The sequence below is a fragment of the Burkholderia aenigmatica genome, assembly GCF_902499175.1.
In the GTDB taxonomy this organism is placed as follows: Bacteria; Pseudomonadota; Gammaproteobacteria; order Burkholderiales; family Burkholderiaceae; genus Burkholderia; species Burkholderia aenigmatica.
The window spans coordinates 1-56,470 of sequence record NZ_CABVQC010000001.1; the positions used below are offsets into that span (position 1 = coordinate 1).

Consider the following 56,470-nt stretch of genomic DNA (forward strand, 5'->3'; position numbering starts at 1 on the left):
GTACGCACCGTGCGGCGCGCGCGGTGCGGGCAGCGCGGCGGCCGGGCCGGCCGGCACGTCCGATTGCGGCGCCGGTGCGGGTGCTTGAGCGGGTGCCTGAGCCGGTGCCTGCGGGGCAGCTGCTGCGCCGTTCGCCGGTTGTGCGCCCGGCTTGCGAACCCCGCCGCGGCCTTCCATGTTGCCGGTCGCATACACGTCGGCTTCGTTCGGCTTTGAGAAGCTGTCGGTCGGCAGCGGCACGTCGGCGGTCTGCAGCGGCTTCACGAGGTGAGGCGTGATCAGGAAGATCAGCTCGGTGCGGTCCTGCTGGAACGACGTGCTGCGGAACAGCGCGCCGAGCACCGGCACTTCGCCGACACCCGGGATCGACTTCAGCGCGCCCGTCACGTTGTCCTTGATCAGCCCGCCGATCGCGAACGATTCGCCGTCGCTCATCTGGACCGTCGTCGATGCGCGCCGTGTCGTGATCAGCGGCAGGATCGACGTGCCGCCGATGTTGGTCGCGCTCAGCGTGACGCCCGTCTGCGACAGTTCCGACACTTCCGGCGCCACCTTCAGGCTGATCCGGCCATTCGCCAGCACGGTCGGCGTGAACTTCAGCGCGACGCCGAATTCCTCTTCCTGCAGCGTGATCGACGACGTGCCGTTGCCGCTGCTCTGCGGGATCGGGATGAAGATCTTGCCGCCGGCGAGGAACGTCGCTTCCTGGCCGCTGATCGTCACGAGATTCGGTTCCGCGAGAATCTTGACGAGGTTGTCGGTGTTCTGCACATCGGCCGCGATGCTGAACGGCTTGTTGTTCGCCTTGTTGAAGACGGCCCCGCTCGCGACGCCCGCCAGCAGGTTGCTGACCAGCGCGCCACTCCACGAACCGAACCCGCCCTGGATGTTGAACGCGCTGCCCATCTGGTTCAACAGCGTCTTCGACACCTCGGCCACCTTCACCTCGAGCATCACCTGCTGCGGCGACGTGACGGCCAGCATGTTCAGCACGCCGCCACCGCCTGGCTTGCCGCCCGCGGCCGGATCGCCGGAGCTGTCGCCGTAGGCGTGCGCGATCTGCACGGCCTGTTGCGCGGCCTGCGAGCTCGACACGGTGCCCGACAGCACGATCGTGCCGGCCGCGGTCGTCACGCGGATGTCGCGTTCGTTCGGCATCAGTTGCTGCAGCGACGCCTGCAGGCCGCCGGCATCCGCGCCCACCGCCACGTCGATCACCCGGCATGCGCCGCTCCGGCCCTGCACGATCATGTTGGTCGTGCCGACCGACAGCCCGAGGATGTACAGCGTCTGCGGCGACACCATCGTGGCCTGCGCGACGGCCGGATTGCCGATCGTCCGATTGCGGACCGGCTCCGGCATCGGCACCAGCAGCGACTTGCCGAGCGGCACGCTGACGCTGGTCGATTCACGCACCGCGCCGACGCAGTTCGGCCCGCGCAGCGGTCCCGCCGACGCGGCGGGCGCGGCGGCCGCCACCGGCGCCATGCTGATCGTCATCTGCATCGGCCCCTTGCCGACCGCGGTCGGCGCGCTGGCGCCCCCTTTCGTCAGCACGGCCGACTCGACACCTTCCTGGGCCAGTGCGCCATAGACGGTCAGCCATCCGGAACAGAGGATCGCGGCCATCATCGTGCCCCGTGCGACGCGTGTACGCAGCGGGCCGGTACCTGTGCATTGCGGTTTGATCTTCATTTCGTCTGATCCCCCGAGAGACCGGCGCTGCGCCGGTTATCGACTTCCAAGGCCGCCGTGTCTCACTGACGGCCGATCTGTTTATCTGGATGAATAGGTCTGCTTCAGAAACATTCGACGCTGCCCCGCACGCCCGTCAGCACGCCGACGCAGTCGCGCCGCACTTCCGGCGCCGCGTGCGATGCGACGCGCACGCGTACCGTCCGTACATGGACCGGTGCCGGCGGCGCTTCGGGTGCGGGCTCCTTGCCGAGCAGCGTCAGCTTGGTCGCGCCGTCGGTGTTCAGCGTCTTCTGGTCGACCTGGTTGCGCAGCACGAGCGACAGCGTGCCGACGCTGCGTGCGAGGTCGAGCCGTTCGGCCTGGTCGGGTGTGACTTCCAGCGTGACCGCGTTGACGACCTTCGGTGCCGTGTCATCGCGGCTGACCTGCTGCGCGACGGCGAGCACGAGGATGTGTTCGAGCACGATCTTGGAGATGCTCTGCCCGTCGGTCTTGCCCTGCTGTTCCTGCGTGTTGACGATCACGTCGACGTAGTTGCCCGGCAGTGCGAAGCCCGCGACGCCGACCACGTCGTTCACGCGCACCGTGATCGCGCGGCTGCCGTCCGAGATCACCGCGGACAGCCCGCCCTTCGTGCCGACCGGCGCGAGCTTCGACTCGATCACCGGCTCGTCCCGCGACAGGCTGGTGCGGACCACGCGCCCTTCGAGCGACTTGGTATCGGTGAACGCGCCGGTCGGCACGCTGCCCGACGGCCAGTTCACCATGTGGATCTGGTTCGGCCCGAGCGGTTCGCCCAGGTTCAGGTCGGTGGCCGCCACTGCAACCGGCGTGACCGAGCTCGTGGATGTCTGCATCAGCCAGTGGGACGCGAACAAGACCGCGGCAAGACCCGCGACCATCGCGACGACCAGCATCATGACCGCTCGACTGTTTTTCATGGCAATGCTCCTCGACGAATCGTGAAAGAAACCGCTCAACCGGTGACGCTGGTGCGCCCGCCGCGCTCGACGGGCGGCGGATGACCGCCGTCCCGTTCAGGCGCTGAACCGAAATAACTCGCCCAGGCGTCGTACAGCGCGTCGTGCGTCACTTCGGGCGGATCGCCGCGGTAACGCGCGCCGGCAGCCACGAGACGCAACAGGTCTGCCGGGAAACAGGCGAGAAACGCCTTGCCGGTCGGCAGGTGCAGCCGATGCAGCAGGTAGTCGAATGCGTCGTGTGCCGCGACGAGGCCCAGCGACGCGCAGGCCGCGTCGAACAACGCGCGATAGTCGTCGATCGACAGCGCGCCGACGTGCAGCTTCGAGCCGAGGCGGCGCAGGAACGCGTCGTCGCCCAGCTGCTCCGGCGACAGGTTGCTCGAGAACACCGGCCAGACGTCGAACGGCATGACGAAACGGTTGCCGGATTCGAGCGTCATGAAATCGACGCCGCGATCGAGCGGGCGCAGCCAGCGATTGAGCAGGTCGCGCGGCTCGACGCGCTGGCGGCCGAGATCGTCGACGACGTACATGCCCATGTTCGCCTTCATGTGCGGCGGCGCCTGGTAGAAGCCGGCGGCCTCGTCGCGGCGCAGGTCGAGCTCGTCGAGCGTCAGTTCGCCGCCGGACATCACGACCGGCCGCTCGCACAGGCGCCAGCGGCGATCGACCGACTGGCCGCCGGGTTGCGATGCCGCGTCGACATGCACGAGCGGATCGTAGATCTGGATCACTTCGCCGGCCGCGCAGATCGCGTGCGGCACCGGCACGTACCCGTGCATCAGCGAGCCGAGCCGCTCGGCGAGAAAGGTCTTGCCGCTGCCGGCCGGGCCGTAGATCAGCAGCGGACGGCCCGCGTTCAGCGCCGCGGCCGCCGCGTCGAGCACCGCCGTGTCGATCACGATGCCTTCGAAGGCGGCCCACACGTCGTTCTGGCCGATGTGCAGCTTGCGCACCGAATGCGCGGCCACGCATTCGAGATACGCGCCGAGCGTCACCGGCGCGGGCCCGCTGTAGCCGCTGCGCGCCCGTTCCTCGAGCGCCAGCACACGGCCCGCGTCGGTCAGGCGGAACGTCACGTCGAGATCGGTCGCACCGCGATGGGTGAGTTCGACAAGGTGCTCACGCACCAGGAATGCAAAGACGTCGTCGAGCACCGCGAGCGGCAGGCAGTGCCGCTCGACCAGGTCGCCGTACGACGGGCGGCCGAGCATCAGCGTCGACTTCAGCACGAGCCCGGCGACGAACGTCTTGCTCAGTCCCGTGTCGTCGAGCGAGCGCGGCGCCGCGGGCAACTGCGCACCCAGCTTCGTATGCGCCTCCCGCGACGGCAACGGATCGGGCAGATGGGCCACCTGCGCGTCGCGTCTCGGTTCGGTATGGTTCGTGTTCATGGTCGTTCCGTCCTCGTTGCGGATGCGTCGCGCTACGCGTACGACGCGAACAACATGGCCAGCGTGCCGGCCGCGATCGCCACGCCATACGGCAGCGAGCCGACCGACGCAATTTCCGCGGCGCCGTCGGCGGCCGCCGCACCCTTGCCTTGCGCGTGCCGCGCAATCAATGCGCGGACGTTCTTCCACATCTGGCGCATCCGCCCGCGCAACAGCACGACCGCGAGTGCACCGATCCCGCCGGCCACGAAGGTGGCCAGCACGATGTAAAACGTCATTTGCGCGCCGACCCATGCGCCGATCGCGAGCATCAGCTTCACGTCGCCGGCCGCCATTCCGCGCAACAGGTAAAACGGCAGCAGCAGCGCGAAACCGGTCGCGGCGCCGGCAAGCCAGCCGAGTGCGCCCGCCACGACGCCGTGCAGCAGGCACTGGGCGACCAGCGCGCCGGCGAGGCCGAGCGCGACGAGGCGGTTCGGGATGCGGCGGGCCGCGATGTCCGTGCCGGCCGCGGCGACCGCGAGCAGCGTCACGCACAACGGAATCGGGTAAGGCGGCGCAACGGGTAACATGGCGAACCTCACGGAGCGGATCGAAGGATCAGGAAACCATCGCCAGCGCGGTGGCTGCGGCGGCCATGACGGCCGTTGCGATCACCACGTACGTATCGGCAAGCGAGCCCCGCAGCGTGACGACGCTGCCCAGCACCGCGACAGCGAACGTCGCGGCGAGGAACGCAGACTCGATCGACGTCACGCCCCGTTCGTCGCCGAACCTGGAGCTTGCGATACGCACCCTGGTTTGCATGATGGTCTCCGGTTCCGGGTGATCAGACGGGTGGGAGCGGCTCGAACGCTGCACCGGCCGAGCCGTCCGCACGCCCTGCTTGTCGACGGCCTCAAACGGCCGAGGTCAGATCGGCAGCGATCGTGGTGAACACGGTCTTGAGTTCCGTGCCGACCGCGGTGACTGCGACGATGATGCCGACTGCGATCAGTGCAGCGATGAGGCCGTATTCGATGGCGGTCACGCCGTCTTCATCGCGAACGAAACGGGCGGCTTGTTGAATGAACTTGGACATGTTGATCTCCTTGCGCGGTTACTTTCAAAGCCCTCGCGTGCCGGCTGGTCGGATGACCATGCATCGATACGTCGAGGCAGGTGTTGATGCCGTATGGTGCCGACGAGCGATTCGGATGCGCCGTTCGTCGTACCGTCCATCAAAGTGCTGTTACTGCCGAGTCCAGAGTCGAGGCGATCGTGCTGAACACGGTCGACAGATCCGTACCGATCGTCGTCAACGCGGCGACGATGCCGAGCGCGATCAGCGCAGCGATCAGGCCGTATTCAATGGCCGTCACGCCGTCCTGACCTTGAACGAACCAAGCGATCTTTTCGATGACTCTTTTCATAAGCACTCTCCATTCGGACTGCTATGTAATACCCTTCGTCTCTCATGACGTCGGGACGGGCACCACCGGCACTACTCGAAAAATCGGAACGCGCCGCTCAGCTGCGGGAACGGGGATGCACACCCCTGTCCGTGCGAACGGGTATCAATGAGGCAGAGAGCGAGAGAGGCGTGTATGGTGCGACCGGCCGGATGAACCGCGCGATCCGATCGACCTGAACGGCACGACTGCCGTTCGACGCATGGAATCCAGTTGAACGGGAGACAAACTCCCGGCAAAGCTGCAATGTGTCTTTAACGCGGTTTGCGAGCCGCACTGTGCTGTGGTCTTTCATTTTTATTCCCCATATGCTGCCATGCCGATTTCTTATCGCCCTGAAGAGACCGGGTCTCATTGGTCATTCGACGAACGCTGCGTGGTGAATCGACCTGGAGCTGCGTATTCCCCGACGCGCTCCGGCCTTCCTTTCCGCAGGTGATTCCGAAGCTGGTTCCGTCTGTCTTTTGCCGGAACCGCCCGGTTGTCACCTCGTCGACTGCCGTGCCAACGCTTACGCAAAGAGCAGGCCACCCAGGGCGAAATCCAGGCGCATCAAGGGTTCCGGCGATGCCCGCGTTCGTCGGCCCACGGCCCGATGCGAGAAATGTTTCAGAATTGATATGGGTTTGTCCGCAAGCGTTGTAAGCCGGAACGCCCGGAGCCGCGCTGCGTCAAGGATCAAAAATTTTTACTCGGGATTTTCCCGAACGCCCGCAGCGGCCCGCATCTCACGCGATCGGCGGGACGCGGCCCCGGTCAAAATGACGGAATGTTTCAACGCAGAAACAAAAATACCGAACACGTCGATTACTCATACCTGAAAACACGCTTTTCGCGCGTCTCGCCGGACAATCTAAATACCGGCTTTCAGTGCGTGGTTTGCATCGCGCGATTTTTTCTTCAACAATGAATTCACCGGACAACGCCATTTCAGGGCGATTCGATCCGCAGGCACGACAACATGAAACGGCTGCGACAGACCACGCAGCCTCTACACACAGACGGGGAATCATGTACACAGCCAATCGTGGGACGCGCGTTCGCGCCGTACGCTGTGCTCAATGGCTGACAGCCGACCGGATCATTCCGTACAGCTGCATCGTGCTGATGCTCTTCGTCGCATTGCTGGCCGTATGGGGCGTCGTGACCGATGGCTTTACATCGAGCGACGTTACCCGTCCTGGTGTCGATTTCTCGGTCTTCTGGACCGCATCGCATCTCGTGTTGCAAGGCCATGCCGCATCGGCCTACGACCCTACGTCATTCCTGCAGGCCGAGACCGCGCACTTCGGTGCGTATCTGCAGCATCGGCCGCTCCCCTGGCTCTATCCGCCGACGATGTTGCTGTTCATCGCGCCGGTTGCCCTTGTGCCTTTCCTGCCCGCTTACCTCCTTTTTTCCGCGGGCAGTCTTTTATGCTACGCGTTCGCCGTCTCGCGGTTGTCGGGATTGCGCGCGCATCTTCCCGTGCCGCGCGCCACGGCGCTCGTCATGATCGCGTATTCGGCCGTGTGCCTGTCCGCACTGTTCGGCCAGAACAGCATCCTGACCGCCGGCATCGCCGCACTCGCGCTGCATCTGCTCGGCAAGCGCCCGATCGTGGCCGGCGTGTTGATCGGGCTGCTCGCGATCAAGCCGCAGCTGGCCGTGGTGTTCCCGTTCGCGCTGATCGCCGCGCGTGCGTGGCGCGCGTTCGGGGCAGCGGCAATCAGCGCGGCGCTGTTAGCCGCGGCCGGGATCGCGCTGACCGGTGCCGGCGCGCTGCATGGGCTGGGCGCAGCCGTGTCGACGGTGCGCGACCAGCATTTCATGCTGCCGTCGTACTGGCTCGCGTCGCCGACGCCGTTCGCCGCGCTGCGGCTCGCGGGCGCATCGGTGGCGGTCGCGCTGACCGCGCAGGCGGTGGTTGCGCTGCTCGCGATCGCAGCGACCGTCGACGTGTGGCGCCGCACGCCCGACATGCGCTTGCGTGGCGCGGTCCTGTCCGTCGCCACCTTGCTGATTACGCCCTATCTGTGGCACTACGAACTGACCTGGCTCGGTATCGCGATCTTCTGCCTGATCGCCCACGGCTTCGATGAAGGCTGGCTGCCCGGCGACCAGGGCGTGCTCGTGCTCGCCTGGCTGCTGCCGATCTTCGAGATGCTGAACCGGTTGATGAAGCTGCCGCAGATCGGTCCGATCGTGCTGCTTGCCGTGCTGTTCGTCGTCGTTCGCCGCACCGCGCAGCGCTCGCCGTGGAACGCGTGATGAAGACGCCCCTTTCCATTCGCCATGCTCATCCCGCGATGGATGTGCATCCGGAGCTCCCGATCGCAGGCCCTCGCCGCTATCCGCACTGGCTCAATCGCGATCGCGTGCGCGCCTACGCCACCGGCGTGTTGCTGACCGAGCTGCTGTTCATCGGCATCTACATTGCCCGGGTGGCCTTGCATCATGCCGCCGCGCTGGCCCCGCTGTCGCAGGATTTCTCCGCAATCTGGAGCGCCGCATGGCTCGCCGCGCACGGGCGCGCCGCCGACGTCTGGCATTTCGACGCGTTGTTCGCGATCCAGCAGATCGCCGTTCCGGGCATGAATCTCGAGAACGGCATGCTCCTGTGGCTCTATCCGCCCAGCATGCTGTTGCTGGTCTTGCCGCTGGGCTGGCTGCCGTATATGGCGGCGGTCGTGCTCTGGCTCGGGATCACGTGCGTGCTGTTCGCCGCCGTCATTCATGCGACCGTGCAGCGCGGCACCGCGTGGCTGTGCGCGCTGGCCTTCCCCGCCGTCTTCATGACCGTCATCGTCGGGCAAACCAGCCTGTTTACCGCCACGCTCGGCGGCCTCGGCCTGCTGCTTCTGAATCGCCGCCCCGTCTGGGCCGGGATCTGCTTCGGCATGCTGATGATGAAGCCGCAGGTGGCCATCCTGATCCCGCTCGCGCTGCTGTGCGCCGGCCAGTGGCGTGCGCTGGCCGCGTGGGCGGCGACGATTGCCGCCTGTGTCGCGCTCGCCACGCTCGCATTCGGCACCGACTCGTGGCTTGCGTTCGCCCACGCGATGCACGAGGTCTACCGGGTCGTCGGCGCCGGCCACGCGAAGCTCGCGCGGATGCCCACCGTGTTCGCGCTGGCCGCGATGGCGGGCTGGCCCGCCTACGTCGCCAGCGGGCTTCAGCTGCTGTCGGCATCGATCGCGGCTATCGCCGTCGTCTATGCCTGGAGCGGCGCGTGCTCGTATGCGCTGCGCGCCGCGACCCTCGCCTGCGCCTGCCTGCTCGTCAGCCCCTATCTGTACGACTACGACCTGACCTGGTACGGCATCGTGATCGCGTGGTACGTGCGCTATGCGTGGACGCACGGCTGGCGGCGCTTCGATCGCGAATGGCTGGTGCTGCTGTGGCTGATGCCGCTCGCGGGCCTCGCCGTCGTGCCGCATCTGTCATTCCAGTTCATGCCGCTCGTCACGCTGGCGTCGCTCGGGCTGCTCGTCGGCCGGATCGCCCGGGAACGACACGACGTGCCGTCGATGCCGGACGCAAGCGACAACTCGACCGAAACCGCGTTCACGCATCAGGCCAGAACGCACCACCGCCCGGCGTACGGATTGCGCCGCACCGGCAGACCGACTATCGGCGCCCATCGGTGAAGCGACATCACAAGGGGAATCATCATGCGGGAACCACTCTTTACACCGCTCGTATCGCTGGTCGTGCCGTTCTATAACGAAGGCGAAGCCGTCGAACGCTTCTTCGACATCGTGATTCCGCTGATGACGTCGATCGACGCGATCCGTTTCGAGATCGTCTGCGTGAACGACGGCAGCCGCGACGACACGCTCGAGCGGCTGATCCGGATCAGCACCGGCGAGCGGCGCGTGCGCGTGATCGACCTCACCCGCAACTTCGGCAAGGAAGCCGCGCTGACGGCCGGCCTCGACGAAGCCGTCGGCGACGCGGTGATCCCGCTCGACGCCGACCTGCAGGATCCGCCGAGCCTGATTCCCGTGATGATCGAACACTGGCGCGACGGCGCGGAAGTCGTCGCCGCGAAGCGCAGCAACCGCGCGTGCGATTCGTTCGCGAAGCGCACGGCGGCCGCAATCTACTATCGCGTGCACAACATGCTGTCGGACGTGAAACTGCCGGAGAACGTCGGCGATTTCCGGCTGATGGATCGCAAGGTCGTGAACGCGCTGCGCAACCTGCCCGAGCGGCATCGCTTCATGAAGGGGCTGTTCGCGTGGGTCGGCTACCGGACCGTGATCGTCGAATACCAGCGCGACGCGCGCAGTGCAGGACACTCGAAATTCTCCGGCTGGAAGCTGTGGAATTTCGCGCTGGAAGGCATCACCAGCTTCAGCACCGTGCCGCTGCGCAGCTGGACCTACATCGGCGTCGGCATCGCCGCACTCGCCTTCCTGTACGGCTCGTTCATCATCTTCCGCACGCTGTTGTTCGGCAATCCGGTGCTCGGCTACGCGTCGCTGATCTCGGTCACGCTGTTCATCGGCGGCATCGAGCTCATCGGGATCGGGATCGTCGGCGAATACGTCGGGCGGATCTACGACGAGTCGAAGCAACGGCCCGTCTACCTGATCCGCCGCCGCTACCAGACGCACAGCAAGGTGATCGAGCTCCCGGTCGCGCGCGATGCGCGCCGCCAGATCGCACGCCGGCGCGTGCAACCGACCCGTGCGCGGCTCGGCAGCGTACGCTGACGCGCACCGACGGCCATGATCGCCCTGCTTTATGCCGAGCGCACGCGGCTCGTGCGCTTCGGCGTGTCCGGGTTCTGCTCGACCGCGATCCACGTGCTGGTCGCGGCGGCAATGTTCGCGTGGTTCGACGCGACGCTGGTGACGGCGAACGCAATCGCATTCCTCTGCGCGACGGCGTTCTCGTATCTCGCGAATACGCTGTGGAGCTTTGCGTCGACGGTGCGCACGCGCAACATGGTGCGCTTTCTCGCGGTCACGCTGGTCGGCTTCGCCGAAACGACGCTGCTCGCACGGGCGGCCGAAGCACTCGACGTATCCCGCGGGATGAGCATCGTCGCGATCGCGCTGGTGATTCCGCCGACCACCTTCGTGCTGCACCGGCTCTGGACCTACCGGTAAGCGATCCCGCCCCGCTCCTGCATTCCCGGAAACAATCCGGCAGTCCGTCATGTTCACGCCGAACGCGCAGGGCGGCACGATCCGGAGCTACCGGCTGATGAAGGAGCTGCAGATCGGGCTGACGGTCGCGATGTTGCCGGTGGTCGGGATCGGCGTCGATGACGTGTTCCAAATCTGTAACCGGCTGCAGGCGCATCTCGAGGGCGGGCAGGACATTTGCCACCCTGGCACATTAATGCCGTTGGCCCGTGAGGCTCCACGTTCCTTTGCTCCGGCGCTCACTGGCGGAACGCGTTCATGTTGTCGGAATGGCCGGCCTGCCGCCGCTTGCGGCGCGAGCCGCACGATGTCGCGGGCCGGGCCGAGTTGCGATCGAGCGTCGCAAACACAACCCGGATACGAGGCCGTGGATGTCGGTGTTCGGGTTCCGCCTTTTCAACGAGTTCTTCAGCGGAGTCGAACCTCCGAGCACTGACTAAACCGCTTCGAGAACAGTCGCGATCCCTTGTCCGCCACCGATACACTGCGTGGCAAGTGCGTAACGACCATTGACACGACGCAGCAGCGTCGCTGCCTTGGCCGTGATCCGCGCGCCGGTTGCGCCGAGCGGATGGCCCAGCGCGATTGCTCCGCCGTCGATGTTGGTTCGATCGGGATGGATACCGAGCTCGCGCATACATGCAATCGCTTGCGAGGCAAAGGCTTCGTTGATTTCGATCACATCCATGTCCTCGATGCGCAAGCCGGCGCGCGCAAGTGCCTTGCGCGTCGCGTGTACCGGCCCCATCCCCATGATTTCGGGTTCAAGGCCCGCAATTGCGGTCGACCGTATGCGGGCGAGCATGTCGAGCCCATGCTGTCGCGCGAATGCTTCCGACGTGACAAGTACGGCAACGGCACCATCTGTCAGAGGCGAAGCGGTACCCGCCGTTACGGTTCCGCCTTCCCCGAACGCAGGTTTCAGCGCAGCGAGTCCTTCGAGCGAAGTCTGCGGACGCAGACAGAGATCGCGATCGATCACGGTGCCATCGGGCGTGGTAACCGGCACAAGCTCATCGTCCAGACGACCTTCGGCTTGCGCGAGTGCAGCCTTGCGCTGAGACTCGGCGGCGAACGCGTCTTGTTGCTCGCGCGAAATCGTCCAGCGTGCCGCCACGTTTTCGGCCGTGATGCCCATTGGCGTGTACGCCTGGGTCGGCACGTCGGCATCGGGACGTTCTCTCGACGCGAAACGCGGATTCGGAGACGCTGACAAGCCGCCTTGCGGCACCATCGTCATGCTCTCTACACCGGCCGCGATGAACGCTTCGCCGGCACCGATGGCTATTTGTCCGGCTGCCATGTGGATGGCATACATCGATGAGCCGCAAAAGCGATTCACGGTCGCGGCGCCGATTTGAACGGGCAGTCCGGCGAGCAGCGATGCGATACGTGCGACGTTGTCGCCCTGCGCGCCCTCGGGATAGGCGCACCCCATCAGAACATCCTCGATCAGGCGTGGATCGATTCCGCTGCGTCGGACCAATTCGGCAAGTGCGACGGCGGCGAGATCATCCGGGCGCGTTGCGTGAAAGGGCCCCTTCCGTGCAAATGCGAAAGGCGTGCGAACATAACCAGCGATGACGGTACGATTCATTTCACCATCCTCCAAATATGGCCGATCGATAAAGGCAGGTCGTTGCGTGGTCCGTCACGCCTCGACCCGAGTCCAGATACGTTTGGGCACCATCGTGGCCGCGCACACCAGCGCTGAGCCGACCGTCCCCGCTGCGATGAAGGCGGATAGCGTCTCCATGCCGCCACCCAGTTGATTGACGGCCAGCCATCCACCGCCGGCCGCAATGAGCAAGCGAGCCGTTCCACCCAGGATTGTCCAGAAAGGACGGCCGATACCCTGGGCCGCAAACGAGAGGATGAAAGACACGCCGACCAGACCGTAGAGTGGCGCGATGGTCCTCAAATAGAGGCCCCCGAAGTGGGTCGCGGCCGTGTCATGCGTGAACAGGCCCAGCCAGACAGGGGGATGGATGGCGACGACCAGCCCGACGATCTGCGTGAAGCCGGCTCCCATTGCAATACCGAGCCATGTGGCTCGTCTGGCCCGCGCGATGTCGCCCGCTCCCATGCACGTCCCGACGACGGTCAGCACGGCGGTACCCAGACCGAACAGCAGCGGGATCAAGACGTAGTCGAGTCGTGAAGCGATGCCGTAGCCGGCCAGCGCAGCCTGGCCAAAACGCCCGACCACTGCGGTCAGCAATACGACCATCAGATTCAGTTGCAGTGCGCCTATCGACGAGAGCGCCCCGACCCGAAGAATGTCCGCAAAGAAACGTCGATTCAGCGGCGCGCGCGTCAGGACCAATCCGGCGTGCCCCCTGGCCATGTAGACCAGAAGCGCGACGGCGGCAATGCTGTAATAGAGGGAGACGGCAATGCCCGCACCGGCAATGCCCAGGCCGGGTACAGGGCCGACGCCGAAAATCAGCAACGGCGAAAGCGGGATCAGCACCAGCGCACCGGCGAAAGTCGTGATCGCGGGAATCTTGACGTTGCCGCTACCTCGCAGGGCTGCACACAGCAAGTTGACGATCCAGACTGGTATGGCGCCGGCGAATACGTAGTTTGAATAGGTCACCGCCGCGGCAAGTCCCGATCCCCGGCCGCCGAGTGCGGCATACAGCTCGGGACCGCAGCACCACGCCAATATCGTGAAAAAGCCGCCGAGCGCCACGGCCAGGACAACCGCATGCAGGACGATCGCATCAGCTTCGAGCCGTTTGCCGCCGCCAATTGCCCGAGCCACGGCGGACGCAACGCCACCTCCGATGCCGCCGTTGGACATCATCGTCATCAACATCGAGATCGGGAAGACAAGCGACACGCCGACCAACGAATCGGTACCGAGAAAACTCACGTACCACGTCTCCAGCACGCCGACGAATGTCTGGGCGATCAATACGGCTACGGTGGTTATCCCGAGCGACAGCAGCGTTTGAAACAGAGGGCCGCCCAAAATGCGAGCGCGACGTAGCGCGCCGGCATCGGGCTTGTTTGAAGTCTGGTCCATATGCATCGTCCCTATTCCCGGTTGGACAGAAACGACAGCAACAACTGATTGACCGCATCGGGCGCTTCTTGTTGTGCGTAATGACCGATTCCGGCAATCAGGTGTTTTCCCGTCAGGTTGGGCACGTTACGTTCGAGCGTCTCGTATTCCTCCTTCGCCATCTTCAGCACGCCATCCAGTTCACCTGCGATGAAGACCGCGGGCTGGAGGATGCGCGCGCCGTCCAGGAACGGCGTCAGCGCCCAGTTCCGATCGAAGTTCCGATACCAGTTGATGCCGCCCCGGAAACCCGACATCTTGAACTGTGCCGCGAAGTAGTCGAGTTCCTCCGTCGTTAGCCAGGCGGGTTGCTCGTCGGGGAACACGAGACTGTCGACAAGACGACTGGCTTTGTCGAAACGGACGAAGCTGGACTGGCGATGTTTTTCACTCAAGCGAGCCTGCCCCGAGGCCGAATACAGAATGCCCAGCAAAGCGCGTCGAACGTCGGCTTCCAGCTCGCGCTCTATCCGTTCGGTCTCCTGAAAATACTGTTGATAGAAATGCTGCTCGTGCGCAAGCAATTGAAGGCGGACGGACGGCCGCAGTGTCTGGCGTGGCAGGTATGGCACGCTCAGCAAAGCCAGTTTTCGGAACATGTCAGGGCGAAGCAGTGCAGCGGGCGCTGCGACCATGGAGCCCCAATCGTGCCCGACGAGAATGGCGTGTTCTTCCCCCAACGCATGAACCAGCCCGACCAGATCCGCCACGAGATTCAGGACGTTGTATGCGTCGATTGTTTGCGGTGCATCGGTGTCGCCGTAGCCTCGCTGATCCATTGCGACAACCCGGTACCCGGCCCGCGCCAATGGCGTGATTTGATGGCGCCACGAAAACCACGATTCCGGCCACCCGTGACAAAGCAGGATCAGCGGCCCCGAGCCCTGCTCCACGTAGTGCATGCGAATGCCGTTGGTATGGACGTATCCATGCTTCCAGTCCTGTTCCACTTCCGCCCCCTTGCACAAATAAGAGTATGATCGACATCCAATTAGAGTACGAATAAACTCTAAGTGTCAATGGAAAGTTTTAAGCGGAGCGCTCAGGCGCGTGATCGATATGAGAAAGTCCAGGGAAGAAGCAAACGAAACCCGCAAGCGGATCGTGGAAACCGCCGCAAGGGAGTTGCGCGAGAAGGGCGTGGTCGGCGCCGGGATTGCCGACATCATGTCGGCTGCCGGCCTGACCCCGGGCGGGTTCTATCGGCACTTCGAGTCGAAGGACCATCTCGTGGCGGAAGCGTGCGATGTCGCCAGCGCGACGCTACACGAGACGCTCGCGTCGTTCGTGCAGGGGAAGCCGCCGCGTGAGGCGCGCCAGGAGATTGCGGAGCGTTACCTGTCGGTCACGCATCGAGACAATATGTCGATTGGCTGTCCGTTTGCGGCGCTGGGCGGAGATATGGCGAGAGCCGACTCGCGCACACGGCAAGTCGCGACGGACAGGTTTCTGCGTCTCGCGGGTCTCTTTGCGGAACAGTTGGGGGGCACGGAAGCGAGCAAGCGTGGCAAGTCACTGGCGGCCGTGTCAGCGATGATCGGTGCGCTGATGATGTCGCGCGTCGTCGATGACGAAGCGCTGTCGCAAGAGATACTCCAGGCCGCTCGGGATGCGCTGTGCAAATGACGCGGCAATGTCTTTTCCGTATCCCGTGAGTCGATCCACGCGCCACCCGTTCCGGTCGCACAGAGCATCTCCTCGAGCACGGTCGGCCTTCGGGCTCCTCGCGTTGAGTGGCGATGTGCAAAATGCGCTCTATCGTCATCGACACTTGAAGGCTGCGTCGAGCGGTCATCCGCCCGTTTTCCACGGGGTTCAGAACTAGAAACCAAGCGGCCATGGCCAGTCGCTGTTTTGGCGTAAATCCGCCCAGGGCCATGTTTGGGCGGTCCTGATTGTCAGTCCACCTCCAGTCGGTCGCGAAACGCTGCACGGGGTCCAAGTCTTCCCAGTGGTACAGCGACAGCCATTCGTACCGCACGGTCCGGTTGAATCGCCCGACATACGCATTCTGCTGAGGCTTCCCCGGCTGGATGTCGTCACGCCTGATCGGCGTCCATCTTGCGCGGCCGGGCATGTTCGGCTTCCAACTCCTTCATCCGCGCGATCAGCGAGACGTCCATGCCGCCGTATTTCGGGCGCCACTCGTAGAACGTCGCCGTGCCGATGCCCAGTTCCCGGCACCGGTCCGGCGCCGACGGCCCCGACTTCACCCGCTTCAGCGCGTCCATGATCTGGCTGTCCGTGAATCTCGACTTCTTCATTCCGGAGAGTTCCCTCAACGAGAAAATTCTACTTCCGATCCCGCTGGTTTTTCGGGGGGATTACCATTCAACCGGCCTCTCGAATTCATAGCGCCGGTGCCGGTCGTGAGCGGCGGTCCCACCGTCCGCGACGAAACTGGCCGCATCGGCGTCGGGAATCCGTTCGGCGCGGAAATAGACGACCTTTCCCTGGCGCGCGTAATCGGAGTCAGCCAGCACGTCGAATTTCGTCGGATCGGCATCCTGAATCAGCTTTTCGCAGTTATAAACGCGATTTCCGTCCGTCCAGAAGAACGAACCCATGAATTTGACGGCTTCGGGAGTCGAGCCCGGGATGACCTCGCCGTTTAGCCAGACATGCCGCGTATCCGCACTGATCGTCGCGTTCGGCAGCGCGCACATGATCCGGAAATCTGCCGGCTCCGCATCCCGCAAAACATGCAGGTCGGGGCTGAACTCGTGGTCATCCGAACCATCGCGAAGCTGGTAAACGTGGCGATTGTCTGCATATAAATCGTAGCCAAGATACCGCAGCATAGCGGCATCGAGTTGGCGCTTGATTGCATATCCGTTACGGAAAAACTGTCCGTTGTTGCAGCACAGTCCGCCGAGATATGTCGTCATTCCCGGAAGGGCGCCCTCCATGCGGATCAGGCCTCGATCCGTCTGAACATAGACCGACTTGTCATCTTCAAACAAACCGTCTTTTACATGGACAAACGATGCGCCCTCCACCTGGGTCGGGCGAAGATATTCGAAGTTGTATATCTTCTCCCATACTGGAACGCCCCCCTGCGCTTGAATGATGCGCAAGACGCTCCTGACGTTGCCTTTGGTATTCCCGCCATTGGGGTAGTCCGCGTGACCGAAAATATTCCCCCCGTCGGGATAATCCATGTTCGCGACCGTCCACGCGGTGTCGCCACAGCGCAATAGCGGCTCTCCATCCGAACTGAAGGGCCGCCAACCCTGCATGGATGCGCCCGATTCAAGCGATTGCACCGGCACGACGTCCACCATCGGCTGGTGATACCAGATCTGGCACGCATCTGCATAAAAGGCCGAGTCCATGGCGTTGGCTGGCGTGACCCGGCGAAAGGTTTTCGGGTCTGCGTTTTTTACCACGGGGTCATCAGAAGAGCCGCCGTAAACGTGCTCGCCATCGGTCCAGAAGAACCGATCATAATCGTAGGGCGCTTGCGGGCTGGCTCGTAGCGCACCCAGTGCAACCTGCTTCTTCAGGGCCCGTGCCAATGGAGGGAACAACGCGTCCACGAGTTTGTCCGGGTCGCCGAAGTTCTCTTGACCGATCCACTCATCGAACCATTCGGGGGATAACTGCGCATTGACAGGATCGGGCACGATCCGCGAGGCCTTTTGACTGATCTCGATGCACAGAATATCGGTGCCCGTGTCAAACAAGCGGATGAATGACGGCGTTTTTGCCGTGTATGTTTCCGCAATACCTCGCAACAACGCGCAGAAAGAAAGCGCGGACTCCATGACGCCCGCTTCATCGCCATACTGAAAGTACACCGCAAAACGAAGCACTTTTGCTTGTTTGTCGTAGTGGCAATGAAGGTGACTATCACCCAGCCCGAAGCTGTCCACACAATAAGCAACCAATCCGTCAGCGACGCTGAGGTCCGCCGACGTTGCCGCTTTGGAAATACCGGAATCGCCGCGATACACTGAACCTGGCCAATCGTCGAATGCCGTGGCAGAAAGTGGCACGGATTTCAGCCATCGACGCAACGCCGCCTCACTGATTTCGACATCGGCCAGTACGAAAAGTGGTTCAGCCATTTGTTTGCATTCCTTTAATAATTACGTGCTGTCGTGGACGTGGCACTCGCTATTCATGCGCACCCATCTCCACGGTCCGGCAACCGGCTGCCGCTTCGCCGATCATCGCGTCCCGGCGCAATAGCCCGGTTTCGCCGGGCATTCGAATCGGCTTGAACACCCGATCCGAAACCTCGATAGCGCGGCGCGCTGCGCTGCACTAGCGCGTGAGCAGCGCGCCAGCCTGCCGGCCGAGCACCGCGCGCAATGCGTCGAGTTCGGGCAGCGCGGCCGCTTCTTCCGGCGTGACGAGATAGGTCGTCACGCTGTCGAGATCGTCGAACGCGTGTGCACGCAGCTCCTTGCGCGCCACGTGCTCGGTCGTGATCCGCTTCGGCAGAATCGCGACGCCCATGCCGGCGGCCGCGCAGCCGAGGATCGCACCGAACGTGCCGAACGACGCCACCGACTCGATCGCGATGCCACGCGCCTTCAGCCAGTGCTCCGCCACCGCGCGATACGGGCAGCCGCCGTGAAACGCGAGCAGCCGCACCGTGTTGTCGGCCAGCACCTGCCGGCGCGTAACCGTGGCCGCGCTCACCAGCACCATCTCTTCGGCAAACGCCGGCTCGTAGCGCAACCCGGGCCGGACGACCGCACGCGCCGTGAGCGCGGCGTCGATCCGGCCGCGCAGCAACGCATCAGCCAGATCCGGCTCGCTGCCGATCTGCACCGCGAGGCCGAGCGCCGGATCGCGCGCCCTCAACGCAGCGGCGAGCGCCGGCAGCCGCGTGGCCGCCGTGCTTTCCATCGCGCCGAGCCGGAAACTGCGCGCGACCGGCGTCTCGCGCACCACCTGCGTCGCTTCGTCGACGAGGCGCAGGATACGGTCGCAATACGGGATCAGCCGGCGCCCGGCGTCGTTCAGCACCAGCCGCTTGCCGTACCGGTCGAACAGCGGCGCGTCGAGCGACGCTTCGAGCTGGCGCAACCGCGCGGTGACGTTCGACTGCGTACAGGCGAGCCGTTCGGCCGCGCGCAGCGCGCTGCCCTCCTGAACGACGGCCCGGAAGGTTTCGAGCAGCGGGATGTTCATATCACTTTCTCTTGTTACGGAATCAGCTTATATCATTTTACTTCGCTCATCATCCGGATTAGCCTGCGGATATCCGGTACCCGCCCGCCCTTTCGAGTAAACCGCATGCCATCCGCCGTCTGCCCCGGCTTCACCGCCGTTCACCACCGTCCCGAGGCGCCCCCGTGCGCGCGCTGATCGCCGCGCTGGTGCGGCGCGGCCCGACCGTGCTCGCATGCGGCGTCGGCCTCGGGCTGCTGGTGCCGCCGCTCGCGGACCTCGCGCGGCCGCTGATGCCCGTCACGGTGTTCCTGTTCGTGCTCGGCACGTTGCTGCGCATCGAGCCCGGCGTGGTGCGTGCGGTCGCGCGGCGGCCAGCCGTGTCGCTGTTGCTGCCCGCCGCGACGATGATCGCGTGCCCGGTCGCGCTCGGCATCGCCGCGCGGCTCGCCGGCATGCCGTACGACTGGGTCGTCGCGCTGGTGATCGCGTACTGCGCGCCGCCGTCGAGCGGCACGTCGACGATCGCGCGGATGCTGTCGCTCGACGCCAGCGTCGCGCTCGTCGCGACCCTCGCGTCGATGGTGTTCGTTCCGATCACCGCGCCGCTGCTGACGGCCTGGTTCAGCCACGATGCGGCCGTGTCGATCTCGCCGCTGAATCTCGCGTTGCGGCTCGCGTTGCTGATCGGCAGCGCCGAGGGTGTCGCGCTGCTCGTGCGGCGGTTCGCGGGTTCGCGGCTCGACCGCTATGCGACACCGATCGATGCAACCGTCGTCGCCGCGCTGCTGGTATTCGCGCTCGGCACGATGGCCGGCATGCAGCAATCGATCATCGACGCGCCGCACCGCGCGTTGAGCGCGATCGCACTCGCGTTCGCCGTCAATGCCGGGTTCCAGATCGTCGCGTACGGGCTCACGCCCGGCGACGTGCGCACGCGGCTCAATGTCGCGCTGATCGTCGCCAATCGCAACGTCGGCCTGATGTGGGCCGCGCTGGGGCTCGCCGCGACGCCCACCATGGCGCTCGTGTTCACGTGCGCGCAGTTGCCGATCTATACGCTGCCGCGTGTCGTCCAGCATCTGCTGCCGCGTCTCGAAGCGCAACGCCTGCGCCGGCGTGCGCGCTAGCCGGCATGCGCCGCGCGATTTCCCGACCCTTACCCGCCTACGTTCGCCATGACGACCCTGTTCTCCGCCGACTATCCGCGCACGCTGCGCACGTTGACCGACCGTTTCACGGCCGGTACCGCCACTCGTGTCGAGGCCTGGCTCTTCGAAGACGAAGCGGCGCGCCGCGATGCCGAGCGCACGCTGGCCGCCCGCGGCATCGACGCGGTGTTGCGCAGCGCGTACAAGCCGCTGGTGCATTTCTTCATCGAGGAATTCGCACCGCCGCGCGCTGGCCGGATCGTGATCCGCACGCCGGCGGGCGCACACCAGCGGTTCCGGCTCGAAGCGTATCCGCTCGCGGGCTGGCTCGCGCCGCTCGAATTCGCGTTCGAGCCCGGCGACGACCCGGCGCACTATCTCGTCGAAGCCGACGGAGCGACACACCGCGTCTTCGCGCCGAATGACGCGACCGCATCGCCGTGCGGCTGGCTGCGCGTGTGGAACGGCAGCACATTGATCGAGGACGTCCCGCTCGTCACCGAATTCGAGGCGGCCGCCGCCGCGACGCTGGACGCGCTGCGCGCGCATCCGTGGCCCGACCATGCGCCGTTCTTCGACATCCTGCGGATCGCGATCGCCACGTCGGGCATCGAACGGACGCTGCCGTATGGCGAGGAACTCGTCAGCACGCTCGACGCATGGCACGAAGACGCATACTACGGCGCAGCCGAATTCTTCCATGCGCTCGCGGGTCGCGACGCGTCCGACCGGACGCTGCAATCCGGGCAGATCGTGCCCGACATCACGCGCGCGCAGGGCGATACGACGCTTCGGATCACGCTTGAAACGCATGTGCGCGCGGCGACGGCCGAAGCCGCGGCCACCCCGGGCGAAGCGCTTGCGTCGCCGGACGCGCTCGCCGCGGTTGGCCAGCCGCTGTCGCCGCCCGACGTCGATCGCGCGCTCGACGCGCTGCCGGGAGAACGGTTCGCCGCCGCGTCGCATCAGGGGCGCGGCGTGAACGGCATTCATGTCCGCGGCGCATTGCCCGGGCTCGTCATCACCGCTGGCCAGCATGCCAACGAGACGTCGGGCGTCGTCGGCGCGCTGCGGGCTGCCCATGCGCTGAACCTGCGCCCGGATGCGCATTACGCGCTCGTGCCGCTCGAGAATCCGGACGGCGCCGCGCTGCATCACCACCTGCGCGCCACGCACCCGACGCACCTGTCCCATGCCGCGCGCTTTACCGCGCTCGGCGACGACCTCGAAGCCCGCACGCAACCGCCGTTCGGCGAAAAAGCCGCCCGGCTCGATGCGATCGAGCGCACCGGCGCGCGGCTGCACCTGAGCCTGCACGGCTACCCGGCGCACGACTGGACGCGGCCGCGCAGCGGCTACATCCCGCGCGGCAGCGAACTCTGGTCGATTCCGAAGGGCTTCTTCCTGATCCTGCGTCACCATGCAGGCTTCGACGGGCGGCCGTTCCTCGACGCATTGACCCGCGCGTTGGCGCAATCGGATGAACTCGTGGCGTTCAACGAACGGCAAATCCACGCGTGGCACGCGCACGCAGGCGATCTGCCGTTTCCGCGCATCAACGGGATTCCGTGTCATGTGGTCGAGGATCATCGGTCGACTGTGCCGTTCACGCTCGTCACCGAGTTTCCCGACGAAACGATTCAGGGCGACGCGTTCCGGCTGGCGCACACGACGCAGACGCGTGCGGTCGAACTGGCCGCCGAGTTGTACTGGGCCGGTCTGCTTGGATGACCGGCACGTTCGGATCTTCGTCACACAGGAGACCCGGGGCGGAACGGCAGAAGCGGTACCCCGGTCCGCAGAAAGCCGCACGAAAATGGGCGAAAACCGGGTGCCGTGCTCGGCAGCGCTACACCGCCGCCCGGTACGGCGGCCCTTTCAAGGGCGGTGAGTTGCCCGTCAGCTTACGCGTCGTACGCAAAATTGCGGACAGGCACCGTCACAAGCCACGCCCCAACAACTGCCCCGGCCAACCGTCCACGTCGAAGGTTGAAATTCGCTCATATCCGCAGGACTCGTAGAAGCGCGCCAGCGCGCCAGTCCCGCCGCCATAGCAGTCCACCCGCAAGCGCCCCACCCCGGCAGCCCGGGCGCGCTCATCCGCGAAGGCCATCAGACGCCGGCCGACACCGCGCGCCCGCGCATCGCGCGACGCAACCAGCACGCGCACATAGATTTCCGGCTCGGTCGCGGGCGGCACGTAGGGCATCGACTCGCCGAGGATCAATGCGCCCAGGACGCGGCCTTCCCGATCCTCTGCCACCCACGCGTCGGGCAGCGCACACGCTTCGGTCACGAGCGCAATCCGCTTGGGTTGCGTCGACCACGGCTCGCGGCCCCATTGCCCGTCGTTGCCGATGGAAACGAACCACGCAATCACGTCATCGAAAATCCCCAGCACGGCCGGAGCATCGAGCGCACTGGCACGACGAATCACGCGGTCGTCCGTTCCTGTCTCAGTCACGTTCCCCCTCCTGCGTCTGCGTCGTCGACCGGCGCACGGTTGCAAAGCCCGGGCGCCCGTCGAGCGCCACGATATCGACCCGGCTCTCGGCATCCGCATAGAGCGCTGCCACGAGCCAGGCCGTCCATTCGACACGGTGCTTCAGAACTTCAATCGGCTTTCTTCGAGAACGGATCCATCGTCGGATTGTCGTTCCATACGTATTCGGTTTCGCGTGCGATTTTATCGGCAGTCTGGCGGTTGTAGAGCTTTTCCACGAGGCCGATAGCCATATCGGTTCCCGCCGAAACACCCGACGAAGTGACATATTTCCCGTCGATCACCCAACGTGCGCTTCCTTGCCAAAGCACGCTACGGTCCTGATTGACGGCGAATTCATAAGCCAGTTTATTGGAGGTTGCTCGACGACCTTTGAGAATGCCGGCCTTCGCCAGAATCGCCGATCCGGTGCACACGGCGGTCGTCCATTCCGTTCCCTTGTCCTGCTTTCGAAGGAATTCGAGCAAGGCGGGATTGTGTACCTCTTTGCGCGCCCCCATGCCGCCGGGCACCATCAGAATGTCGAATTGAGGCGCGTCGTCAAACGAATACGTCGCGTTCGTCTCGACGCCCTGTGCCGACTTCACCAGCCCGCCATGCTGAGAAACCATGACGATCCGATAATCGGGCAAATTGCCCCACATCTCCACCGGCCCGAAGACATCGAGCGTTTCGAATTCGTCGAATAAAACGATTCCGATTGTTTTCTTTTGCATCGTCGCGGTCTTCGATGTCTTGTTCGCATCCATCTGGGCAGCGGAATCCTGCGAACGATTGGCGGCTTCAGCGGCTTGCAGATTATTTACACCCACCATCCCGCCGACGAAAATAACCCCGGACGCAACTGCGGCCGAAAATAGTCTGGAAGCAGCATGATGAAATACGGGTCTCATTCGCATTTTATTTTAAGGGGGTCTTTGGATCGCCGAAAGCTTACAAGAAGATTCATGGCCGTTCAATCGGGTAGCAAGCGCGACGCACCCGGCTGCGACAAAATACCGCGAATGCCGCCTTTCACGACAAAAATATACAATCGACGCGCTACATCGCAGGCACGAAGCGCCAGCCGCCCACTCTCGCTCGCCACCATGAACGCACCCGCTGATTCCCTCCCCTCCGCCTCGTCGGTACTCGGCGTCTATCGTCAACTGGCGGACCCGTCCGCCGGGCAATGGATCGTCAGCCGCTCCGAACGCGCGCACATGTACCGCATCCAGCATCACCGGCCCGATGGCAGCACATCGGTCGATACGGTCGTCGATGCGGACAACCTCGATGCGAAGCTGCACAAGTGGATCCAGGAAGGCTTCGTCCGGCGCGAAGCCGGCGACCGTGCGGCGCCCGCTCATCGCGGCGAGTTCATGCAGGACCTGCGCCGCGCGCAGTCGTCGCGACCCGTGGCGGCCGGCAGCGCAACGCACGTCGCGCACGTGGGCGGCGTGCCGATGCCGCGCGGGCCCGGCGGGCCGCTCGTGCCGCCGCCGAACCCGGCCTACCTGTTCACCGCGCGTGCGACGAACGTGCTGGAAGACATCGTCGAGAACCGGCGCATCCTGTTGATCGGCCACACCGGCACGGGCAAGACGAGCCTCATCGAGCAGGCCGCCGCGCTGGCCGGCCACGGCGTGCTGCGGTCGAACATGAACGGGCAGACGACGGTCGGCGATTTCGTCGGGTTCTGGACCGTCAAGGGCGGTGAGACGATCTGGGTCGACGGCGTGCTGCCGACCGCGATGCGCGACGGGCTGTGGCTCATCGTCGACGAGATCGACTTCGCGGAACCGGCGATCCTCGCGGTGCTGACCGCCGTGCTCGAACCGGCCGGACGCCTGCTGCTGAAGGAGAAAGGCAACGAGATCGTCGTCCCGCATCCATCGTTCCGGCTGTTCGCGACCGCCAATGCGGTGGGTGCGATGGGACAGTTCCGCCATCTGTACCAGGGCGCCAACGTGATGAACGAGGCGTTTCTCGACCGCTGGCGCGTGTACCGCCTCGACTATCTGCCGCCGCCCGACGAGGCGCGCGTGCTGCAGCGCACGTTCGGCGCGGCCATGACCACGGCGATGGCCGACACGCTTGCGGCGATCGCTGCCGACTGCCGCGCCGCGTTCGTCCGCGAGGATCTGGCCAGCGCGTTCTCGACACGGCGCCTGATCGACTGGGCCGAGCTGATGCTGCGCACCGGCGATCCCGAGTCGGCCGCCGGCCCGACGATCTACGCGAAGGTCGGCGCGGACGACGCCGACCTGATCCGCAGCATCATTCGCCACTACATCGACGTCGAGGCCTGACGCGATGGACCGGGACGACGACGCGCGGTCGCTCCACCTGACCCGGCTCGCCCGCACGCTCGCGCAACGGCACGGCATCGAGGTGCGGTTCGCGCGCCACGGGCCGGTCGCGCAGCGCGACCTGCTGGTGCTGCCCGACACGCTGCTCGCCGGCAACGTCGACGACGACGCGATCATCGGCCTCGTCGACCTCTACGCGGCACGCACCCGCTTCGGCGCAATCGATGACATTGCCGCGCTGGCGTCGCCCGCGGTGCGGGCCATTGCGCAGGCGATCGACGACCGGCGCGCGGCCGCTCGCCTCGCGTCGATCTATCCCGGCGCAATGGCGTTCCTGCGGCGGATGCGGGCGGCATCGGCCGCCGACACGCTTCCCCGGTGGCAGCGAATGGCGTGGCGCGACAGGCTGGTGTGGCGCATCGAACGTGCGCTGTGGGACGAATCGCCGTCCCCCATCGAGCGCGTGCAGTCGCTCGATGCGACGCTGGCCGCGTCGGGCGATCTCGTCGACGAAGCACGTGCCGCGACCTCGACCGCCGACAGCATCCGCGCCGCGCACCGGATCGTCGAACGCGTGCGCGCGCTCGCGTCGGCCGGCGCGAACAACCTGATGTTCACCGCCGATCCGGGCAGCACGATCGACAGCGACAGCATCGTCGCCGAATTCGAATCGGAAGGACCGGGCGCGCCGGACGACGCACGTGCGCCGGTTTCGGCCGAATCGAGCGCCGGTGCGATCGCCGACACGGAATTGTCGGCCGAAGCGCCGACGCCGGGCGACGCAACGCCCGGCACGATCCGTCTGTCCGCGGACAACCGGCCACTGCTGTCGGTCCCGCTGACCACCGCGTTCGACACGGTGACGGATTTCACCGGCCAGGGCGAACCGGCTCGCTGGCACCGCCTGCGAAGCGCGGCCCGCGCGCAAACCGAGCCGCTCAAGCTGCGACTCGAACGCGCGTTGAAAGTGGACGAGCAGACGCGCTGGAAGCGCGAACAGGAGCGCGGCGCGCTCGACCGGACGTCGCTCGCCCGCCTCGTCACCTCGCCCGGCTATCGCACGCCGTTCCGCGTCCGGCGCGCGGCGCCCGGGCGAGACGCGGCCGTCAGCCTGCTGATCGATTGCAGCGGGTCGATGGCCGGCAAGAAGATCGAGCTCGCCAGGCTGTGCGCGGCGGCGCTGTGCAATGCGCTGACGCAGCTCGGCTTCGCGTGCGAAGTGCTCGGCTACAGTTCCGTCGAGGATACCGCGATGCGCGCGCACTACCAGCGCTGGATCGACGCGGGCCGCGACACCTTCGGCTATAACCGGTTCGTCGAACGGCTCGACCTGCGCGTCTACAAGCGGTTCGATTCCGACAATCCGAGCGGCCTCGCCTGCATCGAATGCGGCCACGAGAATCCCGACGGCGAGGCGTTGAGCTGGGCCGCCGAGCGGCTGCTCGCGAAGCGAGCGCAGCGGCGCATCCTGATGGTACTGTCGGACGGCTATCCGGCAACCGGCGACGGCAACCCGGCGATCCTGCGCACCGACCTGCGCGCACGCGTCGATGCGCTGCGCGAGCGGCGCGTCGAACTGATCGGCGTCGGGATCCTCGACGCTTCGGTCGAAGCGTTCTATCCGGTCAGCAGCGTGGTCGAGCACCTGCACGAGCTGCCGGGCGCAGCGTTCAATGTGCTGAGCGATACGTTGCTGGACCGGCGCTAGAGGCTCGATGCAGACTTCGATTCGCACGGGCGTCACATCGGACGGTGAACATCGCCGATGGCAGCCTCGAATCGCTGCCGTCAAGCAGGCCCTTGCTTCCCGTTGCATTCGATCTGCCGACCGGTTCAGGTGCGCACGCGGCCGGCAGCACGAATCTTGCTCCGCGCCCCATTTCGATTTTCAACTCGACGGCGGATTCGGCTGCATCTTCCTGCTACGGTCGGCCGCCGGCACGAAACTGCACATGTCCAGGAAAAAAACCAGCCTCTGGTTGCGGCCTCTCGACCTGCTCTCCGTCGCAACCGGCACGCGCCCGGCGAAGCGCACGAACAAGCCACGACCGGCCGCCAAACGGGCGGTCAAGCCCGCCGTCGTCGCCCGTACCGCAACACGCCCGGGCACCGTGCATCCCGCCCGCGCACGGACGGACAAGGCGCCCGGCACGTGGCTCCGGTCGTTTCATTCCGCCGGCCCGAGTGCCGGCCGCTACGTGAACCACCTTGCATACGCGCTGTATCTGCCCGCCGCGCCCGCGACGACAGCCGGCATGCCGGCCGTCGTCATGCTGCACGGCTGCAAGCAGAGCGCCGAATCGTTTGCCACGGGCACGCGCATGTGCCGTCTCGCCGAGCGGTCGGGATTCGCCGTGCTGTTTCCCGAGCAAGCCAGGACGGCCCATGCGCACCGCTGCTGGCACTGGCATGGCGACGCGACGCAGTCCGAAGCCGCGGCCGTTGCGTCGCTGGTCGACGCAGTCGTGCGACAGCACGGATTCGACCGCGACCGGATCTACCTGGCCGGCATGTCCGCCGGTGCCGGGCTCGCCGCGGCACTGGCAATACGGTATCCCGATCGCTTCGCGGCAGTCGGACTGCACTCCGGCCCCGCCATCGCCCCGCCGTCGTCGACACTGGCGGCAATGAACCTGATGCGTCGAGGCCTGCGCGACGACCCGATACGCGCAGTCGAGGCCTGCGCCGACGTCGCCTCCTATCCCGGCATGCCGGCCCTTGTCATGCACGGCGCACTCGATACGGTCGTGACCGACCGAAACGCAACGCAGCTCGGCATCGCGTTCGCCCGGCTCAACCGGCTCGTCGATGAACACGGCGCGATGCGCGTTGGCGAGCAACGCATCCATGCGCGCGACGATGCCGACTATGTCGACTATCTCAAGGCCGGACGTCTCGTCGTCAGGGTCTGCATCGTCCGCCGGCTGCCGCATGCATGGAGCGGTGGCGACCCGCGCGAGCCGTTTCATTCCGCCACCGGGCCGGACGCCGCCGCGATGTTCTGGCATTTCTTTCGTCGCCAGCGCCGCAAGCGACTGCGGTGACGTGCGACAACCGCGCCGCCCCGTGGCGCACGACGCCGTCATGCGATCACGCCCGTTGCGCCAGCGCTGCCGCGTTCGCGCGATCGCCGGCCCGCCGGATCGGTATGCGGACGCAGAACGTCGTGCCGTGCCCGGGCTCGCTCGTCACGTCGATGGTGCCGCGATGGCGCTTGACGATCCCATGCGACACCGACAAGCCCAGCCCCGTGCCCTGCCCGACCGGCTTCGTCGTGAAGAACGGATCGAAGATCCGCCGGACGACATCGGGCGTCATGCCCGTTCCGGTGTCGCTGATCGCGATCGACACCTGCTCGCCGTCGCTCGACGTGCGGATCGTGATCACGCCGCGCTCGGGAATCGCGTGCGCCGCGTTCACCAGCAGGTTCATGAAGACCTGGTTCAACTGCGACGGCAGGCATTCGACCTGCGGCACGTCGCCGTAATCGCGCACGATCTCGGCCTTGTACTTGAGTTCGTTGTGGACGACGTTGAGCGTGCTTTCCAGGCCCGCGCGAAGATCGACCACGCTCCATTCGCCGCTGGCCGGACGCGAGAAATCGCGCAGATCCTGCACGATGCGCCGCACACGCAACGCGCCGTCGATCGATTCGTCGATCAGCGTCGCGATCTCGTCGCGCACATAGTCCAGATCCGCCGCGCGGCCCATCGCCGTCAGCGCGTCGCGCGTGGCCGGGTCGAGCTGCGGCAGCGCGGCTTCATGCGCGGCGATCACGTCGAGCAGACTGCGTACCCAGGTCTTCAACGTATTGAGGTTCGCGCTGACGAAGCCGATCGGATTGTTGATCTCGTGCGCGACACCGGCCGCGAGCTGGCCGATCGACGCGAGCTTTTCCGACTGCAGCAACTGCACGTGGGTTTCCTCGAGTACCTGCAACAGGCGCCGCTGCTCGTCCTTCTCCTGTTCGAGCCGCGCCTGCGCGGCCTTGCGTTCGTCGATCTCGGTCGCCATGTTTTCGCGCGTACGCTGCAGCATCGCCGTCGTCTGTTCGTAGCGGTGCAGCGCGCGTTCCAGTTCGGCGGTGCGCAATCGCACGAGCCGCTCGAGCGTATCGGTCATCCCGCGCAGGAAGGTTGTGCGCGCATCGAATCGGCTCAGCAGCAAAGTGACGACCAGTGTCCCCGTCGTAAACAGCGCGACGGTTGTTGCGAGCCACGGCGTATCGACTCCGTTCGCGGCTCCGCATCGCGCGTCCGGCGCGAAATGGGCGGCCGCCATCGCCGTGTAGTGCATGCCGGTAATGGCGATGCCCATCACGAAGGCCGCGCCGACCCGCTGGGCGGTCGCATGGCGCGCCTGCTGCACGCGCAGCGCCTGTGCGATCCACAACGCGGCCGTCGACGCGATCACCGCGATGCCGATCGACGCGGCGAACAACGCCGCATCGTAGCGAATGCCGGGCTGCATGCGCAGCGCGGCCATCCCCGTGTAATGCATGCCGGCGATCCCGCCGCCCATCAGCGCGCCGCCCGCGAGCAGCCGCCACCAGCCCAGCCGCGCGCGCGTGACGACCGTCAGCGCGAAGTACGACACGAGCACGGCAATCGCCAGCGATGCGCCTGTATCCGACAATGCGTAGCCGAGCGGAATCGGCAGCGAGAACGCGAGCATGCCGACGAAATGCATCGACCAGATGCCGGTACCCATCGCCATCGCACCGCCGCCCAGCCACGCCCGCTTGAGCTTCGGGTTGTCGAGCAGCGAAATGAAGGCAGCCAGGTCGAGTGTCGTATAGGAGGCCAGCGTCGCGATCGCGAGCGACAGCAGGACGAGCGGGAGATCGTAGGTGCCGTACATGATGAGCGCCCGAATCGAGGTGAGTGCGTTGCCGCAGCGCGCGATCGCGCACCGCGGCCAACAGGCCGCGTGTCCGGGCTCAGGCAGGGGCCGCGCCCGCGTTCGGCGCGTTCGGCACCGGCTTCGCCGCGGCCTGGCCGGCCAGCACGAGGATGTCGAACGACGTCCCCTCGCGCGTCTCGAAGCGGCGCACGAGCTCGATCTGGTGCGCCGACATCACGCTGCCCTTGGTCATCAGCAGCACGCCGCGATGCGTGCGCAGATCGTCGGCGAGCTGCATCCCTTCGCGCAGCTGCGCGGACTTGATCTCCGCGACGGACGCCGCGATGCCGAGACTCGCCGGGTCCTGCAGCAGTTCGATCAGGCGGTCGACGATCCGCGGGTCGTAACGCACGCCGGCCTGCGAGCGCAACGCGTCGATCGCCTGCTCGACCGAATGCGGCGCACCGATGTCGCCGTTGCGCAGCCCTTCGAAGTCGCGCACGATCGCCACGATCCGCGAGCCGAGCGGAATCGAGTCGCCCGCCAGGCCGTCCGGCGTGCCGCGTCCGTTGAAGCGTTCGTACTGGTGCAGCACGATCGACGCGACCTTGTGCAGTTGCGCGACCGGCGTCAGCACCATCTGCGCGCGCAGCGGATGCTGCTGGAACAGGCCGTGCTCTTCGGCCGTCATCTTCGCGAGCGGCTTGCGCAGCAATTCGTCCGGCAACGACAGCTTGCCGATGCCGTGCAGCAGCCCTGCGAAATAGACGTCCTGCGCATGCAGCTCGCTCATCCCGGATGCCAGCGCGAGCCGCCGCGCAATCTCGCCGACCCGCATCGCGTGACCGCTGGCCGACCCGCAGCGCATCTCGATCATGCTCGCGCAGACCTGGACCATCGCGGTGAAACTGCTTTTCAGGTCGCGTTGCGCGGCTTCGAGAAACATCACGGTCTGGCCGAGTTCCTCCGTGCGTGCGCGAACCTGCGTTTCGAGTTCCGTGTTGAAACGGCGCAGCGCTTCGTTCTGTTCTTCCGTCAGCGCGGCCAGCCGGGCCGCTTCGCGCCGCAAATGCCGCTGCTCCAGCGCGTGTTCGATGGTCAGCAGCAGGTCGTGATCGTCCCACGGCTTGTTCAGGTAGCGATATACGCCGCCTTCGTTGACGGCCTGCACGACCGACGCGATCTCGGCATAGCCGGTCAGCAGGATGCGCATCGTATCCGGGTAGCGCGCCCGTGCACGGGCCAGGAACTCCGCGCCGCTCATGCCCGGCATCCGCATGTCGGACACGATCAGGTCGACTTCGGTCGACGCCAGTATCTCGAGGGCGGCCTCGCCGCTTTCCGCGGTCAGGATCGCGTAGCCCGCGGGCCGGAACACGCGCTTGAGCGCCGACAGCACGCTCGGCTCGTCGTCGACCAGCAGGATCGACGGCACGCCACCCGCATCGTCGGATGTCGCTGCCGCCCCGTTCGTTTCAGGCGATACCGCATTCGGTCCGTTTGTTGCAGATGTCGTCATGATGAGCCTCGGAGCATGTATTTATAGTCTCTCTGCATCAACGGCACGCGCCGCGCATTCCGTATCCGGGAAAACGCTGATGCGCTCGCCCGGATCGCACCGCGGATGCGTCGCCGCAGTGCGTGGCCGCATGCGGCCTACACGGTTGCCGAACCCGGTTCGCGCACGTAGTAGATGTCCCACTCCGCTTCGTCGGCCTGCACGAAGCCGTGCCGCGCATAGAAGCGGTTCGACGCGCTGCCGCGCAGCGCACCGACACGAACGGTCACGCGCTTCTCATCCGCATCGGCAAGGATGCTGCGCAGCACGGCCGCGCCGATGCCCTTTCCCTGATGCGCGGGCGCAATGTACAGATGGTCGAGCTGCCAGTGGTCTTCCTGCGGCCGAACCACGAAAAAGCCCGCATTCACACCATCGGCTTCGATGAAGCGGCATAGCGCCGGGTCGAACGACGCGAGAAAGCGTTCGCGCGCACGCTGGGGATCGAAGCGGCCGACACGCTCGAGGCTGTCGCGCATCGCGGCGATGCGGATCGCGACCAGCGTTTCGGCGTCGGATCGGGTGGCGAGAGGAAAGGTCAGGTTCATGGGCGGGTTGCGCTCGTGCGAAGAAAACGCCCGGCATCGCGGCGCGGGCGTCGAAGCCTGCTCGCGCCGCCGGCACGCGTGCGTCAGGGCGTCTCGATGCCTTCCGCCCGCGTCGCCAGGAATCGCAGGTACTTGCCGTCCTCGTCCTCGAACAGCTCCGGCCCGCCGCCCATGTACGCGCGCATCAGCTCGTCCGCCGCGCGATCGAGATTGCCCAGTTCGAACTGGCATTGGCCGAGCCGCAGGTGCAGGAACGGGTTGCCGATCGCGTTGGGGAAATGCATCGCCTCGCCGAGCGTGTCGCGTCCGGCCGCGTAGTCCTCCAGATAGAAATTCGCGTCGCCGATCGCGGCCATCAACCAGGTTCCGGCTTCCCAATTGGTCTTGGGTTCGGGAAGCAGGTCGAAACCCGCCCGGAATTTCGCCAGCGCGCCTGCGTAGTCGCCGTCTTCCATCAATGCATCGCCCGCGTCGCTCAGCGCGCCGATCCGTTCGTACAGCGCGTTGTCCAGTTCTGCCATGTCGAGTCCCTGTTCCGGAGTTGAAAGCGGCCCGGTGCGGCCGGTGGTTGCGATACGATCGCGGCGATTGTGTGCAGTTTTGCCGTCCTGCGCGTTCACTCGGCCGGCATTCATCCAGCATACCCGAGCCGTATGACGCGCGCGTCTCGACTTTCGGCGCATCTCTGCGGCGTCGGCTCGTGAACCCAACAAGACTCGTATCAGGATGCTACGCTGACGGATGCCTTGAGCCGCCGTGCCCCACCCGTTTGCGCAACCGGCGCGATCATACGCGGCGACGGTTTTTCATATGACGTGGCGATCTCATGCGTGTCGCCACGCCCAGCGAAGACGGATGTGGTTGTGGCGCGGCGACCGCCGTGGCACGATGCCGGGTTCGATTGCGCAGTGAAAGGGAGCTGGAAGCGATGTTGTCTTGCCGACTGAGGTGGTACGCGCTTGCGACGTCCAGCCTGCTGCGCAGGCATTGGCAGGCACTGTTCCTGTTGATTCTGCTGTTGCTGCCGGCAATGCCGGTGTTTTCGCAGACACGCATCCTGGGCGCCCCCGTACTCGAAGCGCTGGCCCCATCGCATGGCATCGAATGGCGGTTCGCGTGGGTGCACCTGCTCGAAGCCGTCGGCATCGTGTGGGTATTGGCGCAGCGCACCGCGATCACCGGCGGGCCGTTCGTCACCTTCCTTGCATCTTTGCCCGTCCCCGACAGCCGCCGTCGTCTCGTCGACACCCTCGTCGTGATCATCGCGAGTACGCCGCTGTTGCTGCCCGTATTGGCGGCCGCCATCGCGCTCGCCTTCGTGCCGCAGAAGGCGGTCAACTACCTGTTCGTGTTCGACCTGTTCCTGATTACGCTGGGATGGCAACTGACCGCGCTGTCGCGCAATATGCGCGACGCGATCGCGTTGATCGTTGCCAATGCCTTCCTCGTCGGCGGCTTCCACGCCGAGGGTGCGTTGCGTCCGGTGTTGCTGATCGTGGCATTGTTGCTCGCGGCATTCACGATTGCGCATACCGCCGCCGCGTCGTCCGCTCGGTCGAGAACGCCGGGCGCATGCGCGCGTCGCGTCACGCATGCCATCCGCGCCCGTGTGCGGAATGGGCTTTCGCCAATCGCCACGCTGCAAATCGGCATCCTGCGGGACCGTGCCGCGAGCACCGTCGGACACTGCCTGATGATGGGTGCGGTCGCCGCCGCAACAGGGTTCCTGCTTGCACTCTGGGATTTCGACAAGCGCGCCGTGCCGCTGACGCTGATGGCGCAGGCCGTCATTGCACTCATCGCCGCGACGACCTATCGCGATTTGCGGGCGGCTCACCAGCGTGCGGCTCACTTCATGCGGTCGCTGCCGCTGTCGGCCTTCGCGAAGCGCCGCGCCGACTGGCTGACCGTTGTCGCGCTGGCGCTGCCGTTCGCCGCGATCGCACCGCTGCTGCTGGTGCTGCACGGCGTGCTGTCGTCGCAGATGGCGGCAGCGCTCGTCTGCTCGGGCGCACCGCTCGTCGCATTACACTATCTGCCGCAACGCTACGCGTCCCGACAATCCGTGTTGCTGGGCGTCCTGCTGACCGTGATCTGGGTCACGCTCACCTGGCCAATTTTCATTTGATCGACTGATTCATGCTCCGCTTCGACAATCTCGGCAAGCGCTACGACAAGCGCGTCATCTTCCAGAGACTCCACTACGCATCCGGTGCCGGATGTGTCGCGCTGTGCGACGAAAACGGCAGTGGCAAATCGACGTTGCTCGCCATTCTCGCCGGCACGATCGACGCGGACGAAGGCGAGGTGTGGCTCGGCGGCCATTCGCTGCGCACCGCGCCGCTCGATGCGAAATCCGCACTGGCGTACGTGCCCGACGATTGCCTCGCGTATCCGTTTCAGACCGGTCGTGAATTTCTCGACCTCGTGGCGGCTGCCAAGAATACAGCTGTCGATACCCGCACGCTCGAGCTGGCGGATCGATTCGGGCTGGCCCCGCATTTGGAGAAGCGTTTCGAGCAGATGTCGCTCGGCACGCGCAAGAAACTGTTCCTGACGGCGACGACGCTCGGTGCGCCCACCGTCGTGATCGCCGACGAACCGGGCAACGGGCTCGATGCGGCGTCGCGTGCGGTGCTGATCGATCTGTTCAAGACGTTGGCCAAGGACCGTGCCGTCTTTTTTTCGAGTCACGATCCGGCGCTGGCGCGCGCGTGCGACGCCAGGATCACCAATTTCGCGGAGCTTGGATTCGCTGGATAGACGGTATCTTCACCGGCTCAGTCACGGTGATGAATCGGGTGTGGCTGCTGTACGGAGGGGGATCTGCGCACCGACAATCGATCGTCGTCATTTTCCGGAAGGAAGTGCGAAACAGAGCCTGCCGCCTCGCACTTCCGTGACCTTCCCGATGCAGATGTCCGGCGTGCCGGGCCCCGATCAACCGACTGTCCGACACCCCAGCCGCTTATCGTTGGACCCGCGCACGTGCCCGAACACGCGCCCCGTCAGGCCTTCAACGCCCCAAACACCTCGTCCAGCATCTTCTTCGCGTCGCCGAACAGCATCCGGTTGTTGTCCTTGTAGAACAGCGGATTGTCGACGCCCGCATAGCCGGACGCCATGCTGCGCTTCATCACGATCGAGGTCTTCGCCTTCCACACCTCGAGCACCGGCATGCCGGCGATCGGGCTGCCCGGATCTTCCTGCGCCGCCGGGTTCACGATGTCGTTCGCGCCGATCACCATCGACACGTCGGCTTCGGGGAAATCGCCGTTGATCTCGTCCATCTCCATCACGATGTCGTAAGGCACCTTCGCCTCGGCGAGCAGCACGTTCATGTGCCCCGGCATGCGGCCGGCCACCGGATGGATCGCGAAACGCACGTCGACGCCCTTCTCGCGCAGCACCTTCGTGAGTTCGTGCACGGTGTGCTGGGCTTGCGCCACGGCCATCCCATACCCGGGCACGATGATCACGCTCTTCGCGTCGCGCAGCAGTTCGGCCGTTTCCAGCGCGCTCACCGCCACCACTTCGCCGGCCGGCTGCGCACCCGCGCCCGACGCCGCGGGCGCACCGCTGCCGGTACCGAAGCCGCCCGCAATCACGCTGATGAAGTTGCGGTTCATCGCGCGGCACATGATGTACGACAGGATCGCACCCGACGAGCCCACCAGTGCGCCGATCACGATCAGCAGGTCGTTGCCGAGCATGAAGCCGGTGGCCGCCGCCGCCCACCCCGAGTAGCTGTTGAGCATCGACACCACGACGGGCATGTCCGCGCCGCCGATCGCCATCACCATGTGCACGCCGAACAGCAGCGACACCACCGTCATCACGATGAGCGGCGTCAGGCCGTCCTGGACCGTCTCCGCATGCAGGAACGCGCGGCCGAACACGATCACCACCACCAGTGCAGCCAGGTTGAGCCAGTGACGTGCCGGCAGCAGCAGCGGCTTGCCACCGATCTTGCCGGAGAGCTTGCCGAACGCAATCACCGAGCCCGCGAAGGTCACCGCGCCGATCAGGATGCCGACGTAGATTTCCACTTCGTGGATCGCGTGCTCGGCACCCGTGAACTGCACCGACGTATCGATGTAACTCGCGAAGCCCACCAGACACGCGGCCAGACCGACCAGGCTGTGCATCAGCGCAACCAGCTCGGGCATCTGCGTCATCTGCACCTTCTTCGCGGCGATGAGGCCGACCGCGCCGCCGACGACCAGTGCCGCCACGATATACGGAATGCCCTCGGCGGAAACGCGCGGGCCGAGTACGGTCGCGAGCACCGCGATCAGCATGCCGATCATGCCGAGCAGGTTGCCGCGGCGCGCGGTCTCGGGATTGGCCAGCCCGCCGAGGCTGAGGATGAAGAGGATGGCCGCGCCGATATAGGAGACGGTAGTCAGATTGGAAGTCATGGTTGTCGTCTCCTTACTTGCGGAACATCGCCAGCATACGGCGCGTCACCGCGAAGCCGCCGAACATGTTGACGGCCGTGAGCGTCAGCGCGCCCACCGCCAGGCCCAGGATCAGCCCCGACGGGCGGCCCTCCGCCGCCGCATCGCCCAATGGCGGCGCGACCTGCACCAGCGCGCCGATCGCGATGATCGACGAGATCGCATTGGTGACGCTCATCAGCGGCGTATGCAGCGACGGCGTGACGTTCCAGATCACCATGTAGCCGACGAAGCAGGCCAGCACGAACACCGTGAAGTGCGACAGGAACGTGGCCGGCGCGAACTGGCCGACCAGCAGGAACGCCAGTGCGCCGACGGCGAACGTGATGGCGAGCGACTTGGCCGACATCGGTGCGCCGCTGCCGTGACCGTGGCCCTTGGAGACGGCTGCCGCGACCGGCGGCGCGGCGGGTTTCGGTGCGGCGGCCGGCTGCTGGATCGGCGGCGGCGGCCAGGTCACGTTGCCTTCCTTGATGACCGTGAGGCCGCGGATCGCGTCGTCATTGAAGTCGACGTTGATCGTGCCGTCCTTGTTCTTGCACAGCTCCTCGGCCACGCGCAGCAGGTTGGTCGCATACAGCGTCGACGACTGGCGTGCCAGGCGCGACGCGAGATCCGTATAGCCGACGATGGTCACGCCGTGACGCACCACCGCCTCGCCCGGCACCGTCAACTCGCAGTTGCCGCCTTGCTCGCCGGCCATGTCGACGATCACGCTGCCCGGCTTCATCGATTGCACCATCTCGGCCGTAATGAGCTTCGGTGCCGGCTTGCCGGGAATCAGCGCGGTGGTGATGATGATGTCCGCCTCCTTGGCCTGCTGCGCGTACATCGCGCGCTGCGCCTGCTGGAAGCCTTCGCTCATCACCTTCGCGTAGCCGCCGCCGCCCGAGCCCTCTTCCTCGTAGTCGACCTTGACGAATTCGCCGCCCAGCGACTTGACCTGGTCGGCAACTTCCGCGCGCGTGTCGTTGGCGCGCACGATCGCGCCGAGGCCCGCGGCCGTGCCGATCGCCGCGAGACCGGCGACGCCCGCGCCGGCGATGAACACCTTGGCCGGCGGCACCTTGCCCGCAGCCGTGATCTGCCCGTTGAAGTAACGGCCGAATGCGTGGGCCGCCTCGATAACGGCACGGTAGCCGCTCACGCCGGCCATCGACGTGAGCGCATCCATCTTCTGCGCGCGCGACAGCGTGCGCGGCAACGAATCGATCGCCAGCACCGTGGCCCGCTTGGCGGCCAGCTGCTGCATCAGTTCAGGGTTCTGGGCCGGCCAGACGAAGCCGATCAGCGTGCCACCCTCACGCATCAGCGCGACTTCTTCGCTGCTCGGCGGGCGCACCTTGAAAACGATATCGCTGCGTCCCCATAGATCGGCAGCCGTCGCCACGACTTCGGCCCCGGCCGTACGGTAGTCGTCGTCGCTGAAGTTCGCGCCGGTGCCGGCACCGCTTTGCACGGCCACCGAGAACCCGAGCTTGATCAGCTTTTCGACCACGTCGGGAACGGTCGCTACGCGCCGCTCCTCGTGGGCCGTCTCCAGAGGGACCCCAATCAGTAATGTCATATCCTGAACTGTCAGTAGTGGCCGTCGCAAGGAATTACGGCCTGCGTTTCACGTCACCCAACTCAATCCATCCGTGTACGACTTTGCTTCGCGCGCAGCTTGGCACTGCCGCGCGGATTTCACAAACGGTCCATCCTCTAATCGATCGTCTTGTCAGATCAACCCGGTTCATGCTGTTGTCTGATTTTCCTGACGAATATCCGGCCTCTGTTCCGATCGGATAAGAACTGCGAAGCATATCCCGTGCCAGAGTCTTTCCGAAATTTATATTTTGAATCGACGCGCATTCAATCCATGAATCCCCTGTCTGGACACGACGGGCCGGCCACCTTCCGTCCATTCTCCGGGGCCGTCCCGCTCGCGGTCTAGCCCTGCGCCAACCGTCGCTCCATCTTCACGATCTCGAGCTCGACCTGGCTGCGCCCGTGCGAAAAACGCCCCTGCCCGACGACCTCGAACCCGTGTCGTTCATAGAACGGCCGGGCGTTCGTGGTGGCTTCGAGATACGCGCGCGCGTGGCCGCCGTTCGCGATCTTGGAGACCGCATGCGTGAGCAACATGGCGCCAACGCCGCCCCCCGCCGAATGGCCGCGGACGAACAGCTTGGTGACCTCCTCGCCCGCCGTCTCGACGAAGCCGCATATTCCGCCGTCGTCGGCGACCCAGATCGCGCCATCGGCGACGGCGGCCAGGTACATCGAAGGATCCCGCCCGTCCAGCCAGCCCTCGATCTGTTGCTGCGTGTAATGGCCGGCGCAAAGATTGACGACCGAGTCGCGGTGTACCGCGTAGATGTCTCCAACGTCTTTTGCAACGGCGGCCCGAATCACCGGGGAATTCATTCGATTGGCTCCCTGAGGCACGTAGTTCGAGTTGTACAAGACTGCTGATTTTTTTGAGGCCACGACAGCGAGACCTGGCGGCAGGAATCGGTTTCATCGCGCATCCCCCGCTCGCCGGCACGATGCGATGTGTCGCGTCACGACGACGCACGCCGCGTCGCACGGAGATCTTCCGTGCAACCGAGTTTAAACGAGGATGTGGCGTATTCCGGTTAAACCCTGCAACGCTCACCCGCGCGCAGCGTCGACATGCGCACGCATGCGGCGCGCACCCGCCTCCGGCATGCATGTCGACATGTGGATGCGCATCGCGCAAAACCGCGAGCAAGCCGATACGCGAACCGGGATCACGCCATTCCGCCACCTCGAACCGATCTCGCCCGCTCGCGCCCGTTCGCGCCGTTCAGGCCTGCCGCACTAGATCAGCTCGGCGACGCGCACGATGACGAGCGCGGCCGGAACGAGCAGCGCCTGCGCGCACAACGTGCCGAGCACGCGCGCGCCCGCGAGTGTCGTGATGGCCCGCCGGAAGCTGTTTTCCGAGATTCGCCCTTCGATGACGTCGTCGGTCATGACGGACACCTGCGGGTCGATGACGACCGCCAGCACGACGGTCGCGAAACCGTTGATGACGGACGACAGGTTCGCGCATGTCACTCTCAGATCGGGCTTCAGGTAGCCCGCATACAGCGACGCGAACACGCCGACCGTCCAGATCGCCATCGCGGCAACGTTCAACGCGATGACGCGCCACGACACGCCCGTATTCGCGGCCAATTGCGTGACGTTCTGGCTCGAGGGCAGTCGTGCGCCGACGCGAAGCGTGTTGATCCCTGCGCGACTGCACGCGTCCAGCAGCAGGCGCGGAATCGAGCGGTTCGCCTGGAAGTGTTCGACGGCGCGACTGAAATAACGCTGGAACGTCGGGATCAGGAATGTCCCGACAATGGTCGCTACGGTTGCGGACAGCAGGAACCACCGGAAGTCGGCCAGCAACCCGCTCCCCATCCGATGCGCGATGTCGATTTCAACCCGTTTCGCGATGAACGGCCCCTGAAACGAATTGGCCGTTCGGGACACCAGCGCGATGATCCCGAACAACGAGAACGACAACGCGATGCGACGCGTGCGAACGCCGGCGATCCGCACCGCATACGCGAGTGTCGCGATCACATGGATGACGAAGGTAAGCCCGCAGATGATCCAAAGCTGACTGTCCATGCTGGTGCCGCGTGCGTGACGGGATTACGAGTGTACCCGAGCCCTGCCCGCGCCCGGCGCATCGGCCGGGTGAGGCCGCCTTCGCAGGCGTAACGGTTGGGCGACGCGCGTCAGGCGCTACCGCGCGGGGCCAATCCCCGCGCCTCATTCAGCATCCATGTCGCGAATGCCTGCAACGGACCCTCGGCCAGTTCGATCGGCTCGGGCAGGACGAGGCAGAAGTTTTTCGTAATCGACTTGCCAGCCGGCCAGGGCGCGACCAGCCGGCCCTGCTCGAGCTCCGCGTCGATGTAAAGGCGCGGCGCCAGCGCGACGCCCAGGCCGGCCAGCGCCGCTTCGATCAGCATCGAATGGAGATCGTAACGCGCGCCGACCGCCGAATTGGTCAGCACGATGCCGGCCTCCTGCGCATAAGCCTGCCACGCGTCCGGGTTTTGTCGCCGGTGCAGACGCGGCAGTGCATCCAGCGACGGGTTCGCCCCGGCACCGGCGAGCAGCGCCGGGCTGCAGACGGGCACCAGCACTTCCTCCAGCAGCGGATGCAGATGCATCCCCGCCCATGCCGGATGCTCGAAATGAATGGCGGCGTCGAAACCGCTCCCGGTCAGCAGGAACGGTTCCATCCGCTCGGCGATATGCACTGTGATATGTGGATGCCGGTCTTGAAAGTGCTTCAGCCGGGGGATCAGCCAGCGGGTGGCAAAGGTTGGAATGGCGGCGATATCGATGCTCGCGCCTTCGATGGGCTGGCCCATCAGGTACAGGCTGTCCCGTTCCAGCCGATCCAGAATCTCGCGCACCTGCACCGCGTATCGCGCGCCGTTCGGCGCCAGCCGTACCCGATTGCCGATCCGCTCGAACAGCGTGACGCCCAGGAACGCCTCCAGCCGGCCGATCTGACGGCTAACGGCGCCCTCCGTCCGCGCCAGCTCTTCGGCGGCTCGGGCAAAGCTGCCGTGTCGGGCCGCGGCTTCGAACGCCTGGAGCGCGGAATTGCTTGGGATCTTGCGGGGCATGGGCGTCTCGACGGTCAGGGTGTGCTTGCCGTCAGCTTGAGCAAATGTCACTGAAGGCTGACTTTATTTCGTTTTATCGGGTGGAAATGCGAGCTTAGCATTACGTTACCGCACTGAACATCGACGGTTCGCAGATGGATGTGCATCCTGTTCAAAGGACAACGTGATGATCTACACCGTGGAATGCAGCTTCGCCGACCTTGGCAGCGAAGCCGAATGGAACGACTTCTACAGCCTCGAAAAACTGCCCGCACTGATCTCGGTAACAGGGTTTCACACGTCGCAGCGGTTCAAGGCGATCAGCGGTGGTTGCCCTGTCTATCTGGCGATCCACACGATCGACGGGCTCGATGTGCTGACCGGCGATGAATATCGCCGGAAAGGCGGCGGCAATTTCGCGAAGTGGCAGCAGCACATCACCGACTGGCATCGGAATCTCTACAGCGATATCGGTTTTGCGCCGGCGGTAAAGGACGGCGAATACCTCGCGCTGTGTGCCGGCGGCGCGGATCCGCTGATCCGGTTGGGCCTCGAACCGCTGGCCATGCAGGCCGTTGCGCTGGAGAAGTTTCCGGAGCGCCGGTGGCTCGCCGTCCTGCCACGCGACAGCGCTCAGCTTGTCGAGAATCTTCCTGAAGGCATTCACCTTTACGCGCCGATGACGCCGCAACTGACCAGCGCGCACGCCCTTTCCGCTGCGCAGGAGTAAGCCCGCGATGCCGAACGTCACTTTCTCGATCGATGCGAACCGGATGCCGGCTGATGACAGTCTTGCCGAACTGTCGCGCGACTGCGTCGAGCTCTGTACGCAAGTGCTTGAAGCGGCGCCCAAGAACGTCCACGTCATTTTTCTGGAAGCTCGGCATGGGCATGGACATCCCGTCTTCGCAGACGTCCGGTATCGCGTAGGGACGTCTCGCACGCCGGCAGTCATGAACCGCTTCATGGAAGCGCTGGATCACGCGATCGTTCGCCGCACCGGCCTCACCGCGCGCATTCGGTGTTTTGGTTACACCGCGACGAACCTTCACGCCCGCAACTAGCCGATCCGGAGAAACACGATGTCCACACTCAATTTTCCCGGTCAGCAAGTCGGGGATTTCACGATCACGGCCATCAGCGATGGCTACCTCACTGCCAGCCTCGACTTTCTATCGAACATCGACTCGGCCGACGCATCAAGAATGCAGCATGAAGCCGGGCAGAAAGCGCCAGACACCGTGCATATCAATTGCTATGTCGTACGCGGCGCGGGCCGTACCGTCCTCATCGACGGGGGCGCGGGCGGGTTCAAGCAATGGGGTGGCCAACTCCGGACGAACCTGGTGCTTGCCGGTATCGAACCCGCTGCGATCGACACCATCCTGCTGACCCACGCGCATCCCGATCACGTCGGAGGGCTGGTGAATGATGCAGGGCGGGCCGCGTTTCCGAATGCGGAGCTGGTGGTGCATCGGCGCGAGGTCAGGTTCTGGCGGGACGACGGCAATCTGAGCCGCGCCAGCGAGCGGGCGCGCGGTAACTTCGTCAAAGCGCGTCAGGTGTTCGATGCCTATGGCGACACGCTCCGTCTGTTCGACTCGGGTCAGGTGCTCCCCGGCATCAGCGCGCTGCCGCTGCCGGGACATACCGATGGACACACCGGATATGTGCTCGAATCCCGCGATCAAAGCCTGCTTGTGTGGGGGGACGTGGTTCATTTTCCGCATATCCAGGTTCAACGGCCGGACGTATCGATTGCGTTCGATCACGATGCGTCGCTGGCGGTGGCGACGCGGTCACGGCTTCTCGATCAGGTCAGCGCGGAGGGGCTGTTGATCGCCGGCATGCATCTGGGGGAACTCGGGTTCGCACGCATCGAGCGGACGAGTGACGGGTATGGCTTGCTTTACGAGAACGAAGGCTGACAGCATCGGTGTACTGACGTGCGATGCCAACACCTGGCGTCGAAATGCAAGAGTCGCCCGTTTAACCGAGTGGCGCTTTTTGAGGGTTATACGACCTTTGCGCCATCCGCTTCGCGTTCCATACTTCGCGTGGAAGATCGAGCCGAGCAACGCACATCGACGCAATTGCGCCATGTGCCTTCGGCCCGATCCATCACGACATAGAAAGGAGCAGAAGATGAGACTTAAAAACAAGGCGGCGTTGATCACCGGCGGCACCAGCGGCATCGGTCTTGCAACCGCGAAGCTGTTCATTGCGGAAGGCGCTCGCGTAGCAGTGACGGGGCGCGACGATGCGGTGTTCGAACGTGTGAAGGCCGAACTCGGCGAGCATGCGCTCGTTCTCAAGGGCGACGTCCGTTCGATCGACGACATGCGCGCGATTGCCGCCGAGGTCAACGAGAAGTTCGGTGGCCTGGATGTCGTGTTCGCGAACGCCGGCTGGGCTTTCCCGTCCGCAGTCAACGACATCGATGACGCACTCTATGACGAGATCATGGACATCAACGTCAAGGGCGTGGTGTTCACGCTTCAGGCGGTGCTGCCGGACTTGCGAGCAGGCGCGTCGGTCATTCTCAATACCTCGTTCGTCGCGCAGACCGGCAAGCATGGCATCTCGTTGACCGCGGCAGCGAAGGCCGCCGTGCGATCGCTTGCCCGCAGTTGGTCCTACGAATTTCTCGACCGGAAAATCCGCTTCAACGCGATCGCGCCCGGCCCGATCGACACGCCGCTGCTCGGCAGATGGGGCATGCCCGACGAATGGGTTCGCGACCGCAAGGCCGCGTTCGCCGAAGCCATTCCAGTGGGCCGCATGGGCACGGCCGACGACATCGCCTACGCGGCACTCTATCTCGCCAGCGACGAATCCTCGTACGTCGTCGGCACCGAGCTGGTCGTCGATGGCGGCGCCTCGCAGCTTTGAGCCTGCGGCGCCCGTTTCCAGAGCCCTGCACGTCATCCCGGCTCATCCACCCATCCGATCTCACGCCCGCCACGCTTTTCGTCGCGGCGGTGATTCCATCCGGCCCAGCCTGCTTGCGCTCGCAGCGGGGCCGACATGCAAGGAGAAGCGATCTTGACCGACCGTAGCGAAAACCATGCTTCCGGACAGCCCCTCACCCAAGCAGGCCGCTCGCGCCGCGATATGCTCAAGTTTGGCGGCGTCGCGACCCTCGGCGCCGTCCTCGGTGGCGGAGCCTTGCTGGGGCACACAACCCCTGCGCTTGCGCAGACAGGCAGCGCAGGCGCACTTTCCCCGAATGACCCGCTCAATATCCTGATCGTCAATTACGATGGCGGGACGCTGCTCGACTTCGCCGGGCCCAGCGAGATTTTCCATCGGCTACCGAATACGAACGTTCGCTACGCGAGCCTCGATGGCGGCAACGTGACGCTCGAATTCGGCGTCGTGTACGGCAACACCGAACGACTGGCCGATATCGACAAGACCGACGTGCTCCTGGTCCCCGGCGGGTCCGACCTGTCGGCGCCGATGCGCCCCGCGTATCAAGCGCAGATCCGGCGTCTGGCAGAAAGCGCGAAGCACGTGACGTCGGTTTGCAACGGATCGCTCGTGCTCGCCGCGACGGGCGTTCTCAAGGGCAAGCGCAGTGCCTGCCATTGGGCATTCGTCAACAAGCTGGCCGAATATGGCGCCATCCCCGTGCCCGATCGCTTCGTGGAAGACGACAACGGCCGGTTCATGAGCGGTGGCGGCGTGACGGCGGGCATCGACTTCGCACTGCGCGTGGCAGCGAAGCTGCGCGGGCCGCAGGCCGCCGAATTCACGCAACTCGCGATCGAATATGATCCCGCGCCGCCGTTCCACTCCGGTCATCCCAGGGACGCGCGGCCCGAAATCATCGCGATGGTCGACAAGAAACTGCCCGGTGCATCCAGGGGGCTCGCACGCGTCCCGGGCGTTCGTTGAGCCGCTTGCTGGCGATGTAAGCACGACCAGCTTCAGATCTCGATGATCACCGCTGCCGACGTTGCCGGCTCCAACCGGCAAACTTCGCAGTCCTCTTAATTAAATCAAATTCACGATCGGAAATCACTCGATGCAACCAATTCGTATGTGTACCGCTGCGCTTGCAGCCAGCGTCACCTTTTTCGCGTTTGCCGCGCCTGCGACTGCCGGTGGTGTGCAACGTCCGCCCGAAGCGGCCATCAAAGCCGAGAATGCGCGATGGGCGGATGCCTTCGCGCGAGGCGACTACGAGGCGATCGGCCGCCTCTACACCCACGACGGCATGCTCTTGCCGCCCGGTGGCGACAAGGTAACGGGAAGCAGCGCGATCACCGCGTACTTCACCAACGGGTATGCCGGCTCAAAGCCGGCCAGCGTATCGTTCAGCAATTACGAGTTCTACGGTAACGATCGGGTCGTGACGGAGGTTTCGGATGCGGAGATCCATGACCACGATGGAAAGCTCAAATACCGCGGCAAGCAGACCCTCGTCTTTCTGAAGCAAGGCGGTGCCTGGAAGTTGCATCGCGACATGTGGAACGACTACGGGCCGCTGAAAACGGATGACCATTGATCGACTGGCGAAACGGATCGTGACCTGCCCACAGCGCCACTAGCCCGTTCGACGGACGTTGACCGGGCATCGCGCTGATCGGCCAGCAGTCGATCAGCGCGCCCCGTTCGATCGACTCTCGCGTCGAATCGCTTGCGGCGGGTGCCCATGCAGTTTGATGAAGGCCCGCCGCATCCGTTCCGGATCGGTGAATCCGACAGCCAGCGCAATCTGTTCGATCGGTTCGCTACCGCCCTGCAGGCGCAGCCTCGCCGCTTCGACTCGCAAGCGCTCGACCGCCTTCGCAGGTGTTTCACCGGTTTCGCGGCGAAAGGCGCGTCCGAACTGTCGCGGACTCAATCTGGCGGCATCGGCGAGCCGTTCGACAGGCAACGCTTCGGCCAGATGTTCCCTCGCAAAATTCAGCGCGATGCGGATGCGATCCGATTCCGGCTCCATCTGCGACATCGCGGAGAATTGGGACTGACCGCCTGGCCGACGATACGGAACAACCAGAAGCCTGGAAACAGCGCGCGCAACCTCCGCGCCCATATCGCGTTCGATCATGCCGAGCGCGAGGTCGATTCCGGACGCGATGCCCGCCGACGTCCAGATGCGGCCCTCCTCGATATAGATACTGTCGCCCTCGACCTTGGTGCGCGGGAAGCGCGACTGCAATTGCGCGGCGTATCGCCAGTGCGTCGTGGCTCTCAAGCCGTCCAGCAAGCCGGTTTCCGCAAGCAGAAACGCCCCCGTACACACGCTTGCCACCCGCGCGGCCCTCGCGCCCAGTTTCCTGGCGGCGGCGATATTCTCGGGTGTCTGCATCGGATCGACATCGCCGCCCACGAAAACGACGGTGTCGAACGTGCGCCTTCCGATCGGCTTCGTTTCGACCGACAGGCCCGTATTGCCCGGAACCGGGCCGCCGGACTGCGAGATGACATGGAGATCATAGGGCGTGTGGCCCGCCGCTGTGGTCACCTGATTGAAGGCCGACAGTGGCCCGCCCAGATCAAGCACATCGTAGCCACGGCAAACGAAGAATCCGATTCGATGCATGACGAAGTCGTTAACTGAAAACCATGGAAAGTCGTATTTTATCGAGAACCCTCAAATAGCGCCATTCGGCCTGAAATGAGGGAAAAAGGTCGTTTACGCGCTGATCGATTGTCCGTATGGCCGCTCAGACCCGACGCACACAGCGCAATTTCTTCAGCAATGCCTGCACCTTTCCTGCAGAGGAACCGAGTCGTGCGCTACGCTGCAAGTTACGCGAACGTTCCCCCCGCAACTTTCCATCCGGGCCGCCTCGACCATGCACGGTAAAGAATTGAAGGTAGCCTCGCTGCCCCCTCGGTTTCTCGAAGCAGCGCTGGCGTTGCTCGATTCGGCATTCGAGCAGGACCCGACGCTTGGCTGGTGCCTGTTCGCCGAAAACCCCGGATTCCACGAGCGCCGCGCCCACTATCTCGGGCGCTATCTGAAGTATCACTACGATGCATGCCTGCCGGCTTTGGGCGCGTGGCGCAATGACGATCTCGTTGCAGTCAGCTACTTTGCGCCCGCATCCAGCAGTGAATCGCCCCGCATGCTGGCGGAGCTGGGGCGCGACATCGCGATCGGTTGCGGCGCGTCATCGTTGAGCCGGATCGATTTGCTTCGCGCGACGCCTGCCGCGAGTGCGCCGGACGCGGCGTGCAGCCGGATCGAATTCATCGGCGTATCCCCGGTTCGGCAAGGCGAAGGCATCGGATCGGTGCTGCTCCGTGCGTCGTTGTCACATCTTGGCGACACCGATCCGACGGCGAAAATAGCGCTGGAGACGGGGGAATCGCGCAATCTCCCGTTCTATGAACGCCATGGGTTGTCGGTCACAGAGCGCATGGAACATGACGGACTGACGCAATACCGATTGCAGACCGTCTAGCCGACGACATCAGCCGGGCCAGGATCGGAACCCGGCCCGCCCTACTCCGCATTCACCTGTCGCCATTGCATCGGCGACATCTCATACCGTCCGCGAAACGCCTGACGGTGCTTGTCCTGACCATGTTGGCCGGGGTGTCACACGGATCCAGCGTGCATGCGCAAAGTCGGACGGCCGTATTCGGATTCGGCAACCCATCGCTCCGATATGCCCTTGCGCCAGACAGCTATAGCGGGTGGCGTAATAACCACTGGCCCCGATGTCGACAGTTTGGACTCGGCATGCTCGAAGATCTTGGCCCTCACTTCCAGCCTCATGTTTTGTGGGCAGCCGATTCAGCCTGGTGCATCGATCCTTTAGTCGCCCATGCGCGCGGCGAAGCAGGCAACGGGGGTGCATCGACGATTTTTTCGATGCCACCGCTGCCGCGGTGTTGAAGCGTCGTGCATGATCCGTCAATTCGACCACACCCCGATACGCGGCATGCGGATCGACGCGGCCGACGTGGGCCGTGTTGTCGCAACAAGACCCGCCAGCGACAACGCCCTTTACGCGCCCCTCCGAGGGCTGCGGTGTCGCCTCAACGACGCCCCAGAGAGAAGCTGGCCGCCTTCAATCCACGCGCGGACAGGCCATGATCAAACCGGGTCTGCTCGTTGTGATAATGCACGCGCGAAAAGCGCGCAAGGAACGCAGTGAGGTATTCCGTTGCGCACGCGGCCGCGAATTCCGACCCGACGCATCGCGTGGGACCCCACCCGAATCCAAGATGCATCGGTTGCCGGTTCTCGTCAAACACGTCAGCGTTGGCGAACACTTGATCGTCCCGGTTAGCGGCACCCACATGCAGATAGACATGCTCGCCCTTTCGAACCAGGTAGTCACCGATTCGGGCATCATCGAGCGCGACGCGACCGCTTATCTGAACGGGCGAATCGTACCGCAAGGCCTCGGCGATGAACGAGGCGAGACGGGGGACCAGAGCATCGTCGAGGCCGTCTTCTCTCATCGAAAGGTGGCACAGGCAGGTATAGAGCAGATATGAAACACTCTCGTGAGCGGCCACGTAGAGCAGGACGAGATCGGCCAGTATCTCTGCGTCGTTCGAGCGCGACAAACCGCGCTCCGTCGCCAGCCAGTCCGCCAGGCGATCGGTTGCCTCCATGGCGGCAATCAGATCTTCTCGCTTGGGCCTTTTCCCGTCGAAGAAGTAGGTGACGGTCACGGCGTCCTCGGTGACGTATGCAGGAACCTCTTCCATTTGCAGCACGAGAAGATTCGCACACCGAGCCACGAACGGTCGCAACGAGGTCAGGAACACCTCGGCCGGTTCGTCGGCAGGAAGAAGGTCAATCGATTTCGACGCCGCCCCGCGGATACGATCGAGGCCGGGATCATGCCTGGCGTGACCGACAGCTTCCAGGAGTCGCTGACGTCGTGCCGCATAAGCGGAGCCCGCAGGCAAGAAAATGGACATCGCCTGCATGACTTCGTATCCCGATCGGGCTTGCCTGCTGTCGCTAAAAAGGTCGGACGGCAACGACAGACTTCTGCGCCCAAACTCGTCGATGCGCCGGGCCACTTCCTTGCAATTTTCGTAGCCGATAACGACGTGACCATCGAGATACCTGTCGAAAAACACGCGTTGGCCCCCGCCGAACGAGCGTAGCGTCTCGTAGTAGATCCGTGAGTCGTAAAAGCCATTCTTTAGCGCCGTCAAAATGGTTTGCTCTTGCACGTTATGCCCTCAGATCCGGATCGGGAATGCCTCATCGAACGCGGCTTCAATCGCATCGAACATTTTCGCCCGCTCTCCATTCGATACGACACGCTCGCCGGCGGCCATTTCGCCTTCGTCACGCTTGTTTGTGCCGTGGGTCCACCTGGGGCAGCCGGTGAGAATGTGAACAAAACCTCTGGTGTCCGTTGCCGATGAGCCGGCAACGGACAGCGATACGTCGTACGCCGCAGCCAGAGCGTCACGTCTCGCTGCACCGATCCCCTCGCTCGCACTGAACGATCCGATAGGATCCGACAGCGCTGGCCCGAGCGAAGCCGTGGAAAATATTGGCTGGTTCGAACTGCACACCGCACGTGAACGCATCAAAGAACGCTTTGCCCTGCTCGGGATAGGTGTGCAACGATACGTGGGACTCGGCGAGGAGCAAAAGGATGGTTACGCCGCTTGGCTGGAACGCATGCCGGATCACCCCGAGAACCGTCACCCCTTCCGTGATGGCCGCCTCCGTCAACGCCCGTTCGAGCGACGACAGATCATTCAGCACCTCGGGGTTGGTATCCGATATGTCGACAAAGACGTGGCGACCGCAAGCCAGATACGATGGCCCGTCCATTCAAACCTCGACCCGAATCTTGCCTAGATAGGCGACCGACGCAATCAGCAGCCCCGTGATCACAAGACTGCCACCAACAGGTGAAATCAGCGTCAGCAATCCGGCCAGGCCACCAGACAACGCTTCACTCGTGTTCGCCAATGTAGAGAACAGGCTGAAGTTCTTGCCGACGTTCGCGTCGGTCGAGAGATTCTGAATGTTGGTCGGCAAAATGACGTCGGCGAAGGCGCCTACCGCGCCCAGCAAGAAGCATCCCGCAAAAATTGTCGGTGTACTAACCACGCAGGCCGGCAGGATCGCGAGTGCAATGCCGTACATGCTCCAATAGAGCATCAGATTGCGCGTATCGAATCGCCGCATCACCTTGCTGCACACGACGGCGCCGGCCAGTGCGCCGAACGCGATGAAGCTCATTGCATAACCGACCATGCTGTCCGAGTAGCCGTTGCCTTTCAACAGCGCCGGAATCAGGATGCGCAAGGCCGAACCGACGAACAGAATGCAAAGCGCAGAGTATCCAATCGTGACGAACAATTCGCGTTTTTGTAACGCGCCCTTGAGATTCTGTCCGAAATCGCCGTAGAGACTCCGGATCGTCAGTTTCTCCTCGGAAAGCGAAGCATCGTCGCGCATGTGCGCCGCGATGGCACACCAGACGCAAAGCGTCGACAGCAGATAGGTCGCGGCGTCGATGATCAACACGAAGCCCGGATTGCCAATGGTCGCCAGCATGACGCCGCCGAGAGCGGGCCCGACGAGTCCGCCCATTTCGGCGGCCATTTGCGTTGCCCCGTTGGCAGCAGGCAGGTGCTCGGTTTTGACGATCGCCGGAATCGTCCCCTGAAACGCCGGCTGGAACAATGTGCGGAAAGAGGTCATCGCCATGCCGATCAGCCCCAGTGAAACGAGGTCGACACGATCGATCGCGAGCAGCACGCAGAATAGTCCCGTCGTGACGGCACGGGAGAGATCCGCGAATACCATCAACGCGCGGCGAGGCAGTCGATCGGACAATGCGCCGCCGAGCGGCCCGAGCACCAGATACGGGATGAAGCGGAAGAAGTAGACGATGCCGGCGAGCGCCACGTTGTTGTGTGCGGCGTGCAACACCGTGATGACGAATACGAACTCGTGAACGCCATCGCCAATTTGGGACATGGCATTGCCGGCCAGCAACACCGAGAATCGCCGTTCACGACGGAGCATTCCGATCATATGTCCTGCCTCCTTTCGCTACGCCGCCGCCAGAGGAATGATCGGATACAGCAATTCTCGCTTCGAGAATTGGCGCCCCGGGTCCTTGAGTTTGTCGACGACCATGCCGTTCATCAACAGCTGGTCTGCCTTTGGCATCAGGAAGTACATGAGATTGACGTACCAATACCAACCGAGCTTGGTCAGCGAAATGGACGTATCGTCTTCCGTGACGAATCCCTCGTCTCTCAGCGTGTCAAATTTGGCGAGCACTTCGGGATGAACCTGGTCCCAGACGACGCGCTGCTTCTCGATCGTTCCGTGATAGGGAAGGCGGAGGACGAGCGGGCGAGCGTAGTCGAGCGACACGTCGTGCTGGCTGACCACACTGGGAAACTCGCCGGCGGCGATCTTCTCCTGATAGACCTTCCTGCTATGCGTGTTCGTCGTGACGTGTCCCATCGTCGAACTGATCGCGTTCACGCCGAAACCCAACAGGTCGAGGTCGTGGTAGCCGTACACATGTTCGTGATAGACGAACGAATAGGCGTCGCTCACGACGCTGGTCGTTGCCGGTGTGCGAACGTAGCCGTGGCCGTTGTGCGGCATGAATCCGGCGTGCCGCATGAACTGGTCGACGAGGAGGTTCATCCCGAATTTGCGCATCGCCGATGTCGGCGCCGCGCCTTCGTCAGACAGCTTTTTGTGTAACCCGACCTGGGTCACGATATTGTCGATCGGGTAGATATCGACGTTTGTCGTACCGAGCGCGACGGCTTTCTGAAGATCCACGATGAGTTCTTCCTCGTCCTGCCCGCTCATGCCATACAGGATATCGAACGTCTGGTACGGAAACATTTCCTTGAGCAGCGTCGCAGCGCCGTGGATCTGGTCGAGCGTCGCGGTCAGGTCGAATATTTCACGCCACCTGGGTGAGAACGTCTGCAAGCCAAAGCGCGGGTGAGTCACGCCGATTTCTCGCATGGCTGCGGCACGCTCGGGCGTGAGGCTCTTGACCTCGACTTCGAACGAGAATTCACGCAGCTGCGACAGATCGAAGGTCGCACGAATCAGTTCGCCGATCTGCCTGATCTGCTCAGGATCAAGCAGGCTAGGCGTGCCGCCGCCGAAGAAAATTGAGCTCACCGGAACGTGCTTCAGATCGACCGACTCGGCTCTCATCCTGATCTCGGTGAGGAGCGCATCGAAGTACTGATCGATGGTGGAACGATCCGAATACTTTCCGCGGGTAAACGGGCAGAAATTGCAGATCGTGTCGCAAAACGGGATGTGGAAATACAGCGCCCGCGACCGAGCGTGTTGTTGCGCGTGATGCCACACGCGAGACGCCGATACCGCGGACTGTTCCTTTCCCTGATTGGGAAAGAAGAAGTTGTAGATTGGAAACTGACGATCAAACTTGATTAGCGATGCCCCTGCCAGCAGATTCATGTCGCCCCCCGTGTTTGCCAGGAAGGAGGGGCATGCGCCCCTCCTCTTTCAACGCCTGATCTTGGCTTACCAGACGCCCATCTTCACCGGCATGGCCTGGACTTCCTGGGTTTCGAAATAGCTGAGCACGTCTTCCATTCTGGACTCCAAAATAAAAGAACAGGATGCCTCCTGCGAGGATGTCAGATTGATTCCGACATTCGATACCAGACCCGCTTCACTCGGAGCGGATTCTGCGTGACACGGCTCGATATTGCCGTCGTTTCGGGAAGGCACGAGGCCTCCTCATGACGCCAATCGGCAAGCGCTTATTTGTCTTATGAAACGTGAATGAAACGTATCAGGAGAAAATATGACAGTCAAACTTTTTTTGACGACACCAAAAAATGTATGACTGGTGATGGGGCGTCACCAAACTGACCGGTACCACGGCGGGTTCTCCGCCTTTCGGCAAGGCGCGTGGCGTGCCGTCGGCGACGACTGCGCGCGAACTCTCCTCGCGCTCAGCAAGCGTCAAGGCAACCTGGAGCGATGTCGAGGCGCCGGCCGTATTCCGTCAGTCCTGGCGATAATCCCCTGAATAGAGGCATGGTAGCGATCGAACAGTTGGGCAATTGGATGAAGTGTGTCGCCCTTGTGCCACCGTTCCCACATCAGTGCCTTTTGAGGCTCGGTGTTGCAGATCCTGCGCCGCGGTTTCATTTGCAACACCTCCACCGCTTACGCAGCGTCTAGTGTGTTACATCGACCGGTTGAATCCCCCGTTACGGACAGTCGGACAACTTGGCATGGAAGCGGGCATGCCCGCGCCGCACTGCACGGGAATACTATCGAATCTTCGTTCGAGAATCGTGCCGACAATCCGGAGAAGCCGGATAAGATGCGGGAACCTCAGCTATTGATCCCACCGAAGCCAAGAGGTCTTGTACCGAGGTCACTCGTCAGTCTAAGCAGGTACCCGTCCGGATCTTGAACGAGGAATTGCCTCAGTCCAATTTCCCGATCGCGGGATCGGTACCATTTTTCTTCTTCATCCATGAATAACGCCCAACCTGCATCAAGTAACCGCTGACGCGCGGGCTGAATGGAAGGCAATGTAATGGAGAAGTTGATACCTCTTCCCAAAGGGGGCTCGACGTCACCAGTGAGCCAGCGAGCTTCGTCGTCGAGCTCTTCAAGCATAACCTGAGCTCCGTGAAGATCGAGGTAGGCAAACTTGTCCTCGGGACGATCGTACAAGATGTCGAAGCCAATGAGTCCGGTCCAGAAAGACAAGCTCTTGGCAAAATCTAGAACAACCAGTTCAGGTACTAATGGTTGTCGGTGCAACATAGCGACCTCTCTTGATAGGATGGAATCCGTTTGCAGATGGACAAGTGCATTCGCGCCAAGACCTTGACTGGCGTCGATCTGACTCACGATGGCGACTGACCGTTCACGGCCGGTAGCGATCGCCCGCCATCGGCAAAAACCGGCTGGAAGGCGAATATCGAACAGTTCGGCTCCGGACCCATGCAAATTCGGACTGCAAATGAAATTTCTCCAGTCGCGTGAACACCTGACCCACCGCATCACCTGCAAACGTCACCCCGACGATGCTGCGCGACCTGCACCGTCCCTGACAACACCCAACACGAGAAGTTACGCACAGTCGCCGGGCAGGCCGCCCTCTCATCCTCCCTGCAGTGCTCATCGCATCACCACCCAAGAACCCCGCTCGACCCGCACGTTGCCCGTTCGAACAAAATCGGAAACATTCAGCGACACCGTATCGGCCTTCGCACTGGAGCGCGTCTTCCGCGCGACTGCCAGGATCGGCGCCAAGTGCTCGTAAAAGCACTCGAGTTGTCGCGCGTCAGATGCCAGTCGCTCGAGCTCGCACGCTTTCTCGAGAATCAACCGGGAAATATGAAAACGCTGAAGCCCGCGGCCGACCCGAATCTGAAACACGACGCCATCGCTGTTATGCGGCACCCCTGCCCATACAAGCGAACTGCGATCCATGAAGCCTCCGGGAAATCTTAATCGTCACATCAATATGCCAGCCATCTCTGACCCTGCATATTTGTATTTCAAAATTGTGGCGTTCGGCACATCGGCGCTTTCACGAAATCCGCATATTGCGCCGCAGCAAAAGTGTCCGTAGACTGGATTCGCATTCAATGTAGTTGCCCTGCAGTCGCCCCATGACGGGAGAGCACGCCATGACGACTTCTTCACCCGCACTGAGCCCAGCGCCTCCCGCCCTCCACGTGTTCCAGCAGGATGGAGGCTGGCACTGGGGCATCACGGTTCCTCGCTCCGCAGGATCCGGCTTCAAACTGATCGCATTCAGTCACCACATCTTTTCCACTGAAGACACGGCCCAACGTGACGGCGATCGGGCGTTGGCCTCCATCGTCGCAAGTGACATGCATTGAAAGGCGAATCGAGCCATTGCACTGTCCTTGAGTTTTCACAGGCAGATGCAATACTCGTATTTCCCTTCGATGCGAGACCACGTACCGCGCACGATGACGGACTCCGCTACTTGTCTGACTTACCCGATCGTCAGTGACGATCCAGGCCGGCCGCTCTCCACCTTTGGCCCCGGCTGGGGGAACGTTGCAATCAAGCTCGCAGCGGACGTCATCCGAGAAAAGCGCGGCGCACCGACTGCCACACCTACGCAATTGCTCACCGTGTTTGAAAGCAATCGAGAGAAGATCGCGGCCACGGTCAACCGTCCGACATTGACGAAAGACGACCGGCAGATCCCACTCGACAAGTCAGACTTCTCAACCGAGGCCAGCTTGCCGACAGCAGACAGGAGGCGTTACATGAACATCCGGATCTTGGTTCCCTGCACCGTATTTCTTGTTGCTCTCAGTGCTCAAGCCGCAGATATCACCGGCGCAGGCAGCACCTTTGCCGCACCGATTTACGCAAAGTGGGCCGATGCGTACAAGAAGTCGGGCGGTGGCAAGGTCAACTATCAAGGCATCGGGTCATCGGGCGGTCTGAAGCAGATCAACGCGAAGACGGTGGACTTTGCCGGTTCGGACGCTCCGTTGAAGGATGACGAACTCGCGAAGACCGGCCTGTTCCAGTTCCCGACGGTGGTCGGCGGCGTGGTGCCGGTCGTCAACGTGCCGGGCGTGAAGGCTGGCGAGTTGACGCTGTCGGGCCCGGTGCTCGGCGACATCTACCTCGGCAAGATCAAGAAATGGAACGACCCGGCGATCGCCGCACTGAACCCGAAGGTCAAGCTATCGGACACCGACATCGCCGTGGTTCGCCGTGCTGACGGCTCGGGCACCAGCTTCATCTGGACGAACTACCTGTCGAAGGTCAACGGCGAATGGAAGTCGAAGGTCGGCGAAGGCACGACGGTCAACTGGCCGACGGGCACGGGCGGCAAGGGCAACGACGGCGTGGCCGCCTTCGTACAGCGCCTGCCGGGTGCAATCGGCTACGTCGAATGGGCGTACGCGAAGAAGAACAACATGGTCTACACCGCGCTGAAGAACTCGACGGGCACGGTGGTCGAGCCGAAGACCGAAACGTTCAAGGCCGCGGCTGCAGGCGCGAACTGGTCGAAGTCGTTCTACCAGATCCTGACGGACGAGCCGGGCAAGGACGCATGGCCGGTCGTCGGCGCGACGTTCGTGCTGCTGTACGCGAAGCAGGACAAGCCCGCACAAGGGGCGGAAACGCTCAAGTTCTTCGACTGGGCATTCCACAACGGCAACCAGGCCGCCACGGAGCTGGACTACATCTCGCTTCCCGATTCGGTGGTGTCCGAAATCCGCAAGCAATGGAAAGCGAAAATCAAGGACGCCGCCGGTAAGGCGATTGCAAACTGAGTGCGTCAGGTGGGACGCGCCCTCGCCCACCGTCGCACTGCGGCGAAGGCGATCGTCCCTCCGAAGAGCTTCCAGCATGTTCGATATGGCCGACAGTCGACGCCCGCCGCGATCATGAGCACGCTTGAATTGCACTTGGGCCGGATGCGCCGATCACGTTGCAATCAGCGGATCATTCGAATCATGAGCGAAGAGACGCTTCCTCGCGCCGGCGCATTCCTGAAAGGCTGACGCACATGCCTTGTGAAGCCTGCACGAACATGCGCACGATGTCCGATCCTGTCGCCCATGGCGAACTGGTGGAATTGCACAAGCCGACGAAGTTACGGCCGCTGGGACGCCCGGCAATCGTCGTGCGGCAGTATCG

54 protein-coding genes and 3 pseudogenes (1 of these 57 cut by a window edge) are annotated in these 56,470 nt (G+C 64.0%); 23 read left to right on the forward strand and 34 right to left on the reverse strand.

The annotated features are described in order from the left end of the window. The 7 genes from BDO18943_RS00005 to BDO18943_RS00035 all read right to left on the reverse strand — a co-directional run. Positions 1-1,695: type II and III secretion system protein family protein (locus BDO18943_RS00005; RefSeq protein ID WP_175020660.1), on the reverse strand; the 1,695-nt coding region annotated here is incomplete at its 3' end. 104 nt (positions 1,696-1,799) lie between these two features. Next, the gene (gene cpaB / locus BDO18943_RS00010; protein WP_175020661.1) at positions 1,800-2,639 is read right to left on the reverse strand and encodes a Flp pilus assembly protein CpaB; all 840 of its coding nucleotides are present in this window, start codon (positions 2,637-2,639) and stop codon (positions 1,800-1,802) included. A gap of 35 nt (positions 2,640-2,674) precedes the next feature. Further along, on the reverse strand, positions 2,675-4,075 hold the full coding sequence (locus BDO18943_RS00015) for a P-loop NTPase family protein (protein ID WP_175020662.1): 1,401 nt from the start codon (positions 4,073-4,075) through the stop codon (positions 2,675-2,677). A gap of 32 nt (positions 4,076-4,107) precedes the next feature. Then, on the reverse strand, positions 4,108-4,647 hold the full coding sequence (locus tag BDO18943_RS00020; protein ID WP_175020663.1) for an A24 family peptidase: 540 nt from the start codon (positions 4,645-4,647) through the stop codon (positions 4,108-4,110). 28 nt (positions 4,648-4,675) lie between these two features. Continuing rightward, positions 4,676-4,882 (reverse strand): Flp family type IVb pilin, encoded by a 207-nt coding sequence (locus BDO18943_RS00025; RefSeq protein ID WP_175020664.1) that lies wholly within the window; start codon positions 4,880-4,882, stop codon positions 4,676-4,678. 91 nt (positions 4,883-4,973) lie between these two features. After that, positions 4,974-5,156, reverse strand: coding sequence for a Flp family type IVb pilin (locus BDO18943_RS00030; protein WP_122949902.1), 183 nt, complete (start codon positions 5,154-5,156; stop codon positions 4,974-4,976). A 139-nt stretch (positions 5,157-5,295) separates the two neighbouring features. Next, a complete protein-coding gene (locus tag BDO18943_RS00035) occupies positions 5,296-5,487 on the reverse strand; it encodes a Flp family type IVb pilin (protein WP_175020665.1) in 192 nt (63 codons plus the stop codon). A gap of 1,050 nt (positions 5,488-6,537) precedes the next feature. Here BDO18943_RS00035 and BDO18943_RS00040 point away from each other — a divergent pair. Genes BDO18943_RS00040 through BDO18943_RS00060 form a run of 5 tightly spaced genes read left to right on the forward strand, consistent with a single transcriptional unit; the run spans position 6,538 to position 11,100 of the window. After that, entirely contained in the window at positions 6,538-7,776 is a 1,239-nt protein-coding gene (locus tag BDO18943_RS00040) for a glycosyltransferase family 87 protein (RefSeq protein ID WP_175020666.1), read from the forward strand. Next, positions 7,776-9,155 (forward strand): glycosyltransferase family 87 protein, encoded by a 1,380-nt coding sequence (locus BDO18943_RS00045; protein WP_175020667.1) that lies wholly within the window; start codon positions 7,776-7,778, stop codon positions 9,153-9,155. Before BDO18943_RS00040 ends, BDO18943_RS00045 begins: the two co-directional genes overlap by 1 nt. A gap of 24 nt (positions 9,156-9,179) precedes the next feature. Continuing rightward, positions 9,180-10,226, forward strand: a complete 1,047-nt coding sequence (locus tag BDO18943_RS00050; protein WP_089452626.1) for a glycosyltransferase family 2 protein — start codon at positions 9,180-9,182, stop codon at positions 10,224-10,226. Between the two features lie 15 nt (positions 10,227-10,241). Then, complete coding sequence (locus tag BDO18943_RS00055) at positions 10,242-10,625, forward strand: GtrA family protein (protein WP_175020668.1); 384 nt, start codon at positions 10,242-10,244, stop codon at positions 10,623-10,625. Between the two features lie 49 nt (positions 10,626-10,674). Beyond that, entirely contained in the window at positions 10,675-11,100 is a 426-nt protein-coding gene (locus BDO18943_RS00060) for a hypothetical protein (protein ID WP_175020659.1), read from the forward strand. On the opposite strand, the gene BDO18943_RS00065 is transcribed toward BDO18943_RS00060, so the two are convergent. From BDO18943_RS00065 to BDO18943_RS00075, 3 genes are read right to left on the reverse strand one after another with little or no spacing between them, the layout of a single operon-like run. Then, on the reverse strand, positions 11,101-12,261 hold the full coding sequence (locus BDO18943_RS00065) for a thiolase family protein (protein WP_175020669.1): 1,161 nt from the start codon (positions 12,259-12,261) through the stop codon (positions 11,101-11,103). It abuts the gene before it with no gap. 54 nt (positions 12,262-12,315) lie between these two features. Next, positions 12,316-13,701, reverse strand: a complete 1,386-nt coding sequence (locus BDO18943_RS00070) for an MATE family efflux transporter (RefSeq protein WP_175020670.1) — start codon at positions 13,699-13,701, stop codon at positions 12,316-12,318. 5 nt (positions 13,702-13,706) lie between these two features. Next, positions 13,707-14,684 (reverse strand): alpha/beta fold hydrolase, encoded by a 978-nt coding sequence (locus tag BDO18943_RS00075; RefSeq protein WP_210771934.1) that lies wholly within the window; start codon positions 14,682-14,684, stop codon positions 13,707-13,709. A gap of 109 nt (positions 14,685-14,793) precedes the next feature. On the opposite strand from BDO18943_RS00075, the gene BDO18943_RS00080 reads away from it, so the two are divergent. Then, the gene (locus tag BDO18943_RS00080) at positions 14,794-15,360 is read left to right on the forward strand and encodes a TetR/AcrR family transcriptional regulator (protein ID WP_175020938.1); all 567 of its coding nucleotides are present in this window, start codon (positions 14,794-14,796) and stop codon (positions 15,358-15,360) included. A gap of 205 nt (positions 15,361-15,565) precedes the next feature. On the opposite strand, the pseudogene BDO18943_RS43105 reads toward BDO18943_RS00080, so the two are convergent. From BDO18943_RS43105 to BDO18943_RS00095, 4 genes and pseudogenes are all read right to left on the reverse strand, one after another. Then, positions 15,566-15,769, reverse strand: a pseudogene (locus BDO18943_RS43105) (integrase core domain-containing protein); the annotation flags it as partial. A gap of 10 nt (positions 15,770-15,779) precedes the next feature. After that, a pseudogene (locus tag BDO18943_RS43110) lies at positions 15,780-15,998 on the reverse strand (transposase); the annotation flags it as partial. Between the two features lie 60 nt (positions 15,999-16,058). Continuing rightward, positions 16,059-17,804 (reverse strand): DKNYY domain-containing protein, encoded by a 1,746-nt coding sequence (locus BDO18943_RS00090; protein WP_175020671.1) that lies wholly within the window; start codon positions 17,802-17,804, stop codon positions 16,059-16,061. A 199-nt stretch (positions 17,805-18,003) separates the two neighbouring features. Then, positions 18,004-18,879: a LysR family transcriptional regulator gene (locus tag BDO18943_RS00095; protein WP_175020672.1), complete on the reverse strand. Its 876-nt coding sequence runs from the start codon at positions 18,877-18,879 to the stop codon at positions 18,004-18,006. Positions 18,880-19,043: 164 nt separating this feature from the next. On the opposite strand from BDO18943_RS00095, the gene BDO18943_RS00100 reads away from it, so the two are divergent. Then, the gene (locus tag BDO18943_RS00100; RefSeq protein ID WP_175020673.1) at positions 19,044-19,988 is read left to right on the forward strand and encodes a hypothetical protein; all 945 of its coding nucleotides are present in this window, start codon (positions 19,044-19,046) and stop codon (positions 19,986-19,988) included. A gap of 48 nt (positions 19,989-20,036) precedes the next feature. Continuing rightward, the gene (locus tag BDO18943_RS00105) at positions 20,037-21,740 is read left to right on the forward strand and encodes a M14 family metallopeptidase (protein WP_175020674.1); all 1,704 of its coding nucleotides are present in this window, start codon (positions 20,037-20,039) and stop codon (positions 21,738-21,740) included. 208 nt (positions 21,741-21,948) lie between these two features. Here the strand turns inward: BDO18943_RS00105 and BDO18943_RS00110 are convergent, their stop codons facing one another. Both BDO18943_RS00110 and BDO18943_RS00115 read right to left on the reverse strand, forming a co-directional pair. Beyond that, on the reverse strand, positions 21,949-22,473 hold the full coding sequence (locus tag BDO18943_RS00110) for a GNAT family N-acetyltransferase (RefSeq protein WP_175020675.1): 525 nt from the start codon (positions 22,471-22,473) through the stop codon (positions 21,949-21,951). Positions 22,474-22,622: 149 nt separating this feature from the next. Further along, positions 22,623-23,405 carry a DJ-1/PfpI family protein gene (locus BDO18943_RS00115; protein ID WP_235995713.1) on the reverse strand — a complete coding sequence of 261 codons (783 nt, stop codon included), beginning with the start codon at positions 23,403-23,405 and terminating at the stop codon, positions 22,623-22,625. Between the two features lie 195 nt (positions 23,406-23,600). On the opposite strand from BDO18943_RS00115, the gene BDO18943_RS00120 reads away from it, so the two are divergent. The 3 genes from BDO18943_RS00120 to BDO18943_RS00130 all read left to right on the forward strand — a co-directional run bounded on the left by BDO18943_RS00120 (position 23,601) and on the right by BDO18943_RS00130 (position 27,847). Continuing rightward, positions 23,601-24,803 (forward strand): AAA family ATPase, encoded by a 1,203-nt coding sequence (locus BDO18943_RS00120; protein WP_175020676.1) that lies wholly within the window; start codon positions 23,601-23,603, stop codon positions 24,801-24,803. Positions 24,804-24,807: 4 nt separating this feature from the next. Continuing rightward, positions 24,808-26,511 (forward strand): cobaltochelatase CobT-related protein, encoded by a 1,704-nt coding sequence (locus tag BDO18943_RS00125; protein WP_175020677.1) that lies wholly within the window; start codon positions 24,808-24,810, stop codon positions 26,509-26,511. Positions 26,512-26,755: 244 nt separating this feature from the next. Beyond that, complete coding sequence (locus tag BDO18943_RS00130; RefSeq protein ID WP_175020678.1) at positions 26,756-27,847, forward strand: extracellular catalytic domain type 1 short-chain-length polyhydroxyalkanoate depolymerase; 1,092 nt, start codon at positions 26,756-26,758, stop codon at positions 27,845-27,847. A 46-nt stretch (positions 27,848-27,893) separates the two neighbouring features. On the opposite strand, the gene BDO18943_RS00135 is transcribed toward BDO18943_RS00130, so the two are convergent. The 4 genes from BDO18943_RS00135 to BDO18943_RS00150 form a co-directional block, all read right to left on the reverse strand. Beyond that, positions 27,894-29,663 carry a histidine kinase gene (locus BDO18943_RS00135; RefSeq protein WP_175020679.1) on the reverse strand — a complete coding sequence of 590 codons (1,770 nt, stop codon included), beginning with the start codon at positions 29,661-29,663 and terminating at the stop codon, positions 27,894-27,896. A 79-nt stretch (positions 29,664-29,742) separates the two neighbouring features. Continuing rightward, positions 29,743-31,164: an HD domain-containing phosphohydrolase gene (locus BDO18943_RS00140; protein WP_175020680.1), complete on the reverse strand. Its 1,422-nt coding sequence runs from the start codon at positions 31,162-31,164 to the stop codon at positions 29,743-29,745. Between the two features lie 137 nt (positions 31,165-31,301). Further along, positions 31,302-31,751: a GNAT family N-acetyltransferase gene (locus BDO18943_RS00145; protein WP_175020681.1), complete on the reverse strand. Its 450-nt coding sequence runs from the start codon at positions 31,749-31,751 to the stop codon at positions 31,302-31,304. Between the two features lie 83 nt (positions 31,752-31,834). Continuing rightward, positions 31,835-32,272 carry a tetratricopeptide repeat protein gene (locus BDO18943_RS00150; protein WP_175020682.1) on the reverse strand — a complete coding sequence of 146 codons (438 nt, stop codon included), beginning with the start codon at positions 32,270-32,272 and terminating at the stop codon, positions 31,835-31,837. Positions 32,273-32,577: 305 nt separating this feature from the next. Between BDO18943_RS00150 and BDO18943_RS00155 the strand changes: the two genes are divergently transcribed. Both BDO18943_RS00155 and BDO18943_RS00160 read left to right on the forward strand, forming a co-directional pair. Continuing rightward, entirely contained in the window at positions 32,578-33,879 is a 1,302-nt protein-coding gene (locus tag BDO18943_RS00155; protein WP_175020683.1) for a hypothetical protein, read from the forward strand. A gap of 11 nt (positions 33,880-33,890) precedes the next feature. Beyond that, the gene (locus tag BDO18943_RS00160; protein WP_175020684.1) at positions 33,891-34,514 is read left to right on the forward strand and encodes an ABC transporter ATP-binding protein; all 624 of its coding nucleotides are present in this window, start codon (positions 33,891-33,893) and stop codon (positions 34,512-34,514) included. Positions 34,515-34,759: 245 nt separating this feature from the next. Here BDO18943_RS00160 and pntB read toward each other — a convergent pair whose 3' ends face one another. From pntB to BDO18943_RS00185, 5 genes are all read right to left on the reverse strand, one after another. Next, the gene (gene pntB / locus BDO18943_RS00165) at positions 34,760-36,172 is read right to left on the reverse strand and encodes a Re/Si-specific NAD(P)(+) transhydrogenase subunit beta (protein WP_175020685.1); all 1,413 of its coding nucleotides are present in this window, start codon (positions 36,170-36,172) and stop codon (positions 34,760-34,762) included. 13 nt (positions 36,173-36,185) lie between these two features. After that, positions 36,186-37,778: a Re/Si-specific NAD(P)(+) transhydrogenase subunit alpha gene (locus tag BDO18943_RS00170; protein ID WP_175020686.1), complete on the reverse strand. Its 1,593-nt coding sequence runs from the start codon at positions 37,776-37,778 to the stop codon at positions 36,186-36,188. A 365-nt stretch (positions 37,779-38,143) separates the two neighbouring features. Continuing rightward, complete coding sequence (locus BDO18943_RS00175; protein ID WP_175020687.1) at positions 38,144-38,620, reverse strand: GNAT family N-acetyltransferase; 477 nt, start codon at positions 38,618-38,620, stop codon at positions 38,144-38,146. A 417-nt stretch (positions 38,621-39,037) separates the two neighbouring features. After that, positions 39,038-39,841 (reverse strand): lipid II flippase Amj family protein, encoded by an 804-nt coding sequence (locus BDO18943_RS00180; protein WP_175020688.1) that lies wholly within the window; start codon positions 39,839-39,841, stop codon positions 39,038-39,040. 110 nt (positions 39,842-39,951) lie between these two features. Then, entirely contained in the window at positions 39,952-40,857 is a 906-nt protein-coding gene (locus BDO18943_RS00185; RefSeq protein ID WP_175020689.1) for a LysR substrate-binding domain-containing protein, read from the reverse strand. Between the two features lie 166 nt (positions 40,858-41,023). On the opposite strand from BDO18943_RS00185, the gene BDO18943_RS00190 reads away from it, so the two are divergent. The 6 genes from BDO18943_RS00190 to BDO18943_RS00215 all read left to right on the forward strand — a co-directional run bounded on the left by BDO18943_RS00190 (position 41,024) and on the right by BDO18943_RS00215 (position 45,349). After that, on the forward strand, positions 41,024-41,566 hold the full coding sequence (locus tag BDO18943_RS00190) for a sugar ABC transporter (RefSeq protein ID WP_175020690.1): 543 nt from the start codon (positions 41,024-41,026) through the stop codon (positions 41,564-41,566). Between the two features lie 7 nt (positions 41,567-41,573). Beyond that, a complete protein-coding gene (locus tag BDO18943_RS00195) occupies positions 41,574-41,900 on the forward strand; it encodes a hypothetical protein (protein ID WP_175020691.1) in 327 nt (108 codons plus the stop codon). 18 nt (positions 41,901-41,918) lie between these two features. Then, positions 41,919-42,764: an MBL fold metallo-hydrolase gene (locus BDO18943_RS00200; RefSeq protein WP_175020692.1), complete on the forward strand. Its 846-nt coding sequence runs from the start codon at positions 41,919-41,921 to the stop codon at positions 42,762-42,764. A gap of 217 nt (positions 42,765-42,981) precedes the next feature. Next, positions 42,982-43,728 carry an SDR family oxidoreductase gene (locus tag BDO18943_RS00205; RefSeq protein WP_175020940.1) on the forward strand — a complete coding sequence of 249 codons (747 nt, stop codon included), beginning with the start codon at positions 42,982-42,984 and terminating at the stop codon, positions 43,726-43,728. 153 nt (positions 43,729-43,881) lie between these two features. Beyond that, entirely contained in the window at positions 43,882-44,736 is an 855-nt protein-coding gene (locus BDO18943_RS00210) for a DJ-1/PfpI family protein (RefSeq protein WP_175020693.1), read from the forward strand. Positions 44,737-44,866: 130 nt separating this feature from the next. Continuing rightward, complete coding sequence (locus tag BDO18943_RS00215; protein ID WP_175020694.1) at positions 44,867-45,349, forward strand: YybH family protein; 483 nt, start codon at positions 44,867-44,869, stop codon at positions 45,347-45,349. Positions 45,350-45,442: 93 nt separating this feature from the next. Here BDO18943_RS00215 and BDO18943_RS00220 read toward each other — a convergent pair whose 3' ends face one another. Further along, entirely contained in the window at positions 45,443-46,390 is a 948-nt protein-coding gene (locus BDO18943_RS00220; protein WP_175020695.1) for a GlxA family transcriptional regulator, read from the reverse strand. A gap of 256 nt (positions 46,391-46,646) precedes the next feature. Between BDO18943_RS00220 and BDO18943_RS00225 the strand changes: the two genes are divergently transcribed. Beyond that, positions 46,647-47,258, forward strand: a complete 612-nt coding sequence (locus BDO18943_RS00225; protein ID WP_175020696.1) for a GNAT family N-acetyltransferase — start codon at positions 46,647-46,649, stop codon at positions 47,256-47,258. Positions 47,259-47,838: 580 nt separating this feature from the next. Here BDO18943_RS00225 and BDO18943_RS00230 read toward each other — a convergent pair. The 8 genes and pseudogenes from BDO18943_RS00230 to BDO18943_RS00260 form a co-directional block, all read right to left on the reverse strand. After that, the gene (locus BDO18943_RS00230; protein WP_175020697.1) at positions 47,839-48,996 is read right to left on the reverse strand and encodes a cytochrome P450; all 1,158 of its coding nucleotides are present in this window, start codon (positions 48,994-48,996) and stop codon (positions 47,839-47,841) included. Between the two features lie 241 nt (positions 48,997-49,237). Beyond that, positions 49,238-49,612: an adenosylmethionine decarboxylase gene (speD, locus tag BDO18943_RS00235; protein ID WP_175020698.1), complete on the reverse strand. Its 375-nt coding sequence runs from the start codon at positions 49,610-49,612 to the stop codon at positions 49,238-49,240. Further along, positions 49,613-50,827, reverse strand: coding sequence for an MFS transporter (locus tag BDO18943_RS00240; RefSeq protein ID WP_175020699.1), 1,215 nt, complete (start codon positions 50,825-50,827; stop codon positions 49,613-49,615). It abuts the gene before it with no gap. An 18-nt stretch (positions 50,828-50,845) separates the two neighbouring features. After that, a complete protein-coding gene (locus tag BDO18943_RS00245; RefSeq protein WP_175020700.1) occupies positions 50,846-52,258 on the reverse strand; it encodes a coproporphyrinogen-III oxidase family protein in 1,413 nt (470 codons plus the stop codon). A 66-nt stretch (positions 52,259-52,324) separates the two neighbouring features. Beyond that, positions 52,325-52,534: a hypothetical protein gene (locus tag BDO18943_RS00250; RefSeq protein WP_175020701.1), complete on the reverse strand. Its 210-nt coding sequence runs from the start codon at positions 52,532-52,534 to the stop codon at positions 52,325-52,327. A gap of 175 nt (positions 52,535-52,709) precedes the next feature. Continuing rightward, a pseudogene (locus BDO18943_RS43195) lies at positions 52,710-52,960 on the reverse strand (IS30 family transposase); the annotation flags it as partial. Positions 52,961-53,149: 189 nt separating this feature from the next. Continuing rightward, positions 53,150-53,677 (reverse strand): bleomycin resistance protein, encoded by a 528-nt coding sequence (locus BDO18943_RS00255; RefSeq protein WP_235995715.1) that lies wholly within the window; start codon positions 53,675-53,677, stop codon positions 53,150-53,152. Between the two features lie 270 nt (positions 53,678-53,947). After that, on the reverse strand, positions 53,948-54,262 hold the full coding sequence (locus BDO18943_RS00260) for a hypothetical protein (RefSeq protein ID WP_175020702.1): 315 nt from the start codon (positions 54,260-54,262) through the stop codon (positions 53,948-53,950). 200 nt (positions 54,263-54,462) lie between these two features. On the opposite strand from BDO18943_RS00260, the gene BDO18943_RS00265 reads away from it, so the two are divergent. The 3 genes from BDO18943_RS00265 to BDO18943_RS00275 all read left to right on the forward strand — a co-directional run. Continuing rightward, positions 54,463-54,678, forward strand: a complete 216-nt coding sequence (locus BDO18943_RS00265; RefSeq protein ID WP_175020703.1) for a hypothetical protein — start codon at positions 54,463-54,465, stop codon at positions 54,676-54,678. A 399-nt stretch (positions 54,679-55,077) separates the two neighbouring features. After that, on the forward strand, positions 55,078-56,103 hold the full coding sequence (pstS, locus tag BDO18943_RS00270) for a phosphate ABC transporter substrate-binding protein PstS (protein ID WP_175020704.1): 1,026 nt from the start codon (positions 55,078-55,080) through the stop codon (positions 56,101-56,103). A gap of 269 nt (positions 56,104-56,372) precedes the next feature. Then, positions 56,373-56,470, forward strand: the 5' end (the start) of a protein-coding gene (locus tag BDO18943_RS00275) for a hypothetical protein (RefSeq protein ID WP_143331122.1). 220 nt of this gene lie beyond the right edge of the window; 98 of the gene's 318 nt are visible here — the first part of the coding sequence; the start codon lies at positions 56,373-56,375; its stop codon lies off the right edge, out of view.

Coding starts and splice junctions, on each gene's coding strand:
- cpaB (WP_175020661.1), bottom strand. CDS start 2,639: ATGAAAAACAGTCGAGCGGTCATGATGCTGGTCGTCGCGATGGTCGCG.
- BDO18943_RS00015 (WP_175020662.1), bottom strand. CDS start 4,075: ATGAACACGAACCATACCGAACCGAGACGCGACGCGCAGGTGGCCCAT.
- BDO18943_RS00020 (WP_175020663.1), bottom strand. CDS start 4,647: ATGTTACCCGTTGCGCCGCCTTACCCGATTCCGTTGTGCGTGACGCTG.
- BDO18943_RS00025 (WP_175020664.1), bottom strand. CDS start 4,882: ATGCAAACCAGGGTGCGTATCGCAAGCTCCAGGTTCGGCGACGAACGG.
- BDO18943_RS00030 (WP_122949902.1), bottom strand. CDS start 5,156: ATGTCCAAGTTCATTCAACAAGCCGCCCGTTTCGTTCGCGATGAAGAC.
- BDO18943_RS00035 (WP_175020665.1), bottom strand. CDS start 5,487: ATGAAAAGAGTCATCGAAAAGATCGCTTGGTTCGTTCAAGGTCAGGAC.
- BDO18943_RS00040 (WP_175020666.1), top strand. CDS start 6,538: ATGTACACAGCCAATCGTGGGACGCGCGTTCGCGCCGTACGCTGTGCT.
- BDO18943_RS00045 (WP_175020667.1), top strand. CDS start 7,776: ATGAAGACGCCCCTTTCCATTCGCCATGCTCATCCCGCGATGGATGTG.
- BDO18943_RS00050 (WP_089452626.1), top strand. CDS start 9,180: ATGCGGGAACCACTCTTTACACCGCTCGTATCGCTGGTCGTGCCGTTC.
- BDO18943_RS00055 (WP_175020668.1), top strand. CDS start 10,242: ATGATCGCCCTGCTTTATGCCGAGCGCACGCGGCTCGTGCGCTTCGGC.
- BDO18943_RS00060 (WP_175020659.1), top strand. CDS start 10,675: ATGTTCACGCCGAACGCGCAGGGCGGCACGATCCGGAGCTACCGGCTG.
- BDO18943_RS00065 (WP_175020669.1), bottom strand. CDS start 12,261: ATGAATCGTACCGTCATCGCTGGTTATGTTCGCACGCCTTTCGCATTT.
- BDO18943_RS00070 (WP_175020670.1), bottom strand. CDS start 13,701: ATGCATATGGACCAGACTTCAAACAAGCCCGATGCCGGCGCGCTACGT.
- BDO18943_RS00080 (WP_175020938.1), top strand. CDS start 14,794: ATGAGAAAGTCCAGGGAAGAAGCAAACGAAACCCGCAAGCGGATCGTG.
- BDO18943_RS00090 (WP_175020671.1), bottom strand. CDS start 17,804: ATGGCTGAACCACTTTTCGTACTGGCCGATGTCGAAATCAGTGAGGCG.
- BDO18943_RS00095 (WP_175020672.1), bottom strand. CDS start 18,879: ATGAACATCCCGCTGCTCGAAACCTTCCGGGCCGTCGTTCAGGAGGGC.
- BDO18943_RS00105 (WP_175020674.1), top strand. CDS start 20,037: ATGACGACCCTGTTCTCCGCCGACTATCCGCGCACGCTGCGCACGTTG.
- BDO18943_RS00115 (WP_235995713.1), bottom strand. CDS start 23,405: ATGAGACCCGTATTTCATCATGCTGCTTCCAGACTATTTTCGGCCGCA.
- BDO18943_RS00120 (WP_175020676.1), top strand. CDS start 23,601: ATGAACGCACCCGCTGATTCCCTCCCCTCCGCCTCGTCGGTACTCGGC.
- BDO18943_RS00125 (WP_175020677.1), top strand. CDS start 24,808: ATGGACCGGGACGACGACGCGCGGTCGCTCCACCTGACCCGGCTCGCC.
- BDO18943_RS00130 (WP_175020678.1), top strand. CDS start 26,756: ATGTCCAGGAAAAAAACCAGCCTCTGGTTGCGGCCTCTCGACCTGCTC.
- BDO18943_RS00135 (WP_175020679.1), bottom strand. CDS start 29,663: ATGTACGGCACCTACGATCTCCCGCTCGTCCTGCTGTCGCTCGCGATC.
- BDO18943_RS00140 (WP_175020680.1), bottom strand. CDS start 31,164: ATGACGACATCTGCAACAAACGGACCGAATGCGGTATCGCCTGAAACG.
- BDO18943_RS00145 (WP_175020681.1), bottom strand. CDS start 31,751: ATGAACCTGACCTTTCCTCTCGCCACCCGATCCGACGCCGAAACGCTG.
- BDO18943_RS00150 (WP_175020682.1), bottom strand. CDS start 32,272: ATGGCAGAACTGGACAACGCGCTGTACGAACGGATCGGCGCGCTGAGC.
- BDO18943_RS00155 (WP_175020683.1), top strand. CDS start 32,578: ATGCGTGTCGCCACGCCCAGCGAAGACGGATGTGGTTGTGGCGCGGCG.
- BDO18943_RS00160 (WP_175020684.1), top strand. CDS start 33,891: ATGCTCCGCTTCGACAATCTCGGCAAGCGCTACGACAAGCGCGTCATC.
- pntB (WP_175020685.1), bottom strand. CDS start 36,172: ATGACTTCCAATCTGACTACCGTCTCCTATATCGGCGCGGCCATCCTC.
- BDO18943_RS00170 (WP_175020686.1), bottom strand. CDS start 37,778: ATGACATTACTGATTGGGGTCCCTCTGGAGACGGCCCACGAGGAGCGG.
- BDO18943_RS00175 (WP_175020687.1), bottom strand. CDS start 38,620: ATGAATTCCCCGGTGATTCGGGCCGCCGTTGCAAAAGACGTTGGAGAC.
- BDO18943_RS00180 (WP_175020688.1), bottom strand. CDS start 39,841: ATGGACAGTCAGCTTTGGATCATCTGCGGGCTTACCTTCGTCATCCAT.
- BDO18943_RS00185 (WP_175020689.1), bottom strand. CDS start 40,857: ATGCCCCGCAAGATCCCAAGCAATTCCGCGCTCCAGGCGTTCGAAGCC.
- BDO18943_RS00190 (WP_175020690.1), top strand. CDS start 41,024: ATGATCTACACCGTGGAATGCAGCTTCGCCGACCTTGGCAGCGAAGCC.
- BDO18943_RS00195 (WP_175020691.1), top strand. CDS start 41,574: ATGCCGAACGTCACTTTCTCGATCGATGCGAACCGGATGCCGGCTGAT.
- BDO18943_RS00200 (WP_175020692.1), top strand. CDS start 41,919: ATGTCCACACTCAATTTTCCCGGTCAGCAAGTCGGGGATTTCACGATC.
- BDO18943_RS00205 (WP_175020940.1), top strand. CDS start 42,982: ATGAGACTTAAAAACAAGGCGGCGTTGATCACCGGCGGCACCAGCGGC.
- BDO18943_RS00215 (WP_175020694.1), top strand. CDS start 44,867: ATGCAACCAATTCGTATGTGTACCGCTGCGCTTGCAGCCAGCGTCACC.
- BDO18943_RS00220 (WP_175020695.1), bottom strand. CDS start 46,390: ATGCATCGAATCGGATTCTTCGTTTGCCGTGGCTACGATGTGCTTGAT.
- BDO18943_RS00225 (WP_175020696.1), top strand. CDS start 46,647: ATGCACGGTAAAGAATTGAAGGTAGCCTCGCTGCCCCCTCGGTTTCTC.
- speD (WP_175020698.1), bottom strand. CDS start 49,612: ATGGACGGGCCATCGTATCTGGCTTGCGGTCGCCACGTCTTTGTCGAC.
- BDO18943_RS00240 (WP_175020699.1), bottom strand. CDS start 50,827: ATGATCGGAATGCTCCGTCGTGAACGGCGATTCTCGGTGTTGCTGGCC.
- BDO18943_RS00245 (WP_175020700.1), bottom strand. CDS start 52,258: ATGAATCTGCTGGCAGGGGCATCGCTAATCAAGTTTGATCGTCAGTTT.
- BDO18943_RS00260 (WP_175020702.1), bottom strand. CDS start 54,262: ATGGATCGCAGTTCGCTTGTATGGGCAGGGGTGCCGCATAACAGCGAT.
- BDO18943_RS00265 (WP_175020703.1), top strand. CDS start 54,463: ATGACGACTTCTTCACCCGCACTGAGCCCAGCGCCTCCCGCCCTCCAC.
- pstS (WP_175020704.1), top strand. CDS start 55,078: ATGAACATCCGGATCTTGGTTCCCTGCACCGTATTTCTTGTTGCTCTC.